We start from the raw sequence: 57,671 nt of genomic DNA, 5'->3' as shown, positions 1-57,671 counted from the left end.
TTCTTCCATAATCTTCTTTTTATCAAATGCCTCGTCATTATCAGGATTCTCTCCTGGGCGGTATTCACCTAAATCTATATAAAGTTGCATCTCTTGTTGTCTGACCATAAGCTCACGAAAGCGTGAGGCCGCATTTAATTTCTCATCATTATTAACTTGCTGAAATATTCGGCTGATACTTTGCAGGATATCGATAGCTGGATAATGTCCCTGCGCAGCCAACTTCTTACTAAGATAAATATGGCCATCAAGAATCGAACGAACTTCATCTCCAATGACGTCAGGTTCTTCTTCATTTTCAATGAGAACGGTATAAAAAGCCGTTACGGAGCCCGTGTAAAAACGGCCCGGCCTTTCAAGAATTTTTGGCAGAGCTTCAAAAACCGAGGCGGGATAACCGCGGCGTGCCGGCAATTCTCCCATACTCAGCGCCAGGTCGCGTAATGCACGAGCATATCGAGTAATGGAATCGATAAAGAGCAGCACGTTTTTACCCTGGCTACTGTAATATTCGGCTATTGCAGTGGCGATTTGTGCTGCGTTGCAACGTTCCACGCATGAACGGTCAGAGGTGGCATACACGACAACGATTTGATTATGCCGAGATGAACGCTTGAGCTCTTCTACAAACTCAGTCACTTCACGGCCCCGCTCACCAATCAAGCCAATGACGTAGATATCGGCATCTGAGTGTTCAACAATCATACTCATCAGTGACGTTTTACCGCAGCCGGCAGCAGCAAAAATACCGACACGCTGCCCTTTTGCACAAGTGAGTAAACTGTCTATAGCGCGTATACCCGTCGCCAGTACTTCTGTAACGGGTTTGCGCTCGGTAAAATCCTTTGGTTTACCTGAGACAAGCAAACTTTCGCTCTCTGTCACTTCAGTGGTTATGTCGTTTTCATTCAAGCGATCTTTGATATTGCCTGTAGCATCTAGAACAGCCCCGGCTATCTGTTCATGCATTTTGAATTCGAATGGTTTTCCAGTGGGTATGAAGACGTTACTTCGGGAATACCCTTGATTATCATTCAGCAAGCTAAGCAATGTATGTTCTTTAGTGAAAGCAATAACCTGTGCGTAGCCGATGACAGATGCATCTGAAAGCGATTTCTGTATTTCACAAATCTCACCGATTTGCGTATCAGGTAATAAGGCCTCTACAACATTACCCTGAATGCGAATCGGATGGGAAATATGCACAAAACATTGCTTATTCATGCTGATCGGCTTCCGTAATTAGTGCAGTGCATTACGGTATTGCACTAAAATGGTCAGGAAAGTGTCTAACATATTCATAAAGGATGAAGCAGAATCAAGGTGATTCTCTTTAACCATCGCGCGTATTTCTAAGTTCCCATTGGCTAAATATAGCGCGGGCTGACCGAGGTAAAACACTTCTTCATCATGCTCAAGAATGAGTGACAGTAAATTGGCGCTACAGTAATTAAGAGCTGATTCTGAATACTGACCGAGTTGCGACCAAACCCAAACCTCATCAGTATCACATTTCAGATGGATAGCCGGAATGTCATCTTTCATGTTAAGCGAAATTGTTGAGTGATTACTTAAGTCGCTTTCGATTAAATCATTTGCGCCCACTTCCTTTAACATTTCATTTAAAATTTCAGCAATATTATATTTCATTTTATCCTCTCTTAGTTTCTTAGTGAACCGATAACATCTAATTTTACCGTATTGGATATTTCACCAAATGAAAGCACTTCCATTTCTGGATAATGCCCTTCAACTAGTTTTTTTACGAAACGGCGTATATCAAGCGAGACCATTAAAATGACATCACGTGCATTGATTCCATTAACCTGGATACATTCGCTCAGCCTTTGGATAATCGCTTCTGTTTCAGGAGGGGTAAGATTTATAAACGTTCCTGAAGATGTCTGCCTAACGCCCTCTCTAATCATATTTTCAAGTTCATGCGACATAACAAGTGTTCTTATTTTTCCATCAATGGAAAACCGATTTGATATATAGCGTGATAAAACACCCCGAACATGTTCAACCAACATAATCGGGTCCTTTTCCTTGGGTGACCATTGCACGAGAGCCTCCAGAATTAAGCGCATATTTCTGATGGAGATTCGCTCCTGAAGCAGGCGCTGGAAGACTTCCGTGATACGTTGCACTGTATTGTTACGGTAACATTCTTTTAATAATTCTGGATATTTAGTCTCTAAATCGTCCAGTAATGTTTTGGATTCCTGAATACCAAAGAATTCTGATATGTTATGTGCCGTAACGAGGAAATGCATGCATAAAACTCAGCGATGGCGCTTCGTGTAATAAAACCTAATTTATGCGCGCGTTCGCACCTATCTTCAGGCAGCCAAAACGTTGTCTCTTGTTCGCTCTCAACGATATGCACAGAATTATCGATCACCTGATATTCGTCTCCGCGCATTAAAATTTTACTCATGCCTGGCAGTACATCATAGCTCGCAACGCGAATTTCATTAATAGCAATAGTTAACTTTCCCGGTTCGGCATCTTCACTATAGTTCATCAGAATATTGGGTAGTCTGACACCGTATTCTATAAAGAATTCCTTCTTCAGGAATGAGGTAATATTGTACTCATTCAGAAGCTTTTCATGACCTTTGAATGCAGTAATAATCAGAGGGACTGTTTCAGGAATATACTCTCCATCAATAACAACAGGTTTTGGCTTGTTATCTTGCGCATCAGCCTCACTGTTGTCTTCCGTTATGGTTTTGTCTTTTTCTTTTCATCTCGCCAGTGTTTTATATATAAAGCGACAAGAATAGAGGCCAAAACAACAAACACAGGCAATGGAAAGCCAGGCAAAAGCCCTAATCCTATACAAAGAAAAGCAGTTACAAGTAATATGAACTTATTTGAGAACATATCTTGAATGACTTTAGCACCCAGATTACTTTTTTCATTATCATTGACTCGGGTAACAATAAAACCGCCACTGATTGAAATGAGCAGTGCGGGAATCTGCGCAACCAAAGCATCGCCGATGGTTAATAAAGTATATACAGACACGGCTTGTGAAACCTCCATGCCATGCTGGAGTACACCGACCGATATTCCCCCTATTAAATTAACAAAAATGATAACAATACCTGCTATTGCATCACCTTTGATAAACTTCATTGCTCCATCAAGCGCGCCGTAAAGCTGGCTTTCAGCTTCCAGATCACTGCGGCGACGGATAACCTCTTTTTCATTAATTATACCCGCCTTCAGGTCAGCATCTATACTCATTTGCTTACCTGGCATCGCATCCAGAGAGAATCGCGCAGCAACTTCCGCAATACGTTCAGAACCCTTTGTAATAACAATGAATTGCACAATTGTGACGATGAAAAATACAACGAAACCAACGATAAGATTATCTGCAATAACAAACTCACCGAAGCTTGCGACGATTTCACCTGCATCAGCATCTTTGAGAATTAATCGGGTAGTACTGATTGATATAGCCAGCCTGAAAATTGTGCTAATCAAAAGGACTGAAGGAAATGAGGAGTATTCCAATATGCGAGTAATATAAAAAGAACCCAGAAATATTAACAAGGCGATAGTTAGATTAATGCCAATAAAAAAATCAACTAAAATAGTAGGAAGTGGAATGATAAGCATGGCGACGACCATGATCATCATCGTAAGAATAATAAGCTCAGGCCGGTTTCTTATTTGAAGGATAAATTCGCGCATTCTAAATTACCATCGCATTGATGCGGTTAATAAGAAAAAATCTATTGTTATCACTTGTAGTATTCCTTCCAGTTCCCCAGATTTCTTTCCTTTGCTTCCAGCTGTGTCACTAAGTCTGTGAGCGTAGTCAACAGGAGTTCCTTGGCGTCCATATTGGGAAAAATCCTTTCTGGAGTCTCACTAAATATCACTTTTAGTGATTGCAATACAGCTGCGCGTTCTTTGATAAACAAATTTCGTAAAAAAGATTCATTAAAGTATTTTAAATTCTCCTCCAGTAAGTCTTGCGCAAGGAGGCCATTAATATAAATACCAAGGATGCTTTTTTACAATCAATTATATTTTCTTTATGCATTCGTTCAAAAAAGATAGATTTGAAAATCGCTGCAGTAATTTCTGATCCATCGTGTGAATGACCCTTGTGTCAGATAATTTTTCACTCAGCGGACCAAACTCTTCATAGTGAATGCCCGGTACAAGTGCTTTGATATCGATAATCAAGGCGCTCATCATAAATGCCAACATTCGTAAGCGATTGTTGAAACCGTATTGTTCTATCCAGTCATTGTAAATATAGCTACAAGGCAAATCTAATTTAAGGAAGCGTAAATAGCCAGAGCGCAATTCTTTGGCAGTTAAAGGCTGATTGCCGCCTTCAGTGCTGAAATTACGCGCCAGTTGGCCAACATTCATTCCTGAACGCATTTTCTGGCTGTCTGAAAACTTTTCTAAATCATCAATCGCCTCTTTAATCTTTTCCTTCATCAATTTTGTCAGCTGGCGGCTCTTCAGTAATTCTTTCAAGGCCAGCATAAGGTCGCTATCATCCGGGAAAAGGCTGCGGGCTAAATTTAGCAAGTTATCTTTTGCAATAACGTTTTGGTAACATGCCTGATTAATGTCTCTAATTTCTCTTCTGCTTTATCTTCAAGTATTGATGCGATTAAATCATTTTCGCCATCATTCTGCTTACGCCCGGTGCGATTGAAACGACCAAAAGCACTCAGGATATCGGCCATTTCCTCCGCAGCGTCATGAAGAGCTACTTGCAAATTGATAACGGGTTCCCTGTCAAAATCATCAATAGCCGGAGCACGGCTTGATGTATTTACTGTGTTATCTTGATGACCAAAATTATGAGAACCTGCAGGACGAATTAGCATTGTTTATTACCTGTCCTGTTAATTTTGTTTCATATATTGCTGTAACATAGAAACAGTTGATTTTAATGTGACCTGGTCACCAGAAATATTTTTTCCTAATTCTGGATTTTCGCTGAGCTTTCCCTGCCAGGTTTCGCCATGTGATAGCACTCTGGGTTGAATAAGAAACAGACGAATCATATCTTTATGACTTGTGTAACTATAATCGAACAGCCATTTTCCTACTAAAGGAATATCCTTGAGTAAAGGAATGCCAATACTATGATATTCATCCTGTTTACGGGTATATCCGCCAACTAACAGGCTGTATCCCATTGGTACTCGCGCCCCGGTGCTAATTTGTGTGTTGTTTACCACAGGCAATGTATCAACCAGTACAGTCTTGCCATCTGAATTAACAGGTAACGTGCCATCATTGATATTTAAGATCATTTCAATTTCTTTGCTGCGGTTCGCCAGACGTGGTAACACGCTGATCATGGTTCCATACGTCACTTTTTCTAAAGAAGAGGTTCTCTCGCCAACAAGCCGGGCGTAAAAACTACTGTTATTATCAAAAAGTGCCGGAACGTTTTCCTGTGTCAGTATCTCGGGACGGGAAACGACTTGTGCATTACCCTTTCTGGCCAGTGCAGAAACGTCAGCTAAAAAGTTCAAACTGTTGGTTGGTGTTAACGTGCTGGTGTTAAATCGAAGTCCGGTTTTTCCTACTGTTGCAGATCCCTGCCAGCGGATACCTAATTCATTAACATCTTCTTTCGAGACATCTAAAATCCATAATGAAAGCTGGATCTGTTGTTTTGGGATATCAATAGCATTGACTAAATCTTCAACAAAACCGACTTGTCTTGACGAGCCCTGGATCAAAAGACTGTTTGTATCAGTGTAAGCCACGATATTGATCGGGTTTTCATGATGAGAGAGAGTACGTTTTGCTCGTGCTCCCTGCGGGGCGCTATTAAAGGAAGGTAAAAGAGGATAATTGCCTGTTTGCTGTGGAGCTATATTCTCTAATGCCTGGCGCGTTTCAGAATCAACCGTAATACTGGCTGCCCCAATAGTTGCTTGTTGACGGCTTCCCACCGCCGGGCTGTTCAATAGTTGATTCAGAACGGTAGCAACGCCAGGGATCGTTTTCTGTTCACCGCGCTGTGTATAAACGCGATCATTCACAAACGTATTTTTTAACTTCAATACGCGGATCGTTGTCTCGCCGCTACTCGCATGTGAATACGTTACATCAATGTATTTGGCTGCTGCTGCTACCAGCTCAACATAGACTGGAGGCCCTGATATGTAAAATGATCCTGAATGACCATTCGATTTGGGTGGAAAACGCACATCATACAGACCAGTAGATTTTAAATAAGCCACTAATCGATCAAAGGGAGCATGGCTCAGCCTGATGACACGGCTTTGAATTTCATTAGCATCATATATATAGATGGAGCTGCCGTCGTCATACCATATCAAAGCTGTTTTTTCCGCTACGGAGATCAGCAATTCTTTTGGTTTTGATAAGTCAAAGTTTCCCGAAACGCGCTTCTTAACGGCTTCGCTACTGACAATAACAGGCTTGTGTAAGAGGCTGCCAATAACGTAAAAAAGCTGCTGAATACTGTTATTACTTGCGACATAGATATTTTCATTTGGCATTGTCAAAGCGGAGTCAGTTTGAAAATCATTTGATTTTTTTGATCAAATAATGTTCCATAGGCAGGGTTAAGCATACATGTGCTGACTAACATTACCACCACACTATACTGTGAAAATTTAGCTATCAAGCGACTCATTGAAATAACCTTCAAGTTTTTTAAACTCCTTTGGAGTTAAACCAAATATTTTTTTATTTCTGTGGAGAAATGCGATGAAGAAGCATAACCATTATTCCATGCCACTGAAGAGATAGAATCATTGCCTTCGATCAGCTGTAACGCACTGTTTGCTGCTCGCCACATTCTTACTTTCTTTTTCGGCCCGCAAGAAAAAATGTTATAGCATAACTTTCTGAAATAAGATTCGGAAACGCCATATTCTTTGCAAGCGTTATATATTTTTTTGGCATCGCTTTCTCGATCAATATCTACAACTTGTTTTAATAAAAATTGTACTATCCAGTAACTTTCTCTTTTCCGGATAAAGTTAAACAACTTATTCATTGCATATCTATGCACAGTGGCGTTGTTTTCAAAAAGAACGTACATAAAAGAAAGGTTATTGTTTTGGAGTTCTATAGCAAATGCGTCATCATGCTCAAATAGCAAGCTGCCATTGCCCTCAGCTACACTATTTAATTCATTGTTATTAAGTGCCGTAAATTTCGCTTCTCTAAATGCTATCAGGGTAATAAGTTCTGCTAATGGGCAGTGCTCAATCTCCCACTCACCCGTCAGGCTAAGTTTCATCGCATTTTTCGCTATGACAAGGGTAGGTTTATTGCCTTCATAAGCATAATGATCATCACCCTTTGCGCAGGTTATTTTAAAGTAACTGGTGCTGTGTTGTGGTTTAATAATCATTGCTGAATAAAGCATTATCTTGATATTGCCATCAGTGAAGTTTGCTTTTTCTTTTCTTATTAGTTCTAATTTTGGCATCTCATGCTTGAAGTTTATATCTTTGTTAATGATGTTTTTTTCATATTAACTCCCATAAAGCATGCCATTATTAAATAGTAAGCCTTTATCAATAAAGATCTGAAGGTCCAAAGTTCAATAAGCCCGGCTTTCCCTTTGGAATAAGGCTACGACATTCAGGATTAACTATCGTGATCTAACAATCAACCAAAAAAACTTAATTAAACGTTTAAGATTAAATATAAGTAATTAAAATGCTTATAAGGAATTGCAAATGCTGCATAAGAAATTAATAAAGAGGTATTGATAAGGAGTTGACTTGTTTTCATTGACTAAGGATTTGTAAGAACATTACTATCCGCTCATGAATGACAAGCCAGTAAGCATACGTCTTGCAATAAATAAGTTGCTTGATGATTGGGCATAATAAGATAACCATGACCAGTGAAACAGATAAAAATAGCATAGCTGATACAAATCCTGTTGAGTGTTTTACACTAAAGATTTTCTTTGGGCCAATGTTTGGATGCGAATTGCATCTCCCTGCTGATAATTATTTCATTATCATCCACAACAATTTTGTTCCTGATAGTGGAAAACAACATTTTCCTGGCGATAATTTATCATCAGATCACGCGGCTGAATATGCTTTAAAAACATTGTATATTCCATGTGAAATTGACTCCCCAAATATCGCTTTACATCTTTCCAGGGCGGAATTTTCTGGCGACAGGGGCGGGTATAAAGCAGAGATAAATGACATCAGTGGTTCTGGTGCTTCACTGATGTATGAAAATGAAATTTTCAGGCATCAACATATCGCTTTTGCGCTGAAAAAAAGTCAAGACAGTTGGAGCGATGAAATAATTAATTTTAATTCCATCCACAGTGCAAACCGTGCTGGCAAACTGTCAGGAATTATTAATGAGGTTAAATCAAAGAGAGGTTTTAAGAAGATAATAGCTATCGTTTTAATTATTTTATTATTATCTGTTGGCGTTATAAGCACTTATAAAAACCATGAATATAATAACGAACTGGATGCAGTACGCCAATCTCTTGCGGGTTCTCCCTCACCAGTTAGCATCCTGAGAGGGCATGATAAAGCTATCTATGCTATCGCTGACGATTACAGATCATATCAATGGTTAAAAGAGGCAGCCTTCAAACTAACAAATGTGCATCATATTACGCCCTTATGGAAGAAGGATATAAAGCAAGACATTGTTGAGCAATTGAGAAAAAAAGGTTACCCCGTGTTGCAGTTAGACATGACACAGTTGAGCCATCCTGTTTTGTTCGTTTATAAACCTTTAAATGTTAGCCAGACCACGCACTTAAAATCGCTATTTTTGGAAAAAATTCATTTTGCTGATGATATTGACATCGTTCTTCGGGAAAAGATTGAATTACTTAAACAGGCTCGTCAGGGACTTGATCGGTTACATATTTATTATCGTCAAATTAAAACGGAAAGTGGTTACGCACTTGTTGTAAGAGATGCGTTAAGCGACCATATGATTCTTGCACTTAGACGTTTTATACATGATTTTTACCACCAGTGGGGAAATGATGTCATCAATTTCTCAATCAACCTTGATGAGAACTGGCTCCAAAATAAGTCCTATCTGAGTTCTAAAAATGGTTACTTATTTCTTAACCCACTTCACTGGTACTTTCCCATCAGCAAAGGAGATTTATAATATGCCAACAATAACCCCCCGCCGCTTAACTGGGCCGGAGATTACTTTCTGGATAAACTGGCCTATGGCTTTGAAACTGGTGCTTCTGGCATGATGGCAGATTTAGCCGCTGCGGAAGAACAGCTTAAGGCTGATCCATCCAATCCCTCTGTTTTAGCAAATTATCAAGCCAAGCTGCAAGAATACACCCTGTTTCGTAATGCACAAACCAGCACTGTAAAAGTCTATAAAGATATTGGCGCTGCAATTATCCAAAACTTCCGTTAATTTCATACAAGAGGTACGGTTTACCGTACCTTTTTAATAAGGATAAATCATGAGCTTAACAATCGACTCTATTCAGGCATTGATAAAGAATTTTTCAGGTGATTTAGATGTCAAAAATGATCCTTCTATTACTGTCAGCGATAAATCATTTGATGCGATTGTGTCGAATGCTTTCAATAAAGTAAGTGACACACATTCAGATTATAAACGTGTTGTTAATGCTTTAAGTCAATCACCAGAGTTCACAAGTAACCCTGAAATGTTACAACATCTACAAAATTATCTCGGTGAATACAGTAATTATGTATCTCTGGTAAGTGCACTTTCTCGTAAAGTCGTCAGCACTATAGAAACACTGGAAAAATCCCAGTGATATATAAGTATAACTTGATAAGATTTATCATTGTGTGTTTCTCTGCTTTTTTAATCACTGCATGCAATGATAACAAACTACTTGATAATTTGACTCAGCAGCAGGCTAACCAGGTATTAGCTATATTACAGCAGCATAATATCTCAGCGCAAAAAACGGGCACCCTAAAAGGGGGTTATAGTATAACTGTTGGAAAGACGGAAACGACTTCCGCGCTCTCAGTCATAAATCAATATCAACTTCCCTGGCAAGCGGATGTGCAAATCCAACAAGCTTTTCCAGACAGCTCTCTTGTCGCATCACCTCAAGCAGAACACGCAAAGGTAATTTCGTTACAAGAACAGCGGCTGGAGCAATCGCTACGCATTATTGGTGAAGTTGTTAATGCTAAAGTACATATCAGTTACCCTTCTTTTGAAAAAAATGGTAACGGCAAAAGCTATACAGCGCATGTTGGTGTGTTAATCACATATAAAGGAGATGTAGAAGAAAATATTTTCATATCTCAAATCAAATCTTTTATCAAAAACAGCATTGAAAATGTCAGGTATGAAAATATTTCCGTGGTGCTATTCCATGCACCTACAATTCAACACGCACCTCCCATGCCGGCCGCCGCTAAAGATACTAATGCCTGGATTATGCCGCTTATTGCTTTTATCGGAATGATAACTATTGGTGGCTATTTTCTATTTACCAAACGGAATGCCCGAACATCCGTTACGGGAAATAAAGATTCCAATGAAACAATATAAGATAGATGTAAGAGATTAGGCTTATGTTTAATGATGAAGATCAAATACTCAAAATTTTATATAACCCGCTAAGTTATACACACTTGAGTCATCTACCGGAGGCTTTCCTTCCGGTTAACTCTTATAACATGATGTTGCTCAATGAATGGTTATATATTAATAAAAATTTGCCAGACTTTGATGAGACTCAACGCGACTGGTACGTTTGTTGTGAAGTGTTACTAAAAAACTGGATGAAGATGTCATCTGTGGCGCATTTGACGGGGGCTATTTATTGAGGGAGGATCTGCGTGGCTACACGCCTTTAGTACTTACTGATCCTTTGCTTTCAATGTTCATTTCCTTACCATTAAAAACACGAGTCATTTTACCCGAGGCGCGTTATTCGCCTCATGATACGCTTCGTTGTGGCGCAGCCTTTATTCTTCGACAATTTACCCTACTGCCCTTTGCATTCAGACAACGTTTTCTTTTGATTTTTCCCTTTGAGATGGAACTCATCAATCTGGATTGTTCACCTGATCCCGATAATCTCAACTTAATCAACATGGCAATTAATTATGCGAATAATATCTCTCGATGAATTACCCGACGATTTCAGAGATGTTTTTATAATAAAATACAGTGACAGAGTCCGAAAGAAAAAAATGGGGCTTGCTATAGAGAGGACAATCAATCTTTGCAATGAAATATATAAGGATAGTGAAAAAGAAAACCATAAAAGATATGAAGAGTTAACGCGCAAAGCATTTACTGAAGGCTATGAAAAATTTTTCTGTGAATTTTTATCGGTAGTTTGTCAGTATGAAAATTTGCAGAAAAAGAACTTTGCTGACTATCGTCGTTCATTAATAGATAACTTAAAGGGTTCTCTGCGTGATCCCATCATTGTTGAAAGAATCATTTTCTATCTTAATAATGAATGTGAACGTTATGAAGAATTGACGCTAATTATTCCCGAAAATATTAAGCTGCCTGATTCTGTAGCATCACTTAAGATCATCAGGACCGAAGATGAAAGTATTACCCTTCGTTCGGGTTCTCGTGCTGTAAGGTTTCCAACAGGGAGTTTATGCCAGCAGTGGATGGATGAAGCAGATAATAAGCAGCGTTCAAACATGAAAGACAAAGCTTCAATCTTGCAAGGCTTTATAAATAGTTTATCTGCGCATCTTCCCTCAAGTGAGTTGCTTTTAACCGATAACGCAAATGGTGATTAAATGATTACTGTAAACAAACCAAATGATAATAATTCTCCTTTTCCGAATAATGTATCCGATTCAAATGGAGAGATGTTTATGAAAATGCTCAATAAAAAAGCTAGTGAGCAGGTGACTGGCGAAGATTTAGCAGTGCAATTGTCTGTTTTTAACTTTATACAAAAAGTTTTTATAGATGACGGTACGACAGTTAAACCAGAGCTTTGGTGAATTTTTTGAATCAACCCGGTCTACTGGTCGGGTTATAAATTAAAAGGACTATGTTTCCCATTAAATTATTGCTTTTTGCTTTTCTTATTTTCCCTGTCAATAAAGGAGATGCGAGTGATTGTATTACTGAGGCTGCTCAATGCTTTTATTTAAACCTTGTCCTCATTAAAGTCATCATTTGGCAAGAGTCTCAGGGAGTTCAGGAAAGAAAAAACGAAAATAGCAATAAACGTATGATGTAGGCTTAATGCAAACAATAGCATACATTTTGATTAGTTCGATAAAATGGGCATTACCGCAGTTTAACTAAAAAATAACGGTTGCGTAAATGTTTTTTCAGGTTCTTTCCTTTTACAGAGGAACATCCTCCGTCATGGATATCCCTGAGAAGCTACAGGTAATTATCATTCTAAAAATGAAGTGCATAACAAAAAGTATGTAGATAACCTTATTATAAACATTAGCTCCAACTTTAATAGGGTTGATTTTTTGAAAGTCTTTACATTTTCACCGGGTGCAGTATGGCAACGTTTCATAAAGTATTGCAAGCGAAGATAATTGATCCGGGTTTTATTGCTGGGCCACGCTGCTCTGAATAGTTAATTGATTATTCATTTCTTCTTTTTATGCGCAAAACAGCAGAAAAATTACGCCCTGCATAATTAGCCCTTCACTAATCATTATTGATTGCTCAGGTCAGTTACTTTCTTGCTTCTTTTAAAACATCACGGATAGTGTGGAATATCCAGGGTAAGAAACAGTCGCGGTAATAGCGAAACCTTCTGAACAACGCATGTTTTTCAATTTGTGGATAGGTGATAAAAAAGGTATCAAAGCAAGACAAAGCGGGAAGAGAAAAAGAGGTGATTAATCAGAAAAATATTTTATCTGCTTGAGTATCACGCCTGGCCCTCAGCGGTGCATAAGACCAGACGTGCTATTGCGATCACTATGCTGCAGCCCCTTTCGGCTGAGTAGCGAGATGTCCAGCCCAGAGACCAGCCACCCATTTTACGCCTTTAGCCGTAAAGCGTGCCTGTGAAAAGGCATGCTGGTTTTCACCGACACCTGAATGCAAAGTAAAATACCCGGCCTGCAGGTGATAATGCTGCGGTGTCAGAGCGCCATTCGCGCGGTACATAATATTGCGCTCCAGCAAAAACTGGCGGAACTCTGTTTCTTTCACCTTCAGCATTTTACAAAGTTGGCGAAAACCAAGCGATTCTTCAACCTGCACAAAGCGGTCAAAAAATTCCGCCTTTGGGGCAGAAAGCGCCAGTTGTTGTTCCGCTGCCTGACGCTGTTCGAACTGTTCAGCCCAGGCGCGAGCCGCCGCTGCAGGATTAGTGAAGTCCGGTAAATGGGCATTTTTTTCACGATCCTGCCAGCGATCTAACGCTTCCGCTGTAAATCCCGGAGAAAGGCGGGCAACCGCAAACAATGAATCGCGTTTGTTCAGGCAATACTCCTGACGCATTTCCCCTTCATGCTCATACAAATTAATCATTATAGGCTGCGTGAGGCGCTGCGCGGTTTCCAGACTTTTGATCAGGCGTTTTACTTCGCCGTGCGTAATGCCGGTCAATTTGGCAATTTCACGACTGCTCATCGTAACCGATTGATCCAATGTGTTGAGGTTTTCTGTCGACATCATCATAGGCTTCACCATCCACTTACTCACACCAATACCCAGCGGGCAGTAGAAATATTATACAAAGACCTGTTTAAATATCCAGTGTTTTTTTTAACCGATCTTGTTATCTAGAGCGTTAACTCATTGGGGGTTTACTCACAAAGCTATTACGACTGATAAAGTCGGACACAGATTCTTTACATTACAGTATACTGCGAGCAGTCGAACCTCATTGGCTACGCTGTTAAAGGCATTAACATCGGTCGCATAGCCGTTTTTGCATCAAGTTTTGATTCAATAGCGGTAAAAATAAGAGAGGAGTTAATGCCGAAAATGTGCCTGTGAGGGCTAACTTTATCAATGCGGATGCGGGATCCTGATTGATTCGCAACCTCCGCACAGTCACTTTTACTGGAGTAATCATGCAACCGTTGAATGTCGCCTTTATCAAAGCAAACTGGCACAGCGAGATTGTTTCTCAGGCCCTGGTGGGGTTTCAGCAAGAATTAGAGAATCGCGGCGCGCCGTTTGAAATTACAACGTGGGACGTTCCGGGTGCGTTTGAGATGCCGCTTTTGGCACAACGTCTGGCTCAAACCGGCAAATACGACGCCATTGTTTGTGCTGCGCTGGTGGTTGATGGTGGCATTTATCGTCATGATTTTGTTGCCCAGGCTGTAGTAAGCGGTTTGATGCAGGCGCAGCTTGCGACCAATGTGCCCGTGTTTTCTGTTTCACTCACGCCACATAATTTCCAGCCTGCTGAAGAATTTATCGACTTCTATACCGCGCATTTTGTGAAAAAAGGCAAAGAAGCCGCCCGTGCTGTAAGCCAAATTCATGCGCTGGAGCTGTAACTCACCGCTGCGTTAACGTTGTAAACGCTGCCAGTTTTCAGTTACCGGCAGCGTGTTTATCTTATAAACAACCGCCCCTGACCCGCTAAGCCAGCTGATACGCCCTCTTTCATTGCCTCATTACCCAGGCAGCACCTGGATCGCATCAGGTTCTCAGACATACCACCATCCACTGGCAGACCCTCTGTTTCCGATACAACGAGACAACGCCATGAGTCTGACTGGACGACAGCCGCAGGAGAGTCCTTTTTACCGAGAGGAAAGTTTTGCCGTGTGGCATTAAAAAAGGGAGAAAGAAGAAAGCGTGTTTAGCGCATCGCCACCGCAACGCGCTAAACATCATGCTCAACCTTGCGCGTCGTTGTGCTCTGCGAACGAGGCCTTATTACGTGTTACAGAATAAGCTACTTTTTTAACGTTTTCAGGTGATGTTGTGATCTCAACTGGCGCAATAGTGACGCGGCCTAAACCAAATAGTGTTGGGACATAACCCCCAACCTTATGCTTGCCCGCTGGCACATGAATAAGTTTACTTTCACCGTTAAGCAATTCACCGGCATCTTTGCCGTCGACGGTCAGGTAGACATTAGAACCATCATCTGCACGAGTCACAATGTGCGAAACATTGATTTGCGTTGGACCGACAGCAAATTCATTTGGTGCATCTTCAGATGAATGTTTGGCGCATCCCGCCAACAGGGTAGCGGCTGTGAGCGCGGCGAGTGTAAAACGATAACGCATTATGGCAGTCTTTCTCCATGGCAATTGAATTATCTATTTTAGCGTTTTTAACCGGGGATTAAAGCCCGGAGAGAGTCGGCATGCTCTTAAAAAATAATTTTAAATGCCAAGATCTTGTCAGGTGTTTTCGTTGCTTTGCCTGCGCGGTATGCATTACTCACAGAAACCCGCCTGTAAACCCGTATGTATCAGGGTGCCTGGCATCTGCTCTCCCCTGTTTCTGGCAAAGGCGGCTTTTTTTACGCTTTTTATCTGACGTATAAGTTTTCTATCAATAAGATTATTGATAATAAAAATCAGTCGTTAAGAACAATCTCCATCCTTACTTTTGAAAATCACGCTAGCTCACCCCTTAACAAACCTTTCTATTTGACTTAATGAGGTTCATAGTGGTTTTTCATCCTCGGTGAACCCGACGGCCACCCCCTGCATAGGGATTAATATGCAACTTCATACCACAGACACTGTTTGCGCAATAACCGGCACGCATCCAGCAAACCTGAAACGCTGGATGCAGCACGGTTTGATTTCAGGTAATTCTTCTGTCAGCGGCTGGAGTGATAACCAGCTCGCTGAAATTCGTAGCCTGGTTACGCTAACAGGTACAGGCGCGACCTTGCAGGAAATCAATACCGGTAAAGTCTTGCAGCGTCCGGTCTGTACCGCAGGCTGGGCGGCGCGTAAAGGCGACTTGCTCTGGCAACTTGAGTACGGCACTCAGATGTCGCTTTATCGTAAGATGCGGGAGATGTCGAATAATTACTGCGGTGACGATTTAATTTACCAGTTACTGAGCCCGCTTAGCTGCTGGCTGCAAAACGACGAACGGAAAGGTGCGCGACGTCGACTGGCTCGCTTTGAACTCAGCGTTCAACAGCAGGCTCAGGTGGTTATGCGCACATCATCACGTCGTGGTGAAAGCGTACCGTTATTTCTGGAAGCAGTCAGTATCAAGAACGCGAGTGAAATCTGGCTTGAGGCAATTCGCCTTACTGCAATGGGCTTTAACGTCAGTCTCTCTTCCGTTGTGACAGGTACACCTGCAGACAAGCCCCAACGCCATCACCATCATGTTTTGTGGTGTGGCGCAGGTATTAATAAAGTCATGTATCAATATTTTGATGATGAGCGAGCCGCAGGTAACGCAGTGATGCTAAGCGGACCTGACAAAAATTTATATCGTTCATTAAATAAGGCAGCCGGTATGATTCTGATGTCAGGCATAGCCTGACTCCTTTCATAAATATTACGCTGCACTTGCCGTTGTCATTTTTCCTGTAATACTGCCGTCCATACATTTATGAAATGCGCCCTAAATCATTCAGTCATTGAGTAATTACACGCAAATCATCCTGTATATTGTCTCTGGTTAAGGATCTCTTAAGGTTGCTGAGTATAATGCGCGACATGCCCTTCAAACCAAAAGAGAAAAACCATGAAACAAACATTTTTAGCCATCATGATTTGCGCTTTGCCTTTTACTTTTTCCTTTGCCCATGCGGCTTCTGATTTAACAGGCTGCGCAGCTAAAAAACATGAAATTGAGCAACAAATAGAGTTTGCCCGCAAGCACAACGCACTTTCCCGTATCAGCGGTCTGGAAAAGGCGCTAAATGAAATTACTGAACATTGCACTGACAGTGATCTGTTACAACAGCGTCAGGCTAAAGTTGCTGAAAAACAAATGAAAGTGCGAGAACGCGAGCAGGAACTGGCACAAGCACAGGCTAGTGGTCGCCCCGGTAAAATCGAAAAGCGCCAACAAAAACTTGATGATGCCCGACAGGAACTTGCCGAGGCTGAGCAGGCCCTTTCCTTGTAATCACGCTTACAAATGCAAAAGACAGAATCCAACTCCTGGCTTTTTGCATTTATTTCTTTGCTGTTTTTAGCTCACACAACGTTGTTGAAAGGGTGAATTTACCTCTGACAGATAACAGTCAATTGCGGTTTGAATAAACTTAACGCCATGGCAGTTGAAAGGTGTGTTCAATTCACTAATCTTAAAATTCTGCCATTACTTAAAATAATCCTTTAATAAGTTATATTCATGCACCATGTTGGTGCGATAAAGTCAATGTCACTTATCAACATTTCTTTCACTTTTTGAACATCTTCAAAAATATCAAAAATGATAAATATTGTTTTTTATGCATTCATTACGCATTTCTTTTGCATTCTTATGCGCCCATGCCAGGCTTGATTACCGGATAGTTATTCATATTTTCCCGGAAAAGAAGGCCAGCCGCGCTGTTTTAAGACAATACGACCCCATCAAATTTTCTGCCAGAGTGATAAATTATCTGCGCGCGGTTGAATGCGCTCTGTATCCACGGCTCTACACAATAAATAACTTCATTAAGAAAGGTTTTTATATGGCTAAGTTATCTTACGCGTCTGAAAGCAGTACATCTGCCTGGTCAACTTATCTACAGCAAATCGACAGAGTTGCGCCTTATATGGGCGATTTGTCGCGTTGGATTGATACGTTACGTCACCCTAAACGAACCTTGATTGTTGATATTCCTTTGCAAATGGACGATGGCACTATCCGCCATTTTGAAGGTTATCGCGTTCAGCACAATCTTTCGCGCGGTCCGGGAAAAGGCGGTATTCGCTACCATCCGGATGTTGATCTTAATGAAGTGATGGCTTTATCTGCCTGGATGACCATTAAATGTGCAGCGGTGAATCTACCTTATGGCGGAGCGAAAGGCGGTATTCGCGTCGATCCCTTTACGCTTTCAGAGGGCGAACTGGAGCGTTTAACACGCCGCTATACCAGTGAGATTGGAATTATTATTGGGCCACAAAAAGATATTCCTGCGCCGGATGTTGGGACCAATGGCAAAGTCATGGCCTGGATGATGGATACTTTCTCAATGAACCACGGCACCACGATTACTGGCGTGGTAACAGGCAAACCCATTCACCTGGGCGGCTCGCTGGGGCGCGAAAAAGCAACTGGCCGTGGCGTCTTTATTACGGGGCGTGAAGTCGCGCGTCGCGCAGGCATTGAAATTGAAGGAGCCCGCGTAGCAGTGCAGGGTTTCGGCAACGTTGGCAGCGAAGCGGCACGGCTCTTTGAAGAGGCTGGCGCACGCGTTGTGGTGATTCAGGATCATACCGCGACGCTGTTTAATAAAAGCGGTATCAATATGGCAGCATTGACACAGTGGCAGATTGAGCACAAACAGATTGCAGGTTTTCCCGGTGCGGTAGCGATTGATAAAGACGCGTTCTGGACGACCGATATGGATATTTTGATCCCAGCGGCGCTGGAAGGACAAATCACCCGCGAGCGCGCAGAAACATTGAGCTGCAAACTGATTTTAGAAGGTGCAAATGGCCCCACCTATCCTGACGCAGATGATATGTTGGCCTCACGCGGTATCATCGTGGTACCCGATGTAATATGTAACGCTGGTGGCGTAACGGTGAGCTATTTTGAGTGGGTACAGGATATGGCCAGCTATTTCTGGAGCGAAGAAGAGATCAACAATCGATCCGATAAAATCATGACCGACGCTATGGTTCACGTATGGGAAAAAGCGAAAGAAAAGGACTGTTCCCTGCGCACGGCAGCCTACATAGTAGCCTGTGAACGTATCCTTATGGCACGTAAAGACCGCGGCATTTATCCAGGCTAACTCTCTGTCATTTCTGGCGACACGGCAATTATTACCGCCAACCGCATATTATCGGTACTGTGAACCCGCCACTCTGGCGGGTTTTACCGTCTGATTTAACTCCACCCTCCTGCTGATAAGATTTCAGATCAAAAGATGCAAAAGCGTTGGCTGAAGGTTGTTGCAGCCTAACCAAACAGACGAATTGATACATGCATGGAATGTTTTTACAGCGCAATGGGTATTGATTGATCTAAAGCAATGTCCCTGCGCCTCTCAACTGCCAGTTTATGTAAACAGGTTTCCGACTACATAGCGACAGCAGGAGATAATATGACAGCAAGTAAAATCGGTTTAATGGGTGGACTGGTTGTGTGGCTGGCCTACGTTGCGTGGATGGCTCATTTTTATTCCAGCACCTTTATGCAGTTCTCTAACTTGTAGCAGCTCGCAATTGAAATCCCTCCGACTCGCAATCAGCGCAAGTTTCGGCCCACATTAACTGCCAATGAACAACAGCTCCGGCTCACATTAAGTGACAATGAATACTACTTAGAGCTGCCAGAAAAGAACTGTATTCATAAGATTGAGGTGGAGGTGCGCAGTATGCTTTATGGGATTACCCCCTCCTCAAAGCGCAAACAAAAACGCCGAAAGCATAATACTTTCGGCGTTTGGCTATCAGGCGGCTTTAACCGCTCGGACTTTTTTCGTGTTGGTCGCTGTGGCGACATCGTCATTTTCTTCGTGATCAACAGCGGAGGCAGACGGTAAAGCTTCTGGCAGCTTACTGGTGCGAAGAATATGCTGAACGGCGTCTTTTTGCTCCGCAATCAGCAGGCCCAGCGTTTCAGCCTGTGTTTCTTCTAATGCAGGTTGATGCTGTAACAGCCAGTCGGTAAAGGCTTCAGCCATATCGAGCATTTTGTCGTAGGCATCGGCCTCTTTCTTATTGGCAAACGTCATCTTCTCTTCACCCTTTCTGACGACTACAAATTTTGTTTCGACAGCCATTTTCTCGCCCTCTGATACTGTGTTTATATACAGTATAACACGATAGTTTTTGATTACCACTCGAGATTATCAGTGTATAACCCGGCATACCCCGACAACCTTGATCGAATCACCTGTTTTTCATTAGTGACTGAATAATCAAGCCAAAAAGGGATGAGTGGAATGTTTCTGCTGTAAAACATGCAAGCATCAGACGATCAGTTCTTGCAGAAAACTCGCAAGGGCCTTACGCGGATCATCCTCCTCTGACACGATCATCTCAATGCCCCATTGCCCCAGCACTTCTTTTGCCACTGGATTATTACGATTAGTAAACAGATAAGATTTTGGGCGGGCTGTGGCCAGCCCGGTGCGGCCCCACATTTTAGTCAAACGATAAAACAGCAGGCGTATGTTAAAGTCGCTAATGCTGTAACCGACAAACAATACCGAATTGCCCATCACATCATGTGTGAGTTTGATGTCCAGCGGAGAATCAAAATAGAGGCGTTCGAAGTAACTGCTTTCATCCAGCACAATCGACGTGTCATCATCGAAATCACCGTGTAACTTGATGATATGGCGCTTGTCTTCTGTCAGGGCTACTAAATCCGCCGCATTAGCTACTTTTGAATAGGGAACGCCATGCGCATCATGTGCGGCTTCCAGCCAGCGGTCATAATTGGTTGTGTAGATACGCGAAAACTGACCCTGCGTGATCATCGTGTGAATTTCAGAGGTACGAACATCAATATCTGGCCGATGCCATTCACGATCCATCCAGCTTCTTAACGGCCCAAGTGAACCTTTCTTTTGCTTGTAATACTCCGCCAGCGACAGATGCGTACCGTAAGTATTAAAAATTTCGGGGTCATAGCCCAGCTCATTGGCTAAATGAGAAATCAGTTCATGCCATTCAGGCAGGCCGAGGTTGCGCGAAATACCGGCGCCAGCGAATAAGATCAATTTTCCTGAATCATAGGCGCGTTTTAGTTCTGGTTTCATGCCACTCCCCGAGCGGTTTTCAAAAAGGTGGCGAAACGATCCAGCGCAATACGGCGCATGGATATCTCATTTTTTTATCACCCATTTCTGCAAACGTTTGACTACAGCCTTCAGGAATAAAGACGCAATCCCACTGAAATCCACGTGTACCCGCTGGTTTAGCGGCAATAGTGCCCCGAAGCTCACCAGAAAACTGATACATTTTACGGCCATCGCAATAGCCAAGTACCGTTTTGGCTGTGACTCCTGGCTATCCAGCCCTTGCACCAGCGAGGCGAAACGCTCGGCATCCAGGCGATTCCAGAATATGCGTGTCAGTCCGGCAGGCAAGCCATTCAGACCATCCAGATATAAGCCAGTATGCTCGACAAACAGAGGCCGGCCGATGATAGAAAAAGCCTTGGTCAGCTTATCGCGCACCAGTTCTAATTCGTTTTCAGTTTGAATTTCTTCGATGCGGCGGGCGACAGGTAATACCTCAACGCCCACCGGTTCAAGAATTTTGCGTACCTCTGCCAGCTTTGGCTCACTGGCAGAAAGAAATCTGATTTTCATGCTGTATCCCGTTCAGTAAGTTACCAGTTTACTGTTTTTATGATGTCGCAAGGCAGGATAAATCGCTAACGCTGGAGAGTGTAGCGCAAATCAGTACGGCGGGCGGGAAGAACCGTCGCGGATGAGCAAGGCAATGAACGACGAAACGCCCCCGGAGAGGCGTTTCGTCTTTGTACCGTTGCGCGGCGGCGCGATACGTTTATCAGAAACTATAGCTGGCAGTAACAGATACGTTGCGCGGTGCGCCGTATACAACGTCTCCTTCGAGGTTGGTATCGTACTCTTTATCGAACAGGTTATTGATGTTAGCTTGCAATGCCAGCTGTTTCGTTACCTGGTAGCGACCAAAGAGGTTAACCAGCGCATAGCTACCCTGTTCAGAATAGAAGGTTCCGTTGCCATCAGGCCCGGCGCTCTCGCTCCAGACATGGGTCTGCCAGTTGACGCCACCGCCCACGGTCAACTCCTGCAGCATCGGTAAGCGATAGCTGGTGAACAGTTTCAACTGAGTGCGCGGCAGATAAGAACTCACCGCCTCCCCATCACGATCTTCTGCAACGTAGCGGGTCCCACCAAAGGTCATTTGCCAGTTATCGGTTAAGGCTCCGTTTACCTCAAATTCTACGCCCCGGCTTACGGTACCTTTTCTGGCGATATAAGCGTAATCAGTTGATCCTTCAATTGTCCGGCCGGTACTTTCACCAACGTTATCCAGCTCAGTACGGAATACCGTGAATGACGTCGTCAGGCGGCTGTTAAACCAGTCTGATTTAACGCCGGCCTCGTAGTTTTTACCGACCACAGGCGAAAGGAAAGCACCGCTGGCATCCCGGTAAGACTGCGGTTTGAATATTGAGGTATAGCTGGCATAAGTTGACCAGTTTTCATTGATGTCATACACCAGCCCGCCATAAGGCGTGATGTTGTTTTTTTCCATGTCAGTCGTCAGCGTGTCGGTGCTCCAGCGGGTATAACGCGCGCCGAGAATCAGGTGCAGCGGATCGGCAAGAGAAATACGAGTCGCCATATAGGCTGATTTCTGACGTGTTGTGTCATCCTGTGCAAGCGTTCGTGGATCCCAGTCGCTTTCAGGAAATTGTCCGTTGTAATTATTGAAATTACCCAACTCTTCTGGCGAGATATTTTCAAATGCGCTGTAGTAGGTATTTTGCTGTTTGCTATAGCTTACGCCAGCCATTAATTCATGGGTGCGGCCAAACAATTCATACGGGCCACTTACAAAAGTATCCACTGCATCAACTTTTCGCTTTCCCGTGTTGTAGCCAGTACCGGCTACGACCGGATAGCCGGCGTAAGGGGAAACGCCAATACCGGTGGTTTTATCAAAATAACCATCTACATACATCATTTTACTGTCGAGCAGCGTTTCATTATGCGTGCCATTCAGCGTTAACTGCCAGCCGTTATCAAACGCCTGTTGCAGGTTAACGAAAACTTTTTTGCTCTCTTTATTATTGTAAGTCCAGTCAGGTGCGGTATTGAAACCACGACGATAATCAGTTTTGCTGCCATCAGTGTAAAAACGTGGCAAGCCGCCCCACATTGGGCTGTCTGCTTTCGTTTGCTGATACTCATAGCCAACCGACAGTGTTGTTGAGTCGGTCAGATCGGCATCAACAATCGCCGACAGGAATTTCTTTTCTGCGCCATAACGCTCAACAAAACTGTTTTTATCCTCATAACCTGCGACCAGACGTCCGCGCACATTGCCTGATTCAGTCAAAGGTGACTGTACATCTGCCACGTAACGCTGTTTATTCCAGCTGCCATAACTGGCAGAGAGATCGCCTGTCGCTACAGGACTGTTTGCATGTTTACGAATCAGGTTAACTGCGGCCGAAGGATTGCCTGCACCAACAAGCAAACCATTAGCGCCACGGACGACCTCAATACGGTCATACAGAGCAGTATCCGTTTGAGCATCACCTAAATTCCAGCGTTCTTCAAATACGCTTGGAATGCCATCGACCATGTAATTATCAATCAGGAAGCCGCGGGAATAGTAGGTTTTGCGGTCCATATCAGCGGTGCTTTCCTGAATCGCAGTGGTGTTATTTAACACCTCACCCAGCGACTGAAGCTGCTGATCCTGCATGCGTTGTTTAGTGATAATACTCACCGACTGAGGAATATCTCGTACGGTTGAGGTTAACTTTGTCCCGGCGCGCGTGACGGGCACGCTGTAATCCGTTTCAGCTGTATCAGCGCCTGAACTGTCAGCCGATGCATTGACCGTTATGGTTTGATTATCTGCTGCTGCGGCAGTTGTCGTCTCCGCCGCGCGGACATTGTGGTGCGTAAAGGCGGTAGCAACGACAACCGCCAGTAAAGAGAGACGCAGGGGGTGTTTAGCCTGAAGGGGTTCACACACCCGGGATTCCCTGACGCGCTGAATATCAGAAGGCATTACATCATTCCTCATTTATTTTTAATTTTTTGCCACTGTTCACAGCCATGCCTTCGTGACGGGAAAACGACCAGGCCTTGCTCTGGCTACCGTTGACTGACATTTCCCTTGACGCGTCATTGTGCTGGCGTGATGTAACCTATAAAGCAAATGAGAAATATACGCATTGCCATTATCATTGCAAGAATTTGTTAGCAAATGATGCCAATTTTATTGAAACTGTAAATACCAGGAAAACCTTTGATAACAATGGATTTTTCAGAAATAACAAGAACGTTCTGACAAGCTGATTGAGAAGAAATGCCATAATATCAACAATAAAGCGTTATAAAATCGCCGTTTTATTGCAAAGGAAAGTTGCAAATCCAGACGCCAGAACGGCTGCTTTTAGCGAAAAGATCAACACGGGCGAGCGGGAGGTTATCAACCGCAAGTGTCTCTGCATTGCCCTCACTCTGGCGGTGCAGGCAGTCGGGCTGGAACCGTTGTAGTTGACTAAAATTGTGAGTGCGCTTTTTTATTTTTCTGTGACACAGCAGGGCTCCATTTAAAATTCCCTTTATCTGACATAGCCTTGAATATTGAAAACCGAATAACGGCAGATAAATTGTATTCCACAATCCTTTGTTCAGAAGAGACAGGGCTTATATAACACAGCGTTAAGTTCGGCCTCTGTTGTCGATAAAAATAATTCCGTCACGTTCGTAATTTACTGCTTCGGGTTATGGCAAGGTTTACATTAAAGCAAATTATTTTTATTACGCACTCGATTTATGTTTATTCACATGGCATATCAATAAGCGAAACATAGTCTTGATAACATAATTTCCTCTGCTTTGTTTGAATCCGTGTTCAGCGAGAATTTTAGCGTGTAAAGTAATACAGGAAATACCCGGGGTTATGGGTGTTTTGCGTATGCAGGCTCACCTCTTTAGCGGAATGCGTAAAATGTATTTTCATGTCTTTTGCTGTTGGCATTTTAAACAGCGTTGACAGCACGAAGTGTTTTTAAATCGTGTCATTTTATGCAGGAGGTAAAAGGCGACGCCCTCAGATGGGCGTGCTCAGTAGATTTTTAGATCATGATGTGTTTATTTTTTTAATTGATTTCCGTAAACTGACGCGCTTTATAATTATTCGTTCCCTCTTTAAGGATTTATCAATGAGTGATGCGCTAAAAGCGTTGAACAACTTGCGCACTTTGCGCGCCCAGGCCCGTGAAGTTGATGTTGAAGCATTAAATGAAATGCTTGAAAAACTCTCTGTTGTCGTTGCAGAACGTCGAGAAGAAGAAGAAACTGCTCTCGCATCACAGCGCGAAAAGGCAGACAAGTTGGCAAAATATAAAGAGATGTTATTAAATGACGGCATCGATATTTCAGATTTAACCATGCTAGCCTCGGTTGAACCGAAAACTAAAGCTAAACGCGCACCGCGTCCGGCGAAATATCAGTACGTTGATGAAAACGGTGAAACCAAATCCTGGACAGGTCAGGGTCGGACGCCCTCACCTGTCAAAAAAGCACTGGATGCTGGCGGTTCACTGGATGATTTTCTGATTTAAGCTGTGCTGCGGCGCTTATGTTAAGCGCCGCTTTGACTTACCGTACTGGTTGAAAATAACACACTGCGCAGCCAGCGAAAGCCCTCGTCACGGTGAGTGCGTTCATGCCATACAACGGTTTTTGTGAAGCCAGGAATCGTTAACGGCGGCGTCATTACTTTCAAACCCTGGGTATTTACAGCCAGGCGACGCGGTATCACCGCAACTAAATCGCTCACTCGCAGAATTTCTGGCAACACTAAAAAACTGCTCACTGATAAGGTAACGCGTCGTTTTCGTCCCAGCTTTGCCAGTGCATCATCCGTTACGCCACGAAAGAGCCCGCCTGCATAGGAAACCAGGGCGTGATCCAGTGCGCAGAAGGTATCGAGCGACATTATTTCATCAATAACTGCCGGGTGATCCTGCCGCAGAAGACAAACATAGTCTTCATCATAAAGAGCATGTGCGTGCAGATCGAGCGGTGTTGTTTCAGGTGTGATTAAAGCGATATCAACATCACCGTTTTCCAGCTGCGATTTCACCTGATCGTTATTAACCGGTAAAACTGCAACCCGAATCCCAGGGGCCTGTTGGCGTAATGTTGCCATAAAGGGCACGACGATCGCGCGTAACGCATAATCAGTGGCCGCCAGGGTAAACGTTATTTCCGCCGTCCCGGGATTAAAAGCTTTGGGTTGTAACAGTGAATTTACATCATACAAGATTTGCTTCACTGGCGTGGCCAGCTCCAGCGCCCGTAATGTTGGAATGATCCCTCTTTGTGTGCGGGTAAAAAGAGGATCATCAAAACAATCACGCAGCCGGGTGAGCATTCCGCTTACTGCGGGTTGCGTCAGGGCCAACCTTTCAGCAGCACGTGTGACGCTGCGCTCTTCAAGCAAAGCGTCTAATGCTTTAAGAAGGTTAAGATCCAGCGTTCTGATATCAGTTGTCATGATAAGCTCAGCGGGTATGTAATGATCTGCTTATTTCAACATAATCACTCTTCGTCGAACACCCTTTTCAAAGACTGCTCTGACTGCATACTTGCCGCATTATAGTTACAACATAATATTGGCGATAATAAGGCGATAATAATCAGTTCCGTGCTAAACCTGGCTCTCTGATAACCATGCCGTCAGGCAGACATATTCATCATTGCCTGTTCACTTAAATAAAGCTTTTCGCCTTCAAAACGGTGATCAGGCACGTGATAACTTTCGCAGCTAATAATTTCCTGAATACTTTGAGAGTAATTGTCGAGTGCTTCACGCATCTGGTCTAAATAATTATGGGTATCATAAACGCGGTCAATGCCTTCTAATGCATGATTCATGATTTTTCGCGCAACATCATTGGGCGTATTCAGAGCTGATAATTTTGAACGTGCTGTTCGGCGTAAATCACGCGGTGAAAACGGTTCCAGACCTAATCCACGAGGGGCTCGTATCATTCGCCTTAATGCCTGATTAAGTGCCCCTTTAGAAACGGGCTGAAATGTATCGCGAGGCGCAGGTACGAGCCAGGGGGATAACGGATCTGATGCTGCAATAAGTGATTCAATACATAAACGCATTAAAGGCGAAACAGGCAGAATATGTTCGCGCTGAGATTTATTACGTGTCCCCTGCTTCCACAATCCCAGTATTAAATCAAATTCTGTTTTTTGCGCCTGAACAATTTCATCCGGACGGCGTGCACTCACCAGACATAAACGTAAAGACCAGCGAACCTGTTCTGATAATGCCCAGTTATCCAGGCCATGCCAAAAAACCCAAATTTCAGCATCGGATAATTGCCGGGTGCGCGGCGGTGTTCCTCGCCCGGCCACATCACGCTTTTTCATTGAGGCTATGGGAGAATGATCAAGATACCCCTGTATTTCAGCCCAGGCCAAAAATTGTTTGGTCAATGCAAATACGCGCCGGGCCTCTTCTTTTTACCTTCAGCAATCAGATGATTATACAGGCGATTCAACCGCAGACGCGTGATGCTCTTTAACGGCAACATGCCGATTTGAGGCAGCACATGTTTCAACAGCGAAGAGATAGCTATTTCTGGTCTGCGTCGGGTTATCAGTAAAGAGAGTTTTACCCAGACTTTCAGGACCTGCTCTACAGAACCGTCATCCCCGAAATTATCAAGCTGAGCAAGCGATGATTGCTTCACGTTTTCCAGCCAAAGTACAACATGGCGGCCAACGTGGGGCGAAACGCATTCCTTTTGTCGATCAGTCATAGCGTGAATTTACGTTTTATCAGACACAGTTGAGGTGAAGTCTACCATTTTTTTGTTTATGACTCCAGACTTAATAGGTCTGGAGTCATAAAGACACGTTTACAGGCATATTAACACGGAAACAGCATCAGATTACGCACTGATAAAACTGCTATCTGAACCTGACTGATGAGCGTTTTTTACCCAATTGTTGAGGAATGTAAAGGTTTGGCGAGCGCATATACAATGATAAGCATTATCATTATCATACGCATTTGCTTACAAACGTAAATGTTTCAGGGAGATCCTTTAAGTGAATGTAACTATGCGTGTCCAAAAGCGCCCCGCCGCGCTTTTGCTGGCTGGACTGTTAAGCACCTCTGCTTACGGTGCAAGTGAGGAAGAAACAGAAAAACTGGCTGATGATGAAACCATGTTAATCACTGCCGAGCAGGAGTTAAAACAGCAGCCAGGTGTCTCTACTATCACAGCGCAAGACATTGAAAAAAGCCCTCCTGTAAACGATCTTTCCGACATTATTCGAAAAATGCCTGGCGTCAACCTGACGGGTAACACGGCCAATGGCAGCCGCGGTAATAATCGCCAAATTGACATTCGCGGCATGGGACCAGAAAACACGTTGATTTTGATCGATGGCGTTCCCGCCAGTTCACGTAACTCTGTACGTTATAGCTGGCGAGGCGAGCGTGATTCACGTGGCGATACCAACTGGGTTCCGCCTGAAATGGTTGAGCGTATTGAAATTATTCGTGGTCCGGCAGCAGCGCGCTATGGTACTGGCGCAGCAGGCGGTGTGGTCAACATTATCACCAAACGCCCCACTAATGACTGGCATGGCTCACTGTCACTCTACACAAATCAGCCTGAAGATAATAAAGAAGGCGCAACCCGACGCGCTAACTTTAATCTGAGCGGACCGCTGGCTGGTGAAGCTTTGACCATGCGGCTGTATGGCAACCTTAATAAAACCGATGCTGATGCTTTCGACATTAATACTGCTGAAAATGGTTCTGCCGCTGCGGGTCGTGAAGGCGTGCGTAACAAAGATATCAATGGTGTGCTGTCTTGGAAGATTACGCCGTTACAAATTATTGATTTTTCTTATGGTTACAGCCGACAGGGCAATATCTATGCGGGTGATACGCAATACAGCAATGGTGCGGGCAATGCGCTGATTGAATCACTCGAAGGTGATGAAACCAACCGTCTCTACCGCCAAAGTTATGGCATCGCACATAACGGTATCTGGGACTGGGGCCAGTCGAAGCTGACGTTTAACTACGAAAAGACCAATAATACCCGTCTGCAGGAGGGCACAGCAGGCAGTAGCGAAGGCCGAATCAATAGCACGACTTTCTCAACCAGCCGTTTTGAAAGCTACCGAGCAGGAAGTGAAATCAGTTTCCCAGTTGAAATTTTGCGAGAACAAACCGTTACCCTTGGTGCTGAATGGAATCGTGATGAACTCAACGATCCGGCTTCAATGCAATCGACGAATGCTTCTGAAGCCAATATTGGTGGGGTGAGTGGTGATGGATCTGGGCGCAGCAGTAAAAATTCGGCCACCATTAGCTCACTCTATTTTGAAGATAACATCGCTGCCACCGATAGTACGGAAGTTATTCCCGGTCTGCGCTTTGATTATCACGACAGTTTTGGTGCGAACTGGAGTCCAGCTCTCAACATCTCTCAGGGTTTAGGTGATTATTTCACATTAAAAGCGGGCATTGCGCGTGCTTTTAAAGCGCCAAATTTGTACCAGTCAACAGAAGGCTATTTACTGTCAACACGTGGCAATGGTTGCCCTGTAAGCATTCAGAGTGGCAGATGCTATTTACTGGGTAACAAAGATCTTAATCCTGAAGTGAGCGTCAACAAAGAATTAGGTATCGAGTTTAGCCACGAAGGTTATGTTGCTGGCATTACCTGGTTCCGTAACGATTACAAAAATAAAATCGTCGCAGGCACGCAAGTGATTGGTTATACCGCAAACGGTGACAATATATTGCAGTGGAGCAACGGCGGCAAAGCTGTTGTTGAAGGACTGGAAAGTAATATGACGATCCCGGTTATTCGTGACACGCTGGAATGGCGCACCAACGCAACCTATATGTTCCAGTCGAAAGATAAAGATACGGGGAATCCGCTGTCGATTATTCCTGAATACACCATCAATACCATGCTGGACTGGCAGGTTACGCAGAATTTTTCCAGCAACCTGAACTGGACAATGTATGGCCGGCAAAAGCCGCGCGAATATGCAGAATCGCGTACTGAAGCTAATGCTTTGTCGACTAAAGAAATTGGCGCTTACTCTATAGTTGGCCTGAATTTCAATTACGATATCACGAAGAATCTACGTGCTAACGCGGGCATCAGTAACCTACTGGATAAGCGTATCTATCGTGAAGCGCAAGGTGCATCTACCTATAATGAACCTGGCCGCGCCTATTATGCAGGTTTAACGGCTTCGTTCTGATAACAAGTGGTAATGAAAGCGCCTTATACTCAGGCGCTTTTTTTTAAACAGTGGGTTAATCAAGCCATTTCCTGTTTCATTTATCATCCTGAGCCGCATGCCAACGCCCACTTTACGTTACAACGTCACTTTAAATCATAATGCTGGGTTTTTATCTTACGTTCTGGCAATATACGAACCATATACGTTTTATATAGGTTTAATATGGGTATCGTAAAAATTTCCGATATGATGCATGAAAACCTGCGCATTGCCAGCCAGGCAATGAGCCGTTCCATTAACTCACAAGCAGAGCACTGGATGAAGTTAGGCATGCTGGCTGAACTCTATCCCAATCTTAATCAACATGAACTGGCGCAATTGCTTATTCGCGTTGAGCTTAAAGGTGGCTCTGACATCCGCCATTTAGTCGTTAGCGACACCATGACTTCACAAGGAGATGTGTCATGAACACAGTAAAAATCCACTCTCAGCATGAAATCGAGCTGGCGCGTGCCGCAGGACAGGCTGCCGCTCAGGTGCTGGCCATGATTACGCCCTTTGTTAAGCCTGGCATGACCACCGAAGCGTTAGACGATATTTGCCATGACTATATCGTTAACCAGCTCAAGGTGACGCCAGCCAATATCGGCTATCACGGCTACAGCCGCACTACCTGTACATCGGTTAATCATGTGGTTTGTCACGGTATTCCTGCGGGTAAAAAACTGAAGGATGGCGATATCGTTAATATTGATGTTGCGATTATCAAAGATGGTTGGTATGGCGATACCAGTCGTATGTATTTTGTCGGGCAGCCATCGGTTCGTGCTAAACGGCTGGTTGATATCACTTATCAGTCAATGGTGGCGGGGATCAGGACGGTGCGTCCTGGCGCGACCTTAGGTGATATTGGCGCTGCGATTCAGCGCGTTGCCGAAGGTGCAGGCTTTTCAGTAGTACGTGAATATTGTGGGCACGGCGTAGGCGAAATCTATCATACCGAGCCTCAGATTTTGCATTACGGTACGCCTGGCGAAGGGATGCCCCTCAAAGCCGGTATGATTTTTACCATAGAGCCAATGATTAATGCAGGCAAAGCCGGGACCAGCGTGCTCTCTGACGGCTGGACAGTCGTGACAAAAGACCGCTCGCTATCAGCGCAGTGGGAACATACCGTTGCGGTGACAGAAAGCGGCTTTGATTTGCTGACCCCGTGGCCAGACGGTACGGGCGAATACGACGCGATATAAATGCAGCGGCGTAGACGGAAGCGCGCTGCGCTTCCTGTCTGAATCAGTGAAGTGAATCATCGCGCCACAACTGAATGCCGTTACGCCCTGCGCGCTTCACCTGATAAAGTGCTTCATCGGTAAAGCGCAGCCATTCATGGATAGATTGCGCTTTAATTGCAGCCGCAATACCCACGCTGACTGAGCATTGAAAATCAGCGGATGCGGGCAGCTGAATCAACGCGATCTGGCTTTTTAACTTCTCCGCTAATACCACGATAGTGTCATCATCAGCATCTCGCACAATGACGCCCAACTCATCACCGCCAAAACGGGCCGGAATATCCTTTATTCCTACATTGTCACGCAGTAATGCTGAAATTTCTGCCAGCAAGAAATCCCCCGCTTCATGACCGAATGTGTCATTAACGCTTTTAAAACGATCAACATCCAGCAGCATTAGATAGGCGTTACCCTCGCCGCGTTGCGTGCGCAGAAATTCACTTTCAAGCCGACGGTCAAACAGTCTTCGATTAGGGATCTTTAGCCCAGGATCCATCAGCGCAATACGTTCAAGCTCACGGTTCTTTTTGCGTAAACTCAATGTGAGATTATGCGAAACAATACTTAGCGCCAGTAAATAGCCCGTCGCCAGCGGCAATGTTAACCACACGGTTCGCGTTGAAAAATCCGTCTCCACCGGCGAACCCTCTGCTGCCCACACCATTACGAAAGCGAATAAAAAAGCCTGTAGCGCCGCTATCAGCTGCGGCCATCCGCCAGCTGAATAACGATCGGCAATGAGTATGGCCATAATGATAAAAGATGGCAGCGGGCTGATCGCCATCATAGCAACCCAAATTCCCCCAAATGCAGCATCCAGTGTCAAATTTATACGTTCGCGCCCTGTATGGTCGCGTGAAGATAATGCCAGCCGATAAGCGATATAAGGCCAGACAAACGCATTAATAAAAAGTAAGGCATAAGCGCCCGCTCCTTTTCCTGCTTCCATTAATACTGACAAAATGGGAAGAAAACAGAGAAACGTTCCTAGCTGACGCATGGCGAACATACGGCGCACAAATCGCGTTGAGCGCAACTTCAGATGGTTATCATCAGGAGAGTAATAGTTCATCGATCAGCAGAATTAACGGAGAATTAACGCAGTTTATCGAGAATTATCAAAAATCGGAGAGATTTTTTTAGACTTTTCACATCAAGGGAAAGCAGGATGAATCAAAAAGGTAAAATCACGGCGACGCGCTGGGTGGAAAACAGGTCAGTCGTGAAGCGTCCCGCTCCCGCACGCCTGAATGAGATAAGGCTCACGCCTGATGAAATTATCGCTGGTCCTGTTTCTTGCCAGGTAACTGTCTGTCCTCTTCAGCGCGATAATCCGTTAGACAGGCCCGTTACGAAATGATAAGAATTCTCGTTTGAAACATGTCGATTTTCCTTTCACCTGATGGAGATCCCCTGCATGGCTGCTGGTTACCGCCTGTTTAACGTTCGCTTAAAAAGCAAATATCTGCTGTCACCCTCTATGCTGCGCTGTGTATTTACCGGTGACGATATCTGTCAGATGAAATCAGATGGACCCGATCAACGCATCAAGCTGCTGTTCGCTGCTGAAAACGGTGAAACACCCAACATGCCTGTCAGCGATAGCTGGTATGAAGATTATCTGGCACTGCCACGCCAGCAGCGTCCGGTATTACGCACCTATACGCTTCGTGCGGTTTCACACGAGCAAAAACAGGCCATTGTTGATGTTGTTATGCACGGTGAAACCGGGCCGGCATCCCGTTGGGCCTTTCATGCACAACCAGGGGATACGTTACAAATCGTTGCACCTAACGCCCTGGCTGAGGAAGACAGTGGCGGTTATGAATGGTTGCCACATCATCAGGTACGTCAGGCACTGCTGATTGCTGATGAAACAGCTCTGCCTGCCGCTATGAATATTCTTGAAATGCTGGCAAAGCAGGCAAACCCACCGCAGGTACAGGCTTTCTTTGAAGTCCCGCTACGTGAAGATTGCCTCACTTCTGTTGAATTTCCTTTTGCGCATCTGTACTGGTTACCCCGTGAAGAGACCGGCAGTACGGTTTGGGGGAGCGTTTGCTGGCAGCGATACAGGAAACATTGCCGCTTCCTGTAGCAGCTTGCGAAAAGCCCTATGAAAAGGTGAATGAAACAGGCGACGATGAGCTGTTATGGGAACGTGCCGACGGCAATCAGCCGTTTTATGGCTGGGTTGCTGCTGAATCCACCGCTGTAAAGCGTCTGCGCCGCTTTTTACTGGATGAGTGCTGCCTGGATCGCAGCTGCATAAACTTTATGGCTTACTGGTCACATCGTGTTTAACCGGTTTTGTTTCGTTCCTTCAGTCGGCTCGCATTACCTTAACACGCTTAACTGAAACGTATGTCATTTTTTATTAAGGTGATTAAAATAAGTGGAAAAGGGTTATTGAGACACTAATACAATGAATATACATAAAGATGACGCGCAATTTATGCGCGATTTCCTTGACGAGGATATTGTTACTATCGAAACAGATTCCCGTCATGCAGCCAGAATCAATCAGTCGTTACAGATTGCGATCGTGCAAAAAAATGTTGAAGCGGATTCAGACTGGAAACGTTCAGCAACTTTTCTCCTTTTGTTCGTGTTTCTCTATGCTGCGCTTGGCGCATCGCTTACGTTAGATTTGTCGCCGGGCGATTCCGACCATATCAGTATTGTCTATGCTTTGCAGGCTATCCCGGTGCTTATTGCCTTCTCCGGCTTTTTTATCTCAATACTCTTTTTGTTTATTACTCGCGCCAGCGCCCGCAAACAAAGGAACTGGGAACGGACCATTCATATACTCGAAAAATATTCGAGCGGGAATATGTTTAAATTAACCCATACTCAGGGCGCCGGAACCAGCAATTATTCTCTGCCTGCCATTATTATTTCACTCGCTTTATTTATTTGCGTCACCTGGCTTGTCATTTACAACTATCTGACATTTACCACCAGTGGCGTGTTTGGCAGCGTGATTTCATTGTTCATCAGCACGATGGTCTACGTCATTCTTGATATTCAATTGCTGAAGCCCTTTAGGCATGTTGTAGAAAGAGAGCTGGCTGAGTCGGAAAAAGACAAGGAATAAGTACTGCACTGCGATGCCGTTTGCAGGCGGCATCGCATGAACGGAATGCTCGTCGGTTGCCTTTAACGACCGAGCTGACTGGCAAACAGACCGGCTGACTGTACCGCATCAATAGCAATTTGACCGAGTTGCTGATTTATCGCATCAGCGAGACCAATGGTGGAAAAACCAGTGCACGAAAAGGCAATCACCTCTATACCCTGGCGATACAGCTGATCGGCACACGCTAATGCACTTTGTCGCCCTTGCGACGTCAGTAAATCTGTTGTGTTTGTTATCCCTTCCGGGCGCGCATAAATAACCGATTCACCCAGATAATGTTTAAACGGACGTGGTGCCTCTGCCCCAATTCCCATTACTGCCACCGGGCGCTGCAACATCGCTGCAATACTGGCTGCTGCGCTTCCTGCACTGACCACCGGAATATTTACCGCCTTACGCAGTTCTGCAAGGCCTGGATCAGCGGCACAGCTCAGAAACAACACGTCACACTGCGACTGCAATTGCTGGCCAAGTGCAATGATTTTGGGTACAGCAAGAGCTTCGCTGGCGTCATCAAATATCCCCCTGGGCTGATCGGGAATGCAGCGACTAACAGAATTCAGTCCATAGGCCTGATAAATTAACCGACCGTGCTCTTCAATAAAGTGTTGATCCGGGTGGGTAAGGACCCGAATAATCCCTAGCGTAGATGACATAGTTTTACGTTCCTGTTATAGCGAGCCATAGAGATACCATACAAAGCACTGTCACAGTGTGTACTTATTAATAGCGTAGTAAGCGTTTTATTGCGGCACTTTTTTGGCCTGTGGTAAACATCGTGCTCTTACAGCTAACCGCCTTATAAATAAGATGTAATCAGCAGTGAAACGCCTACGCCTTCTCCGATTTTTTCAATGATGCCGGGCTTCAGATTTATCTCGCTTTTTCTCCAGACAGTAGACTTAATTCCTGCCTTAAGGCTAAGTGAGCGCCTTCTTCCTGAAGACAATTTACAATTAAGGAATATTTATGTCTGCAACACGGGGTTGGTCCACGGAGTTAGAGGGGCTGAGAGGCATTGCATCGCTTTGGGTGCTGGTGGGACACATCAGTTTGCTGGTCCACTGCCATATCACACTTGTTTCGTCCCCTGGAATTGGCGTCGATCTTTTTATTCTGCTTTCCGGCTATCTGATGGCGAAGAACTACGTCGAGCGCCAGCATAAAGAGCCCTGGCAAAGCGTAAGCACGATTAAGAAATTTTGGATCCGCCGTTTTTTCCGTATCGCGCCACTCTATTACCTGCTGCTGATCGTCGCATTGTTTTATGGCCCGTGGTTTGGTGAAATGCGCGACACTATTGCTCATTTCTATTCCGGTACAGCGACCGAGACATCTCGCTATACTGATCAATCGCTCGCTAACATTTTAACTCACTTTAGTTTCCTGTTTGGTCTGCTGCCCGCATACGGATTCAATACAGTATTGCCAGACTGGAGTATTGGGCTGGAAATGCAGTTTTATCTGCTGTTCCCGTTCATTATGTTAGTCACGATGCGTTTTGGTTATGCCGTATCACTGATCACTATCATGGCGCTCTGCTGCGCAGGTCGTTACGTGTTCGCTGACTATTACGAAGCATTTGAAATGCCCTCGATGATCTTCATTAAACTCAATATGTTTCTCTCAGGCATGCTTCTGGCAGAAGCGATCCGCCGCAAGTCTTTGTTTTATGTCGCTCTGGCACTGCTGGGACCGGTTGCGAGCATGGTGATTGGCCTTGAAGCAATCAAGCTGCAGATTATTATGGAAGCTCTGATGATAGTGGGCATGGCAGCGATTCTTTGGCAGTATAAGGAAGATGGCCTGATGGCAAAATTGCTCATCTTTCCGCGTAAATTGCTTAACAACCGCTTGAGTACCTGGCTGGGCGACGTCTCATTCTCAGTGTATTTGCTGCATTTGCTTATTGTTATCCCGGCGATTGCTCTGCTGCTCAACCATACGGATCTTGAATACAAAAGCGATTTGATGCGCTTTATTGTGGTTTGTGCGGTTTCGATCCCTATCACTTACGCACTGGCGGCGCTGTTATTTAAACATGTCGAAAAGCCTGGTATTCAGCTTGGCAAGAAACTGCTGTCGCCTAAACTGGCCCAGCACGCCAGCCAGTGATCTGACGCTACCGCGCGGTGAGTGAAGGGATCCCGTCGCTCACCGCCAGCCACGTTTCCCTAATGCGATGAAATGACCTTCTGCCACTGGTCACGATACGTGAAGAACAGGCCCGTGACGTTTGTGGTGTCGCAGTCATATTACCTGCCTGTCTTAACAGGCAATAAGCTTTGTCTGTTGCCGCACCTTCGCTACGTTTTGATGAAAAGTTTGATTCTCAACTGTCTGCGCCAGTTCAAAGCAAAGCCGAAATTGAATCTTTGCTGGACGCTATTTTTAATGGTGGATCTGAATAAGGTATTCAGCCTCACCGACAGCGGTTTTAGCTTAACCACTAAAAGCATGTTGTAACTACAAAAGATTTTTGGCTGCACATTTTAATTACGTCATTCTTTGTCGGCGTAATTTTTAATAGCCTCTTCAGCTGTTGAAAGCATGTTAAAAAGCCTGCCTGATATCAGCAGGCAGGCTCTGTTTTACCAGCGTGTTTTTTGCATATCGATGACGAAGCGGTATTTCACATCACCTTTCAACATGCGTGCGAACGCGGATTCAATCTCCTCACCAGCAATTATTTCTATGTCTGCGGTAATGTTGTGCTTACCGCAGAAATCCAGCATCTCCTGCGTTTCACGCATGCTGCCAATTGATGTGCCGGTAATACTCAAGCGACGGAATACCATTGGTGTGACGTCAGGTGAGGGATGAGGCTGATCGGGAATGCCCACCAGCACCAAATGGCCATTGGTTTTTAAGGTGGCGAGATAAGGATTAAGATCGTGTGGCGCAGCGACGCAATCTAAAATGGTATCCAGCGACGTCAGGCATGCTGCCATTTGTTCATTATCACGTGATACCACAACTCGCTTTGCGCCCAGGCGACGCGCATCTTCGCCTTTTTCTGGCGAGGTGGTAAATAACGTGACCTCGGCGCCCAATGCGCTCGCCAGTTTAACGGCCATATGCCCTAACCCACCCAAACCAACTACCCCTACACGATCGCCTGCTTTTACATTGAAATGGCGCAGCGGTGACCATACCGTGACGCCTGCGCACAGCAAAGGCGCAACGCCGCTTAACGCAAGGTTATCAGGAATGGATACGACGAAACGGTGATCAACTATAACATGCTGCGCATAACCGCCAAAGGTAGTGCCACCGGTATATTTATCGGTGCCGTTATAAGTGGCAGTAAAACCCGCATCGCAGTATTGCTCTTCCTGCTGCTGGCAAAAATGACACTGACCACAAGAATCCACCATGACACCTACACCTACAACGTCGCCGACGGTGAAATTAGTGACGTTGTCACCCGTTGCGGTTATACGCCCTACAATTTCATGCCCTGGCACAAGAGGATAACGACTCACGCCCCACTCATTACGCGCCATATGTAAGTCGGAATGGCAAACCCCACAGTATAAAATTTCAACTTTTACATCACTGGGCTGTAAATCTCGTAGCGGGATCGGTCCGGCTTTAAGCGGTTGTTCCGCATAATGTGCAATGAGTGCTTTGATATTCATAGGATCTTTCCTGTGCTTTGCAGAAAATAAAGCGGCACACTATAGACACACGGGAACCTTGTTGGTAGTAGTTACCGTTTGGTAACCATTGAATAAGCAGGATGTTATGCCAGCATGGGTTGATGGAAAACTCTGTTTTTTTGCCGATTCGCCACCGCGTCGATTACTTGAACTTTTCTCCGTTAAATGGAGCACTATGGTATTGCACGCGCTTTACCACTGGCCGGAAAACCGGGCGCGCACGGGTGAGCTTCAGCGCAGTTTGCAAGGCATCTCAAAAAGATGCTCATCCAGACGCTGCGTGAACTGGAGCAACGTGGCCTGGTTTCACGCCAGGTTTACGAAGTGATCCCCCAAAAGTGGACTATTCGTTAACGCCACTGGGCAAAACGTTCGCTGAGCCTGTGGAGCAGATGTATCGGTGGGGACTGGAAAACCAGGCGGCTCTGGATGAGATGGAAGCGAATCAGCGCGTTCTGGATCCTGGCGCGTGATTATCGGATAAAGCTATTTTAATCAAGTGATTAGTAGCTTTTAAAAATTTTAACAGCGCGTTTAAACATTAAAAAATTATTGATTTTCGATAATTTTAATTGTCTTATTATCGTTTCTCAATAATAATCGCTTTACTGGCACGCTGTTGATCATGCTGAATATTCTAACCGTAGTCGGTGTAAACCCTGATAAGTGACCATATGTAACCAAAAGGTGCAGGAAGCGATGAACAGAGTAAAAGTGGCATTTTGGTGTCGCATCATGGAAGTGACATTACTGACATGCCTCATTTTCACTCCCCTTTTAGGGCAAGTAATTTTTTGGTTATCTCGTGGAGTGCCCACTGGAGGAACAATTGAAGTTGCTATCGGCACCATAACCTATGAATGTGATTCTTTTAATCTGTGCACCACAAATAATATCGTGCCGTTTATCACTTATCTTTGCGGTGACCTGATTATTTGTTTAATCCTTTGGCAACTCTATAAAATATTCAATAACATCAGACATAAAAATATATTCAGCCCACAAATTTTAAAGCACATCTACTGTGCGGGTTATTTTTTAATTCTGCTTTCTGTCTATTACATTATAACGGACATTCTAATTTATCTTCTGCAAGCGCCGGGGGAAATATCGAGTATGGATTTGAATTTGGCCATTTGTTCTACCTGCCAGTAGGAATAGGATTGATCATATTAGGATACATATTAAAACTGGCCGTCGAAATGAAAAAAGAACAAGACCTGGTAATTTAACATGGCAATCATCGTAGAGCTCGATTTAATTTTAAAATCTAAAAAAATGACAGCAAAGGAGTTAGCTAAAGCGATAGACATCACTGAAGCAAACTTATCAATACTGAAAAGTGGAAAAGCAAAGGCAATTCGCTTCTCCACTTTAGAAGCAATATGCCAGGTGCTGGACTGTCAGCCAGGGATATTATAAAATTCACTCAGGAATAGTGCTTCCCTATGGGTTGCGCGCTAAATCCCCCCACTAACTCTTTATCACAGTAGCAAAAATAGTCTTTATTACTGAGCCAGTATAATAATGGCTCACTGCATTACCTTTCTGCTTTACAAAAGTATCAATGGAGTGATTATGAAAAAAACGCTATATAAAATAACCATTATTTCTTTAATGCTATTTCTCCTTTCCTGCAAAACGCAGGATGAAGTAACATCAATCAATGAGAAATATGCTCAGTCAATTTTCGAATCGGCGCAAAACGCCTGGCCACAACTTAACAAAGCCTGGGAAAACAATCTTTATCAGCAACTACGACTTATTGTTGCTGATAAAGAAAATGCCTGGGCGATAGATGATTCCAGCATAGTAAAAATTCCTTATGAAGAGATCACTAAGCGCAATCTGCCTGTTGAATATTTTCACTATCAACAAATAGAGTGGTCAGATAAGCGCCCAACGCTTTATATGAGTTTGGGGAGGCTCTGCCTGCAGCGGAAAAAGCGCGGTTTCAGGCGGGTGGCGTACCCGAAATTTTCTATGGTGCTGTCCATGAAGCCTTTCATATTTTTGTTCATGAAGAATGGAAGTTACCCGCAACAACGGATAATTCTCGAGCAACGGTCTATCCCGCCTCGTTTACACCACGATTCTATCGAAACAGTATTATTCGGGCCTTATCTTCTACCATTCAAGGTGACAGTAATGGTCTCGGTCACGCACGATATTGGTTTGAACGGTGGAAAAAAGAGTACTCAAATGAGACAAGCCGCATCAACGCAACCGATGTTATTGAAGGGAGTGCGAAGTATATCGAAGCGATTTCGGAAATTTGCGCGCAAGGCATATATTTTGATTCGCAACAATACCACCACGCATTCCGAAAAAAATTAAAAGAGGAGGCAAGCTTTATAGATGCAACTGTAGATGGCGAAAGTTATACCATTGGTATGCTGGCGGGTTATCTGCTGGACCAACAAAACAAAGAGTGGAAATCATTACTTGAACAAGGCATAACACCGCTTGACATGTTACTCAGTGACGTCCCTGCTGTTTATCAAACCGCTGATGAAACATCGAAACAGATTATAAAGGAGAAAGTTAACAAGGAGAATGCATTACTGGCCCCTGTAATTGAACGCTTTATAAAAGACTATCACACCGCAGGAATAACGAAAATTTTTATAGATGACTCGAATATCGGCAGCTTCAGGATGGAGCAAGGGGTTTATCGTACAGATAAAATCCCGCATGATCTTTTAGTTGGTTTTTATCTTCATAAAAGCTGGTCAGGAAGTAGCATTGAATTTAATAACATTGTTGCCATAGATATTGAGGCATCGCCGCTGTATGGTAACAGGGGTGGTTATTTGATACTTTATCCAGGCGAACCACCTGAAAATAATAACGGACGTCTTATTTTAAAAACACCAGCTATCTCTCTTAATATTCCGTACCCTGCTAATCCCGACGCAACAGGCTTAATTAACATTAATCCTTTATAAGATTTTTAAAAAAGATATTGCACAGAACTGACTAAGCCACTCTTGATTTAGGGTATTAAAAAATCCGTAATCCGGCGTGATTACGGATTTTTGATCCTACAGCAACCGATTAATTAAACGCCTTGTTTTACTGTAGGATCAAATCCTTTCGTTGACAGACAATCAATGACCTGTCTCGTTAATCAAAGGGAAACTCACGCGCCAGCACACGTGAAATCACATTCAGCGCACCTTCATCGTTATTACTTTCCGTTTTATAACGCGCAACGGCACTCACTGGCGCAGCAGCATTAGCCATAGCAAAGCTGAAACAGGCCTGGCGTAACATTTCTATATCATTTGCGCTGTCGCCAATAGCTAAGACCTCACAATCGCCAATGCCCCATTTTTCTTGCAGCATAGCAATGCCGTGTGCTTTATGACATCCAGGAATGATCAGATCGATAAAGCCAAATCCACTGGATACAGGATGCATAATGTTTTCAATTTCACCCAACTGGCTATGCAAGCGTTCCATAAGTTCATCCACACCTTCATGTGCAAGGTTCAGGGAGAATTTGAAAATGGTGTCGTCAATATCGTAAAGGTTGTCGCGTTTTTCCAGTCGGTAATAGTGATTAGTCAGCATCGCAATCACCTCTTCTGGTACAGATGAATGCACATAGGCGCTGTTTCTGCCGCAAACGACCGTGCTGATACCAGGTTCTTGCGCCAGAATATCCAGAACCTGATGCACTTTCTCTTTAGCCAGTTCGCCACAGAAGAGCGTTTCGTTGCAGTCAGAGACCCAGGCACCGTTTTCAGCAACGAATGCGATCTCATTTTTTATGTCGGGAAAGTAGCGTTGTAACTGATAAAACTGATTACCGCTGGCCACCACAAACCGGATACCTTTTTCTTTTAATAGCGCGTACTGACGTGAAAATCGTTGGACGTTGTACTGCTTGTTCTCATCTAAAAAGGTGCCATCCATATCCACCGCAATCATCTTTACCGCCATTTTTTTCACCTTTTGCTAATGCCGCATTTTCCCTTCGGCTTGTTAATTTGATCCTTAAAGCTTAATCGCTGTGTGGATTATTGAGAATCCAAATCGTGACTTTGTTGAGCGGTTTCGGAGCCTTCCTGACTCAGGCATGTGTTTCAGCGCACACTTTTTCTTGTTGCGGTGTTGTGAATTTACGCGCACTATCTACGAATGAAAGATAAAAACTTACGCTCGTAACCCACAACAAACGTCAGCGGAGTGTTCTATGACAGTAAAAACACAATCTACACCGGTGCCTGAAGATGTCTCTTTCGCCATTCGTGAGTTAAAAAAGCAATTACGCGCCCAGACTGGCGATGTTGATGCGCTTTTTTCGCAAATTTCATCAAAAATTGAGCAGCGTATCGCTGAGGCGAAAGCGGACGAGCGTCGTACCGGCAGTGCCTGGCCCATTGTTCCAGTGCAGGATATCGTAAACGGTAAAGTTTCGGATGAAACCCGCGCATTGATAAAGCGACGCGGCTGCGTAGTGATAAAGCAGCACTTCTCCCGCGATCAGGCGTTGGCCTGGGATCAGTCAATGCTCGACTATTTAGATGCCAATCATTTTGATCAGCAATATCGCGGCCCTGGCGATAATTTCTTTGGCAGCCTTGAAGCGTCGCGGCCAGAAATTTATCCCATATACTGGTCACACGCACAAATGCAGGCGCGGCAAAGTGATGAGATGATGCAGGTCCAGTCCTTTCTTAATCGCTTATGGAAATTTGAATCACAAGGCCAACGCTGGTTTGATCCTGATGTCAGCGTTATTTATCCCGATCGCATTCGTCGTCGCTTACCGGGTACAACATCAAAGGATTAGGCGCGCACACTGATTCAGGTGCACTGGAACGCTGGTTATTGCCCGCTTATCAAAACGTTTTCAGAGAGCTTTTCAACGGAAATATTGATGCCTGGGATCCGTGGGATGCGGCGCACCGCACTGAAGTGCATGAATATGACGTGCCCAATACCACCAAGTGCTCGGTATTCCGTACTTTTCAGGGATGGACGGCGCTGTCCGATATGATCCCAGACCAGGGGTTATTACATGTGGTTCCAGTGCCGGAAGCGATGGCCTATATACTGTTGCGCCCGCTGTTATCCGATGTTCCCGACGATGAGCTTTGTGGGGTCGCTCCTGGTCGTGTGTTGCCTGTCAATGAAAAGTGGCATCCGCATTTGATCAAAGGGTTAAGTTCTGTTCCGGCCCTGGAAGCAGGTGATTCGGTATGGTGGCACTGCGATGTGATTCACTCTGTCGCGCCAGTAGAAAACCAGCAAGGCTGGGGCAATGTGATGTATATTCCCGCCGCACCTCTGTGCGAAAAAAATCTGGCTTATGCCCATTCCGTTGCCCAGGCACTCAGGCAAGGGCATTCGCCCGGTGATTTCCCAGCGGAAAATTACGAAACCGAATGGATGGATCGCTTCACGCTGGCTGATTTAAACCATAACGGTAAACGTGCGCTGGGCCTGGTATGAGGTTTAACCGCATCGTCTGACGATGCGGTCATTTCCTCGCTAACTCTGCTAAACTGCGACGATAACTTCTCTGGCAAACTGATATATGAACACACGCCATCAGCAGATTATTCAATTGGTTAACACACGCGGCAGCATCGCTGTTAGCGAACTTGCACAGTTGACAGGCGTCTCTGAAGTCACAGTACGTCAGGATCTTACTCAGCTGGAACGCGATCATTTCCTTCGACGTGTCCACGGTGCGGCACTGGCGCTGGATAGCGACGATGTCGGCACGCGCATGAATACGCGTTACAGCGTCAAGCAAGCACTTGCTAACCATGCCGCCAGCCTGGTCAACGATGGTGAATCTGTGTTTATCGAAGGTGGCAGCACCAATGCTTTACTGGCTCGCGCATTAGCCGATCGCCGCGAGTTAACGCTGATTACGGTCAGCCATTACATTGCCCATTTATTAAGACAAGCGGCTTGCGAAGTGATTGTGTTAGGCGGCATGTTTCAAAAAAGTAGCGAGTCGATGGTCGGCCCATTGACCCGTTACTGTATTCAACAGGTCCACTTTCATAAAGCTTTTGTCGGCGTTGATGGCTGGCATCCCGCTACCGGCTTTACGGGCCGCAACATGTTGCGTTGCGATGTCGTTGATGCAGTTTTAGCAAAAGCTTCTGACACCTATGTACTCACGGACTCATCAAAATTCGGTCAAATCCATCCTTTTCCTTTGTCACCTGGGCACCAGACACGTCATGTCATTACTGACAATGCGCTCAATCCTGACTGTTTGCTACAGCTTCAGGAACAAGGTATAGCGGTGACACAGGTGAGTGTTCCGCATACATAGCGGCCTCAGCAGCGTTTATTTTACGATGGGAAGATCTGAAAAGCGCGTGGTATAAGCAGGTGACAGCATTTCGCGCTTCATTCCCCATGTCTTTTGTATGCCTTGTCCGGCAAACCAGACCTTTCCTTTTCCTGATGTGTTGATTTTATCAATGACCCCCATCAAGGCAGCACTGTTGGCTTGTGGCTGGAAGTCATCAAACAGATTCAGCTGCGCCACGCCCTGACTAAAAAAGTCACTCAGGATCACCCCGGCTTTCATATAGCGATGCCCTTCTTTCCACATTGAATCAAGGGCGCGTACAGCTTCACGAATAATATCGCGCGTATCATTTGACGGAATCGACAGCCTGCTGCTTATCTGATTATTGTAAAACACTGCATTATCCGCATGGGGACTGGTACGGATAAACACGCTGATCAGGCGGCAATGCTGCTTTTCCTGCCGAAGCCTTTCAGCTGCCCGCTCTGCATAGGTACAGACAGCCTGATGCATTTCCACATAGTCCGTGATGCGATGCCCAAAAGAGCGGCTGCAGATAATTTGTTGTTTAGCAGGCGCAAACTCCTCAATTCCCAGACAAGGCTCGCCACGTAATTCACGCACCGTGCGTTCTAACACCACGTTAAAATGCTTTCTGATAATCCAGGTGCTCTGTTCAGCCAGGTCTTTAGCGGTAATAATACCCATCGCATTGAGCTTCTTGCTGATACGACGCCCCACGCCCCAGACCTCTTCAACCGGAACCAGCGCCATCAATTTTTTTTGCCGTTCAACGTTAGAAAGATCGAGTACGCCCTCAGTCTTACTCCACTTTTTTGCCGCATAATTAGCCAGTTTGGCAAGGGTTTTAGTCTGTGCAATGCCCACACCAACTTTAAGATGTGTTTCTCGCCAGATACGATCCTGTATCTCATGGCCAAACGCCTCCAGCACCCGACAATTGCGTACCCCAGCCAGATTCATAAACGCCTCATCTATAGAGTAGATTTCTACTGAAGGCGCTATTTCTTCAAGTATGCTCATTACCCTTGATGACATGTCAGCATAAAGCGTGTAGTTGGAACTGAAAACGTGCACATTGTGTTGTCGAATCTCATCACGCATTTTGAAATAGGGTGCCCCCATTTCAATTCCTGCGTTTTTAGCCTCGCGATTGCGAGCAATGACACAGCCATCATTATTCGAGAGAACGACAACAGGTTTGCCTTTCAAGTCTGGGCGAAAAATGGTTTCGCATGCCGCATAAAAACTGTTTACATCCACTAAGGCAAACACAATGACAGCCTTATCTTGTGCGCACGATTTATCGCTACACCCCTTTTCATGCCACATCTTTCACCAAAGAGGAGCAGCAGGCCTGGCTGACACAATAATTCGGCGGGAAGCTGAAGTTTAAACAGACTAAAAACGCGCACAGACACCTCACAACATAACTGTATATAAATACAGTAGATTCTGGTGGGTGGTTTGATCAAGCATCGCCATGCAGATTTAAGCGAAGCGACTGAGATTAAAAGGATTTTTGTTTTCTGTTACAGAGCTAAAGCCAAACGCCGTAACACGGCAAATTTTTACACATTTTAGAAACAAATCTGGACAACAGTGCCAGGGCTTCTGGTAATGTATGCCGCAAAATAGAAAAAAATTTGGAACTTTTTATGTTGTCGACAATCATCTATCGCAGCCACCTTTGTGATGCAGTTCCAATAAAAGAACTGGAAGAGCTTGCAAAAAAAGCTAACAAAATCAATGAATCCTTCAAGGTAACAGGTATTCTGCTTTTTAACGGTACGCATTTCTTTCAGGTGCTTGAGGGCCCGAATGATGCCGTACTCGCTATTTACAAACGAATTTGTGAAGATTCCCGGCACCATAATATTGTTGAATTAATGCGCGATTATGCGCCATCGCGTCGCTTCGGTAATGCCGGAATGGAGCTTTTTGATCTAAGGGAACATGACAAAACCACGGTCCTTCAGGCTGTGTTGGATAAAGGCACCTCAAAGTATCAGCTCACTTACGATGATCGTGCGCTTCAGTTCTTACGCACCTTCGTTGAAGCCAGAGAAAAGGAAAACTACTTTGAAATCCCTTCAACTGATTCGTGGGATTTCATTGTGGATGAAAATCCAGTGCTCACAGGCAATTCAACCCATTCGGGCGTTGAAAATTACCGTTTTGCCTTTCAACCCATTATCGACCCGCTTTCCCGTCGTATCGTTTCGCTTGAAGCCTTAATGCGCCATTCAGATGGCTCTTCACCTCGTGGCTATTTTGCTCAGGACACGTCGCGTGATATCTACGAAACCGATCTGAAATCCAAAAAGCTTGCCTTTGCTTTGGCTAAAAAACTGGGTATAGAAGGATTGACGCTGTCGATAAATCTGCTGCCTGGGTCACTGGTTATGGTGCCCGACGCTGTCGATTTCCTGCTGCGGGAAATTCATGAAAATGGCCTGGTGCCAGAGCAAATTGTTGTTGAAGTGACAGAGAATGAGGTTATTTCTCGCGTTGAAGCGTTTGATACCGCGATCAGGCAGCTGAAAGCCGCAGGTATTAGCCTTGCGATAGATGATTTTGGTGCAGGCTCTGCCGGGCTTTTGCTGCTGGCACGTATTCAACCCGATAAAATTAAAATTGATCGTGAGATCATCAGCGATGTGCATAAGAGCGGCACGAAACAAGCTATTGTGCAGGCAATTATTAAATGCTGCTCTGCGCTTCAAATCTCAGTGACCGCTGCAGGCATAGAAAAAGCGGAAGAATGGATGTGGCTGGAAGCGGCCGGGATTTATAATTTCCAGGGTTCACTGTTTGCAGCACCAAAACTCAATGGCATTCCTGCGGTTGCCTGGCCTGAATTAAAGTAAAAAATTGCAGCGGGCCAGGCCGTGCCGCATGGCCCTTGCAGGGGTGTCAATGACACCCCTGTTTTTGTAAACGCTGCTCTGCCTTGATGGGCGAATGTTCAGAAGCGCGAGCCATACTCACCGGTAATGCCCCGCTAAATGAAATGGTTTTTTCAAGCTTAATTGAAAGACAGAAGAGATTTCATTTATTACCGGAAAAATGAGGTTTAAAAGCAGGAGCGCAGATATAAATATGAAAAATTGCGTTAATATATTTAGCCGCTTCTTAAATTCATGGAAAATTTATTTTATAAAAATTAATTTATTATTTTCTTACAAGGTTAATCATTAACGCTTTCTGTAAATTATTAACCGCTCAGATTCAACTCAAAATCTCCCCAAAGCCTTCCGGCACTGCATTTACATCTCTTCGCTGCGCCCTGTTTGTTCTTATTAATAAATAATTCCGAACTAAAGATGTGTAATTTTAACGTTGCCGTGCAGCAAATTTTTAGCCAATCCATATGCTTCCACGCTTAGTTTGCTGATGGTCAATTAACCCTGATAGTTTTTCGTGCAACCTGATGTTTCTACTTCATTAATATTGCTGTAAACGAAGCTGAGAAACGCATGCATAAAAAAACACCTCCTGATATTGCTGTTCACCCTTTCTACCGCTAATGCGAGTGGACTTTATTTATATGAAATCGGAACCGACGATATTGGCCTGGCCAGCGCCGGTCAGGCTGCGCGTGCACAGGATGCCTCAACACTGTTTACCAATCCGGCCGGCATGACGCTGCTGCCCGATAAGATGCTGACAACGGGCGTACAGGCGCTGTATGGCGATGCACCTTATCACCTGGACAGGGATGCACGACTGAGCGGAAAAAGCCCGGGTAATGTCATTGGCTGGTTTCCCGGCGGCAGCGCCTTTTATACGCAGCGGCTCACGCCTGACATCAGCGCAGGCATCGGGTTTTACGGCAATTACGGGCTGGGCCTGCACTTCGGTGACTGGGCGGGCAAAAATGTGCTTAAAGACAGCACGCTGCTGGGCGTCACGCTCATGCCGGCTCTCGCCTGGCGATATAATGACGCGCTCTCTCTGGGGGCCGGGGTCGGTATTAATTACGGCCTGCTGAAGATTAAACGCGCCCGGGGCGACGCGCTTTCCGATCGCGACTGGGCGCTGAATGCCAGAGTGGGTGCGCTGTGGCAGTTCAGTAAGCAGACCCGCGCCGGACTCACCTATACCAGCCGGGCAAATTATAACTTTAACGTTAATCAGACCGTCCGGCCCGACCCGCTCAGCCATTCCTCTTCTTATACGTTACCCATCAGCGCCAGCGTCAATGCACCGCAGCAACTCATGTTCAGTGTTTACCATCAGCTCAGCGATCGCTGGGCAATCATGGGCGATGCCGGCTGGCAGGACTGGAGCGACTACAGCAACAGCGAAATCACCGTGGCGGGTAACCGCCTTGACAGCAACGACCGGCTGCGCGACACCTGGCACCTGGCGCTCGGCACGCAGTTCCGGCTGAATGCGGACTGGACGCTCAATACCGGCGTGGCGTTCGACAGCAGCTTTTACCGTAGCCAGAGCGATACCTCCTTAACCATGCCTTCCGGCGCTGCCTGGCGCTGGGGAGCGGGTGCCCGTTATCAACTCGATCCTGACAGCAGCGTGGGCATGGCATTCGAGTATGTTCACATTGAATCCTCTTCCGTCTCGTCTCCTCTTTTCAAAGGAGGCTATGACAGCCCTGCGCTTTATTTCTTCGGCATGAGCTACAGCCGGACCTTCTGACCTGACTGAAAAAGGAGACATCGCCGCAGCATTTATTAATGAATTTAACGGGGCGGATAAGCCACACGCCAGCCCCCACAGGAGTCCACTCAAACGGAGCACAAAAATGTCACACATGCCTTTTTGCAAAACGCTGCTCGCCACAGTGCTGTCTGCCGCCTGCTGCGTCACCAGCGTACACGCAGCACCCGCTACCACCCCAAAAGCACCGGAGCAGAACAACAGCAAACCCAACATTGTGGTGATCTTCGGCGATGATATCGGTTACTGGAATCTCAGCACCTACAATCAGGGGATGATGGGTTATAAAACCCCGAATATCGACAGCATCGCCGCTGAAGGGGCCAAATTCACCTCCTATTACGCCGAACAGAGCTCCACCGCCGGGCGCTCAGCTTTTATCACCGGTCAGATGCCGTTCCGTACCGGTCTGAGTAAAGTCGGTATGCCTGGCGCACCGCAGGGTATTCAGAAAAAGATCCTACTCTTGCCAGCATCCTTAAGCAGCTGGGCTATGCCACCGGGCAGTTTGGTAAAAATCACCTCGGCGATCGCGATGAGTTTCTGCCTACCGCACACGGGTTTGATGAGTTTATGGGCAACCTCTATCACCTTAATGCCGAAGAGGAGCCGGAAAATTCTGACTACCCTGCAGATCCGGCTTTCCGCAAACAGTTTGGCCCGCGCGGCGTACTGAAATCCACGGCCGACGGCAAAACGGAGGATACCGGACCGCTTAACATCAGGCGCATGAGTACGGTGGATGAAGAGACGCTGGCGGCAAATAACGATTTCATGGCGCGTCAGGTTAAAGCCGGCAAGCCTTTCTTTACCTGGTATAACACCACGCGCATGCACAACAAAACCCATCTTAAGCCAGGAAGTGTCGGGGTTACCGGACTGGGTGATTACGCCGACGGCATGGTTGAGCATGACAAAATTGTGGGTGATGTGCTGAAGAAGATCAAAGACCTCGGCATTGAAGACAATACAATCGTGCTTTACACCACCGATAACGGCCCAATGACGGCCACCTGGCCTGACGCCGCTGTGACGCTGTTCCGCGGTGAAAAGAATACCGGCTGGGAGGGCGGTTTCCGCGTACCGGCGATGATCAAATGGCCGGGACACATCAAACCCGGAACCCTGATTAACGATATTTTTGCCAGCAACGACTGGTTCCCGACGCTGGTTGCCGCAGCAGGCGTGCCCGACATCAAACAGCAGCTGCTGAAAGGCTACAAAACCAGCGCCATGACCTACAGGGTGCATCTGGATGGTTATAACCAGCTCGGCTTCCTTACCGGTAAAACCCAGGAGAACCCGCGCAAAGAGTTTTTCTACTGGAGCGATGACGGCGATCTGCTGGCGATGCGCTACGGCCGCTGGAAGGCGCACTTTATGATTCAGGAACACTCGGGCATTGATGTCTGGCGTTATCCTTTTACCAAACTCCGTGTGCCACTGATTTTTGATCTTAAAATTGATCCGCTGGAAAAAGGCGATACCGGAATGGATTACAACATGTGGGCGTATGAGCGTTCATATCTGCTGGCCGGCGCGCAAAAATATGCAGCGGAAATGACGGAGAGTTTTAAAGCATTCCCGCCACGCCAGAAACCCGGCTCCTTTACCGTATCAGATGTTCAGGCACTAATCAGCGAAGGAAGCCCGGCCACTAACTGATATGTTCACCACCCGACCGGGTGAAATCCCTCACCCGGTATTCAGGAGACGTTCATGAAGTACAGCACCACGCTGCCGGTTAAGCCGCTGCCCACGGCTGAAAAATACAGCGGCAAAGGCCCTGCCTATCAGCGCCGCTTTCACGTCATGGCGAAGCCCACCGGGTCGCGCTGCAACATCGACTGTCAGTACTGTTTTTACCTGCACAAAGAGCAGCTGTTACAGCAGGACCGCCATAGCGTTATGAGCGATGAGGTGCTGGAAGCCTTTATCCGGCAGTACATCCACAGTCAGGACGGCGACCGGGTAGTGTTCTCCTGGCAGGGCGGCGAGCCGACGCTGGCGGGCCTGGCGTACTTCGAAAAAATTGTGGCGTTGCAAAAGCGATACCAGAAGCCCGGACAGCGCATCGAAAATGACCTGCAGACCAACGGCATCTTGATCAATGACCGCTGGGCGCGCTTTTTGCGCCAGCACAATTTTCTGGTCGGCATATCCGTTGACGGCCCGGCTGAGCTGCATGACCGTTACCGCGTCACGCGCGGCGGCAAGCCCACCTCGGAGAAGGTGATAGCGGGCGTTGCGGCGCTGAAGCGCCATCAGGTGCCCTTTAACGCGCTGGTCACCATCAACCGCACTAACGCCCGCTTTCCGCTGGAGGTTTACCGTTTCCTGACGCAGGCATTAGGCGCCACCTACATTCAGTTCAACCCCTGCGTGGAGCCAGTGGATTTTAAACAGACCGCGCCGCAGTTCTGGCGTGACGACAGCATACCGGTCACCGGCTCCCGCCGCGCAAAACCCGGCCACATCGATTCCGTGGTCACCGACTGGTCAGTCGATCCCGACGACTGGGGCCACTTCCTGATTGCGGTGTTTGAAGAGTGGGTCAACCACGATCTCGGGCGCGTGCAGGTTAACCTGTTTGAAACCGCCGTCGCCCAGACGATGGAAATGCCCGCGCAGATTTGCATCACCTCTGAATTCTGCGGCAAAGGCCTGGCGATAGAGAAAAACGGCGACATTTTTTCCTGCGATCACTACGTCTATCCCGAATATCAGCTGGGCAACGTTCAGACCACCCCGCTGGCGCATATGGCATTTTCAGAGCGGCAAAAGGCCTTTGGTCTCGGCAAGCGCGACACCCTGCCGGGGGCCTGTAAACGCTGCCCTTACCTGACGCTCTGTTACGGCGAATGCCCGAAAAACCGCATCGTGCGCAGCGAAGCGGGCGAGCCGGGCCTGAACTACCTCTGCCCCGGCATCAAAGCCTTTTTCAGCTATGCCCGGCCAATCCTGGCCGGTATCGCCACGCTACTTACACGCCAGCCAGTTAAGCCCGAATAACAGAAGAAACAGCGGGCGCAGAAAGTCCTCTGGCTGTTTATGCGGGGCTGTCTGGGCCGCTATTTCTCAACAGGGAGAACGATATGTAGAGGCTGCAGTTCAGAGCAATATCCTGAAGCAGCACTTTCGGCCTGCTGATTTTACTTAATGTGTAGCTTTAATCACAAAGGTCACTACGCCGAATATCTCAAGTCCTTCTTCACTGCGGATGTTAATAGGTGAATAAGCACTGTTCATTGGAATGAGCTGAATAAAGGGGCGTAACTGGAGTCGTTTTACAGTAAATTCACCATCCACCGCGGCGACGACAATATTGCCGTGTTCAGCCTTTAACGCGCTGTCTACCACCAGCATATCGCCATCACTGATCCCGGCGTCAATCATCGAGTCGCCACTTACCCGGACAAAATAGGTCGCGCTTGGGCGATGTACCAGTAATTCATTGAGATCGAGCCGCTGCTCTACATAATCCTGGGCCGGTGATGGAAAGCCGCAGGACACACGCTCAATATAAAGTGGCAACTGCATAACGGCACGGATTTCCGCAGGTTTGATGAACTCCATAAAATTTTCCCCCTCAAATCAAATAACTGTATATATTTACAGTAATAGGGAACAATAGAATCAATCAAGTTAAGGATGGGGCTTTTTTGTAAAGGGGTTGATGGAAAAAGGAATTTAATTTTTGGCCCCGACCAGTGGAGAAGAGAACATGATTATTTACGCAGCAATATGCCTGAATTTTCAGCAAAAAATATCGCGTTCTGCCAACAGACCAGAGCCAGTTTATGGGGCTGATAAGAGGTTAACTGTCACGTTAAAGCGGGGCTGAAGTCATAAGAGCAAGGCATGAATGCTGTGGCGGTGCACCATCTGCCAGCCGATCTTAAACGCGCTTGTTTGGTCAGGGCATACACGCTGCTTCTCTGCCAGATAGCGGCCTGATGCTGCTGTCGTGGTTTTTACCAGAAGCGCCGCTGAGAACCTCGCATCACCCTGCTTCGGCGTAGCCAGTGATGCGTTTTATCGGGCAAGTCAACGCCTTTCAGTACGCTGTCGATCTGCCCGGATAACCAGCGCGATACCCACAAGAATAGTCACTGTTGCCAGCAACATACGGCTGTCCGGACTCTCTCCGATGAGTATTACGCCGCCCGCCAGCGCAATACAGGGCACAAGGAGTTGCAGCGTGCTGGCCGTTGCGGCAGAAAAGTACGGCAGCAAGGCGTACCAAAGAACGTAAGCCGCACCTGATGTTAATCCACCCGACAATAGCGCCAGCAAAATGCCGGTTGCATCTGCCTCAATGGAATGGCGCATCAGTAAAGCAATGATCAGTACCACCGGCACGCAAAGAATAAAATTACCCGCCGTGGCGGCGCTGGGATCGTGAGCCTGCCTGCCACGTAGTGAGTAAGCGGCCCAGGCCAGTCCAGAGAGTATCATCAGCAGAGCGGGAAGCAGTGGCGGGCTTTTCGCCCCCGGCAGCAGAAGCAGGCAAAACCCTGCCAGCGCCGTTAACATGCCCGCCGCTTTGCGCATTGTCATGCGTTCACCGCGCCATTGTCCCCAAACGGTCATTGCGATCTGAACCGAGCCAAACAGCAACAGCGCGCCAGTTGCTGCTTCCATAAAAACGTAGGCGGCTGAAAACGCAAAGACATACACCATCAAACAACCGGCGCTGATGCTGTTCCATTCAATATTGCGAACACCGCGTTTAACCTGCATATAGATCAAAAGAACCAGCGCACCACTGATTAATCGCAGGCTACTGAATGAGATGGGATCGATATGCAGATCCTTGAGCGCCATGCGACACAGCAGTGAATTAGCGGCAAAAGCGGAGAGCGTCACGATAGCTAACAGCAATATTTTCAAACCCATTCCTTTCATTTGCCCACCTGCCCCGTTTTTGTTTTTCGCCTGCCCGGTTGTTAAGCTGTAAATACATACACCTGTTGGGGATTGTATGAATAACGATGAAGACAATATTTCTGTAGATATACGCGCCATCGTCGGCGCAGCGGTTTCCGAACGCCTCAAAACGGGCCAGCCTGTCTATTTTCATGAGATCACCGAGGCGCTTTTCCGGATGGGAGAAGAGAGCCGGGATTCAAAAATAAAGGAGAGTTGCAAACAGGCTATCCGTTTTCTTGCTGGTAAAATGCACTGATTCTGGCAAGACGCGCTTAAGACAATGCCGGAAATTAATCAATAATACCTCTGGCGGCGCGCCTGAGGCGATTATCTGCCAGGCTGTTTCAGGTATCAACGTTCAGGCAAAAGGGGAAATAAACGTGAAGTTATCTATAACGTTAGCGATACTTGCGGCGCTGTCCTGTTCAGTCATGGCATCACAAGGTGGATTTGAAACAGTACACAAACAGGACAAGGCGCAACGTTCTGTAACATTCCAGGGCACTGAACCGGTCCGCAGTTTAAAATGAACAGAGGCTTTAGCGTGCGCACCCTGCGTTATTGAATCATCCAGTAACGCAGGGAAACGTTATCAGACACCGGCGTCGTCAGGCGTACGGCCAACCACGATTTCCAGTGTTTTACGCAACATATCCTGTTTCAGGATATCAGAGGTCGTTTCCAGCTCTGCGATGAGATACAGGATAATCGCTTTGTTAGTGACATGACCCTGGTCGGCCACGATATTTTTAATTACGGCGCCGAGCAATTCACTTTCTGACGCAAGTGCGTCGCCAGCATTGCGAAAATAGTCAATGATTGCTGAATTTGAAGTGCTTTGTTGCATGGTCTTATTTCTCTGAAGAAAATTGAGCTAACGTGTTCTGGTGTAAACAGAAAGGAGTGTAGACCATGTTTGCCTTGTGCCTGGAATTATAAGCAAACATTTATTTGCTTCTTCTTATCACGTCTTATCTTTCTGGCATTTGCACTACTCACTGGCATGTTTAGTGTTTTTTCGACCCTGCCGGGGGCCTTCGCTGTTAAACCGATGCGTGACATTATTCCGATCGGGTAAATCAAGTTTGCTTCGGTTGCTCGCCGCCGCCATGCCTTTACGCACTTCTGTTATCGCGCTTTTAATGGTACGCCGTATTTTGGCGTCTTCTGCAGCCGCCACCATCGTTTCAAGCTGTTCAATTAACGCCGTGCTCGAAACAGGTTTTTCTGATTTTAGTAATATCAATACGGCTTCGCCGATCATTACGTCCGTCAGCTTTTCATCATCACTTCTGTACATACTGGCTTCTCTGATTACGATTTTATGACCGTTTTTCGGGCCTGAATAAGAAAACAGGTACCATGCGCCCGACACCTGTGAATCTTAAGGAGTTAAACGGCCCGCGGTCTTCCGGATAAAGTCCGATCAGAAATTTACTCAAAACAAGCTAAACCGGCTCAGGCCTGGGCTTAACTTTAGGATCTTTAACCTTCCCGTCCAAATAGCAGGCTAATAAGTTCCTGATAATGGCTCTCTTCCTTAACGCAGGTTGCACGTTCAAGACGATACAGCAGCTTGCTGCATATCGCTTTACGGCTAAGATTGTTGCCTGCGTGAAGAATTTCGACGACTATTTGTCCCAGCGTTTCCTGCTGCGAAGGTTCGCTGGCCTGATTAAAGTAACGGGAAATGTCGCTGATAGTGTCTGATGAATGTCCGTTCTGGCGCATATTAAAAATCCTCAAGTGGTTAAAGATGTATCTTAGCTTTTGAGCAGAAGTTATACATGTTTAAAAAACTTGTACAGGATTTTGGTTTTTTGCTAAAAATATTTTTGTGCAAAAAGTGCTAATTATTACTAAACAGTAAGTTAAAAATTTATTCACCTTAGATGGGGCGCTTTTCAGCCTGAAACATCCGTCAGTATCCGCACCGTTCGATTACCGTGTCAGCCAACACATTTCCGGCATCCGGAAAATAATAAACAGCGTTTGCCAGTAAGATTGCCCGAAACAGACAATAAATTCGTTACGCGCTTTCGCGGACAATCAGATGCCAGTCCATCATCACGCGTTTTGCCGGAGATTGCGGGTTAACAATCTTTTGCAGAAGTAGCTCAAACGCTTTGCGCCCTATATCCCGTGAAGGTTGAGCAATGGTGGTTAACGGCGGTGAAACCATCTCAGCTAATTCTGTGCCATCAAAACCCGCCACAGCAATATCCTGCGGTATGCGCAAGCCAGCCTGTTCAATGGCCGACATCGCGCCCGCAGCCAGCGTATCTGACACCGCAAACACGGCATCGGGTTGCTCTGCCGCCAGTAGCGTTTCCATCGCGCGTTTACCGGCGCTGAAACTCAGTTCGCTGGCATAGGCAATGGCTTGCCAGTGCAAATGGTGGCGTTCCAGCTCGTGCTGATAGCCCTGTAAACGCAGCTGGGCATATTTATAACTGAGGTCGTGGTTAATCAGCGCGATGCGCTTGCGGGTATTGCCGATGAGGTGGCGCACCATCTGTTGCGAAGCCTCAATGTCACTGATCCCAACACAGGAAATGTCACCTGCATCAGCATATTCCGCACACTGAACCCAGGGCGTCGCACCAATCAGATGCGCTAATTCCGGCAGTTTGCTGAAGGCATCCATGGTGATAATGCCATCGACAATTTTACCTGCCAGCAATTGCAGGCTGGAGCGTGAGCGTTCAATATCAGAGCCAGAATTACACAGTAAAATGCGGTAGCCATTTCGTTCAGCCTGCGCCTCTATGCCTTTTACCACTTCAGCACAAAATGGATTGGAAATGTCCGATACCATCACCAAAATCATTGAGCTACGTGCGGTACGTAACTGGCGCGCTAATAGATTAGGTTGGTAGTTACTTTCTTTAATAGCCTGCAAAACCCTGGCACGGTTTGCTTCCTTCACGGTATCGCTGTTATTGAGCACCCGGGAAACCGTGGCTACCGAGACCCCCGCCAGTTGGGCAATTTTTTGAATCGACATGAAGCATCATTTCCCGCAATGAAACTGATGGCATGCAGGCTATCATAAAATCCCGATAAGCAATAAGTTAGCCCGGCTCAGCCCACGTAACATAGCGATCATACCCTGACCCAGCACTGCTGTTGGTGGCTTTTTAGCATCGCTTCAACAATCGACATGACCTGAGCACCTTCATAAAAGGTCGCGAAGCTCGCCTTATCGCGTTCAGGCGGTTTTCCCTGAGCCACCGCAATGTAAAATTGCTGCATCATATTGCGGAATGCATCGGGCCAGCCTTCAATATGGCCGCCAGGAAAACGGGCACGATCTGCTACGTCAGCATTCATTAATATGGGATCGTCCGACAGGATAGCGTTGGCCTGGCGACGATAGCCTGCCCACAGCTGTTGCGGCGTCTCCTGATCCCAGGCAACTGATGCCGCGCTGCCGCTGATTTCAAAAAACAGCCGGTTTTTTCGTCCGGCGGCAACCTGCGATACGCTGAAGCTGCCTTTGCTTCCATCGTCAAAGCGGCACAGCACACTACCCATATCCTCAGTGGTGACATCTTTATCTTCATAGCGCACACCTTCCTGCACCGCGCTAAAA

General features: G+C 45.8%; 50 protein-coding genes and 8 pseudogenes (2 of these 58 running past the window's edge). 31 read left to right on the top strand and 27 right to left on the bottom strand.

Features of this window, described 5'->3' with window-relative positions:
• From sctN to O3W44_RS00975, 7 genes and pseudogenes are all read right to left on the bottom strand, one after another.
• Positions 1 to 1,224 carry the 5' portion of a type III secretion system ATPase SctN gene (gene sctN / locus O3W44_RS01005; RefSeq protein ID WP_269291638.1) on the bottom strand. It extends 75 nt beyond the left edge of the window, so only the first 1,224 of its 1,299 coding nucleotides appear in the window; it begins with the start codon at positions 1,222 to 1,224; its stop codon lies beyond the left edge, outside the window.
• An 18-nt stretch (positions 1,225 to 1,242) separates the two neighbouring features.
• The gene (locus O3W44_RS01000; RefSeq protein WP_269291637.1) at positions 1,243 to 1,650 is read right to left on the bottom strand and encodes a hypothetical protein; all 408 of its coding nucleotides are present in this window, start codon (positions 1,648 to 1,650) and stop codon (positions 1,243 to 1,245) included.
• An 11-nt stretch (positions 1,651 to 1,661) separates the two neighbouring features.
• Positions 1,662 to 3,708, bottom strand: a pseudogene (locus O3W44_RS00995) (EscV/YscV/HrcV family type III secretion system export apparatus protein).
• 336 nt (positions 3,709 to 4,044) lie between these two features.
• Complete coding sequence (gene sctW, locus O3W44_RS00990; protein WP_269291636.1) at positions 4,045 to 4,566, bottom strand: type III secretion system gatekeeper subunit SctW; 522 nt, start codon at positions 4,564 to 4,566, stop codon at positions 4,045 to 4,047.
• On the bottom strand, positions 4,560 to 4,871 hold the full coding sequence (locus O3W44_RS00985; RefSeq protein WP_269291635.1) for a hypothetical protein: 312 nt from the start codon (positions 4,869 to 4,871) through the stop codon (positions 4,560 to 4,562). The genes sctW and O3W44_RS00985 overlap by 7 nt, the downstream gene beginning before the upstream one ends.
• Positions 4,872 to 4,889: 18 nt before the next feature.
• On the bottom strand, positions 4,890 to 6,527 hold the full coding sequence (sctC, locus tag O3W44_RS00980; protein WP_269291634.1) for a type III secretion system outer membrane ring subunit SctC: 1,638 nt from the start codon (positions 6,525 to 6,527) through the stop codon (positions 4,890 to 4,892).
• Between the two features lie 173 nt (positions 6,528 to 6,700).
• Positions 6,701 to 7,468 carry a helix-turn-helix domain-containing protein gene (locus O3W44_RS00975; protein WP_269291633.1) on the bottom strand — a complete coding sequence of 256 codons (768 nt, stop codon included), beginning with the start codon at positions 7,466 to 7,468 and terminating at the stop codon, positions 6,701 to 6,703.
• Positions 7,469 to 7,884: 416 nt separating this feature from the next.
• Between O3W44_RS00975 and O3W44_RS00970 the strand changes: the two genes are divergently transcribed.
• The 7 genes and pseudogenes from O3W44_RS00970 (at position 7,885) to O3W44_RS00940 (ending at position 11,975) form a co-directional block, all read left to right on the top strand.
• Entirely contained in the window at positions 7,885 to 9,150 is a 1,266-nt protein-coding gene (locus O3W44_RS00970; protein ID WP_269291632.1) for a PrgH/EprH family type III secretion apparatus protein, read from the top strand.
• Between the two features lie 48 nt (positions 9,151 to 9,198).
• Positions 9,199 to 9,417: a type III secretion system needle filament subunit SctF gene (sctF, locus tag O3W44_RS00965; RefSeq protein WP_269291731.1), complete on the top strand. Its 219-nt coding sequence runs from the start codon at positions 9,199 to 9,201 to the stop codon at positions 9,415 to 9,417.
• Positions 9,418 to 9,466: 49 nt separating this feature from the next.
• Entirely contained in the window at positions 9,467 to 9,790 is a 324-nt protein-coding gene (sctI, locus tag O3W44_RS00960; RefSeq protein ID WP_269291631.1) for a type III secretion system inner rod subunit SctI, read from the top strand.
• Complete coding sequence (sctJ, locus tag O3W44_RS00955; RefSeq protein WP_269291730.1) at positions 9,790 to 10,545, top strand: type III secretion system inner membrane ring lipoprotein SctJ; 756 nt, start codon at positions 9,790 to 9,792, stop codon at positions 10,543 to 10,545. Before sctI ends, sctJ begins: the two co-directional genes overlap by 1 nt.
• 23 nt (positions 10,546 to 10,568) lie before the next feature.
• Positions 10,569 to 11,128: pseudogene (locus O3W44_RS24840) on the top strand (hypothetical protein).
• Positions 11,129 to 11,192: 64 nt separating this feature from the next.
• Positions 11,193 to 11,765: a hypothetical protein gene (locus O3W44_RS00945; protein ID WP_269291629.1), complete on the top strand. Its 573-nt coding sequence runs from the start codon at positions 11,193 to 11,195 to the stop codon at positions 11,763 to 11,765.
• Complete coding sequence (locus tag O3W44_RS00940; protein ID WP_269291628.1) at positions 11,766 to 11,975, top strand: hypothetical protein; 210 nt, start codon at positions 11,766 to 11,768, stop codon at positions 11,973 to 11,975.
• 949 nt (positions 11,976 to 12,924) lie between these two features.
• On the opposite strand, the gene O3W44_RS00935 is transcribed toward O3W44_RS00940, so the two are convergent.
• On the bottom strand, positions 12,925 to 13,632 hold the full coding sequence (locus O3W44_RS00935) for a phage antirepressor KilAC domain-containing protein (protein WP_269291627.1): 708 nt from the start codon (positions 13,630 to 13,632) through the stop codon (positions 12,925 to 12,927).
• Between the two features lie 398 nt (positions 13,633 to 14,030).
• Between O3W44_RS00935 and O3W44_RS00930 the strand changes: the two genes are divergently transcribed.
• Entirely contained in the window at positions 14,031 to 14,465 is a 435-nt protein-coding gene (locus tag O3W44_RS00930) for a 6,7-dimethyl-8-ribityllumazine synthase (protein ID WP_269291626.1), read from the top strand.
• Between the two features lie 345 nt (positions 14,466 to 14,810).
• On the opposite strand, the gene O3W44_RS00925 is transcribed toward O3W44_RS00930, so the two are convergent.
• Positions 14,811 to 15,206 carry a hypothetical protein gene (locus O3W44_RS00925; protein WP_269291625.1) on the bottom strand — a complete coding sequence of 132 codons (396 nt, stop codon included), beginning with the start codon at positions 15,204 to 15,206 and terminating at the stop codon, positions 14,811 to 14,813.
• Positions 15,207 to 15,648: 442 nt separating this feature from the next.
• Between O3W44_RS00925 and O3W44_RS00920 the strand changes: the two genes are divergently transcribed.
• The 3 genes from O3W44_RS00920 (at position 15,649) to O3W44_RS00910 (ending at position 18,856) form a co-directional block, all read left to right on the top strand.
• Positions 15,649 to 16,437 (top strand): transcriptional regulator, encoded by a 789-nt coding sequence (locus O3W44_RS00920; protein WP_269291624.1) that lies wholly within the window; start codon positions 15,649 to 15,651, stop codon positions 16,435 to 16,437.
• A 204-nt stretch (positions 16,438 to 16,641) separates the two neighbouring features.
• Positions 16,642 to 17,028, top strand: a complete 387-nt coding sequence (locus O3W44_RS00915; protein WP_269291623.1) for a DUF1090 domain-containing protein — start codon at positions 16,642 to 16,644, stop codon at positions 17,026 to 17,028.
• Between the two features lie 553 nt (positions 17,029 to 17,581).
• Complete coding sequence (locus O3W44_RS00910) at positions 17,582 to 18,856, top strand: Glu/Leu/Phe/Val family dehydrogenase (RefSeq protein ID WP_269291622.1); 1,275 nt, start codon at positions 17,582 to 17,584, stop codon at positions 18,854 to 18,856.
• A gap of 660 nt (positions 18,857 to 19,516) precedes the next feature.
• Here the strand turns inward: O3W44_RS00910 and O3W44_RS00905 are convergent.
• The 4 genes and pseudogenes from O3W44_RS00905 to fhuE all read right to left on the bottom strand — a co-directional run bounded on the left by O3W44_RS00905 (position 19,517) and on the right by fhuE (position 23,816).
• Complete coding sequence (locus tag O3W44_RS00905) at positions 19,517 to 19,849, bottom strand: YebG family protein (RefSeq protein ID WP_269291621.1); 333 nt, start codon at positions 19,847 to 19,849, stop codon at positions 19,517 to 19,519.
• A 189-nt stretch (positions 19,850 to 20,038) separates the two neighbouring features.
• A complete protein-coding gene (locus tag O3W44_RS00900) occupies positions 20,039 to 20,833 on the bottom strand; it encodes an SIR2 family protein (protein WP_269291620.1) in 795 nt (264 codons plus the stop codon).
• A pseudogene (locus O3W44_RS00895) lies at positions 20,830 to 21,388 on the bottom strand (non-canonical purine NTP pyrophosphatase). The gene O3W44_RS00900 and the pseudogene O3W44_RS00895 overlap by 4 nt, the downstream one beginning before the upstream one ends.
• A 202-nt stretch (positions 21,389 to 21,590) precedes the next feature.
• Positions 21,591 to 23,816: a ferric-rhodotorulic acid/ferric-coprogen receptor FhuE gene (fhuE, locus tag O3W44_RS00890; RefSeq protein ID WP_269291619.1), complete on the bottom strand. Its 2,226-nt coding sequence runs from the start codon at positions 23,814 to 23,816 to the stop codon at positions 21,591 to 21,593.
• A gap of 1,162 nt (positions 23,817 to 24,978) precedes the next feature.
• On the opposite strand from fhuE, the gene O3W44_RS00885 reads away from it, so the two are divergent.
• Positions 24,979 to 25,380, top strand: coding sequence for an H-NS family histone-like protein (locus tag O3W44_RS00885; RefSeq protein ID WP_269291729.1), 402 nt, complete (start codon positions 24,979 to 24,981; stop codon positions 25,378 to 25,380).
• A 20-nt stretch (positions 25,381 to 25,400) separates the two neighbouring features.
• Here O3W44_RS00885 and O3W44_RS00880 read toward each other — a convergent pair whose 3' ends face one another.
• Both O3W44_RS00880 and O3W44_RS00875 read right to left on the bottom strand, forming a co-directional pair.
• Positions 25,401 to 26,318 carry a LysR family transcriptional regulator gene (locus tag O3W44_RS00880; RefSeq protein WP_269291618.1) on the bottom strand — a complete coding sequence of 306 codons (918 nt, stop codon included), beginning with the start codon at positions 26,316 to 26,318 and terminating at the stop codon, positions 25,401 to 25,403.
• Positions 26,319 to 26,500: 182 nt separating this feature from the next.
• Positions 26,501 to 27,600: pseudogene (locus O3W44_RS00875) on the bottom strand (tyrosine-type recombinase/integrase).
• Positions 27,601 to 27,904: 304 nt separating this feature from the next.
• Here O3W44_RS00875 and O3W44_RS00870 point away from each other — a divergent pair.
• The 3 genes from O3W44_RS00870 (at position 27,905) to map (ending at position 31,311) form a co-directional block, all read left to right on the top strand.
• On the top strand, positions 27,905 to 30,079 hold the full coding sequence (locus O3W44_RS00870) for a TonB-dependent siderophore receptor (protein WP_269291617.1): 2,175 nt from the start codon (positions 27,905 to 27,907) through the stop codon (positions 30,077 to 30,079).
• A gap of 204 nt (positions 30,080 to 30,283) precedes the next feature.
• A complete protein-coding gene (locus O3W44_RS00865; RefSeq protein ID WP_269291616.1) occupies positions 30,284 to 30,529 on the top strand; it encodes a ParD-like family protein in 246 nt (81 codons plus the stop codon).
• Positions 30,526 to 31,311: a type I methionyl aminopeptidase gene (gene map / locus O3W44_RS00860; RefSeq protein ID WP_269291615.1), complete on the top strand. Its 786-nt coding sequence runs from the start codon at positions 30,526 to 30,528 to the stop codon at positions 31,309 to 31,311. The genes O3W44_RS00865 and map overlap by 4 nt, the downstream gene beginning before the upstream one ends.
• Positions 31,312 to 31,354: 43 nt before the next feature.
• Here the strand turns inward: map and O3W44_RS00855 are convergent, their stop codons facing one another.
• A complete protein-coding gene (locus O3W44_RS00855) occupies positions 31,355 to 32,425 on the bottom strand; it encodes a diguanylate cyclase (RefSeq protein WP_269291614.1) in 1,071 nt (356 codons plus the stop codon).
• A gap of 345 nt (positions 32,426 to 32,770) precedes the next feature.
• On the opposite strand from O3W44_RS00855, the pseudogene O3W44_RS00850 reads away from it, so the two are divergent.
• Positions 32,771 to 33,657, top strand: a pseudogene (locus tag O3W44_RS00850) (siderophore-interacting protein).
• A 121-nt stretch (positions 33,658 to 33,778) separates the two neighbouring features.
• A complete protein-coding gene (locus O3W44_RS00845) occupies positions 33,779 to 34,450 on the top strand; it encodes a RipA family octameric membrane protein (protein ID WP_269291613.1) in 672 nt (223 codons plus the stop codon).
• Positions 34,451 to 34,512: 62 nt separating this feature from the next.
• On the opposite strand, the gene O3W44_RS00840 is transcribed toward O3W44_RS00845, so the two are convergent.
• A complete protein-coding gene (locus tag O3W44_RS00840) occupies positions 34,513 to 35,148 on the bottom strand; it encodes an aspartate/glutamate racemase family protein (protein ID WP_269291612.1) in 636 nt (211 codons plus the stop codon).
• Positions 35,149 to 35,461: 313 nt separating this feature from the next.
• On the opposite strand from O3W44_RS00840, the gene O3W44_RS00835 reads away from it, so the two are divergent.
• Together O3W44_RS00835 and O3W44_RS00830 are read left to right on the top strand one after the other, a co-directional pair.
• The gene (locus tag O3W44_RS00835; RefSeq protein WP_269291611.1) at positions 35,462 to 36,607 is read left to right on the top strand and encodes an acyltransferase family protein; all 1,146 of its coding nucleotides are present in this window, start codon (positions 35,462 to 35,464) and stop codon (positions 36,605 to 36,607) included.
• A 170-nt stretch (positions 36,608 to 36,777) separates the two neighbouring features.
• On the top strand, positions 36,778 to 36,903 hold the full coding sequence (locus O3W44_RS00830) for a hypothetical protein (protein WP_269291610.1): 126 nt from the start codon (positions 36,778 to 36,780) through the stop codon (positions 36,901 to 36,903).
• A gap of 180 nt (positions 36,904 to 37,083) precedes the next feature.
• On the opposite strand, the gene O3W44_RS00825 is transcribed toward O3W44_RS00830, so the two are convergent.
• Positions 37,084 to 38,133, bottom strand: a complete 1,050-nt coding sequence (locus O3W44_RS00825) for an NAD(P)-dependent alcohol dehydrogenase (RefSeq protein WP_269291609.1) — start codon at positions 38,131 to 38,133, stop codon at positions 37,084 to 37,086.
• Positions 38,134 to 38,239: 106 nt separating this feature from the next.
• On the opposite strand from O3W44_RS00825, the pseudogene O3W44_RS00820 reads away from it, so the two are divergent.
• The 5 genes and pseudogenes from O3W44_RS00820 to O3W44_RS00805 all read left to right on the top strand — a co-directional run bounded on the left by O3W44_RS00820 (position 38,240) and on the right by O3W44_RS00805 (position 41,102).
• A pseudogene (locus O3W44_RS00820) lies at positions 38,240 to 38,627 on the top strand (winged helix-turn-helix transcriptional regulator).
• A gap of 226 nt (positions 38,628 to 38,853) precedes the next feature.
• Positions 38,854 to 39,309 carry a DUF2975 domain-containing protein gene (locus O3W44_RS24835; protein WP_442954584.1) on the top strand — a complete coding sequence of 152 codons (456 nt, stop codon included), beginning with the start codon at positions 38,854 to 38,856 and terminating at the stop codon, positions 39,307 to 39,309.
• A gap of 78 nt (positions 39,310 to 39,387) precedes the next feature.
• On the top strand, positions 39,388 to 39,576 hold the full coding sequence (locus O3W44_RS00815; protein WP_269291607.1) for a helix-turn-helix domain-containing protein: 189 nt from the start codon (positions 39,388 to 39,390) through the stop codon (positions 39,574 to 39,576).
• A 156-nt stretch (positions 39,577 to 39,732) separates the two neighbouring features.
• Positions 39,733 to 40,491 carry a hypothetical protein gene (locus O3W44_RS00810; RefSeq protein ID WP_269291606.1) on the top strand — a complete coding sequence of 253 codons (759 nt, stop codon included), beginning with the start codon at positions 39,733 to 39,735 and terminating at the stop codon, positions 40,489 to 40,491.
• Positions 40,492 to 40,547: 56 nt separating this feature from the next.
• The gene (locus O3W44_RS00805) at positions 40,548 to 41,102 is read left to right on the top strand and encodes a hypothetical protein (RefSeq protein ID WP_269291605.1); all 555 of its coding nucleotides are present in this window, start codon (positions 40,548 to 40,550) and stop codon (positions 41,100 to 41,102) included.
• Positions 41,103 to 41,280: 178 nt separating this feature from the next.
• On the opposite strand, the gene O3W44_RS00800 is transcribed toward O3W44_RS00805, so the two are convergent.
• A complete protein-coding gene (locus tag O3W44_RS00800) occupies positions 41,281 to 42,102 on the bottom strand; it encodes a Cof-type HAD-IIB family hydrolase (RefSeq protein WP_269291604.1) in 822 nt (273 codons plus the stop codon).
• 253 nt (positions 42,103 to 42,355) lie between these two features.
• Here O3W44_RS00800 and O3W44_RS00795 point away from each other — a divergent pair.
• Together O3W44_RS00795 and O3W44_RS00790 are read left to right on the top strand one after the other, a co-directional pair.
• A pseudogene (locus O3W44_RS00795) lies at positions 42,356 to 43,617 on the top strand (DUF1479 domain-containing protein).
• A gap of 85 nt (positions 43,618 to 43,702) precedes the next feature.
• Positions 43,703 to 44,458 carry a DeoR/GlpR family DNA-binding transcription regulator gene (locus O3W44_RS00790; RefSeq protein ID WP_269291603.1) on the top strand — a complete coding sequence of 252 codons (756 nt, stop codon included), beginning with the start codon at positions 43,703 to 43,705 and terminating at the stop codon, positions 44,456 to 44,458.
• Positions 44,459 to 44,473: 15 nt separating this feature from the next.
• On the opposite strand, the gene umuC is transcribed toward O3W44_RS00790, so the two are convergent.
• Positions 44,474 to 45,736 carry a translesion error-prone DNA polymerase V subunit UmuC gene (umuC, locus tag O3W44_RS00785; protein ID WP_269291602.1) on the bottom strand — a complete coding sequence of 421 codons (1,263 nt, stop codon included), beginning with the start codon at positions 45,734 to 45,736 and terminating at the stop codon, positions 44,474 to 44,476.
• A 383-nt stretch (positions 45,737 to 46,119) separates the two neighbouring features.
• On the opposite strand from umuC, the gene O3W44_RS00780 reads away from it, so the two are divergent.
• From O3W44_RS00780 to O3W44_RS00760, 4 genes and pseudogenes are all read left to right on the top strand, one after another.
• Positions 46,120 to 47,331 (top strand): diguanylate phosphodiesterase, encoded by a 1,212-nt coding sequence (locus O3W44_RS00780; protein ID WP_269291601.1) that lies wholly within the window; start codon positions 46,120 to 46,122, stop codon positions 47,329 to 47,331.
• 634 nt (positions 47,332 to 47,965) lie between these two features.
• A complete protein-coding gene (locus O3W44_RS00775; protein ID WP_331283423.1) occupies positions 47,966 to 49,123 on the top strand; it encodes an OmpP1/FadL family transporter in 1,158 nt (385 codons plus the stop codon).
• A gap of 106 nt (positions 49,124 to 49,229) precedes the next feature.
• Positions 49,230 to 50,809: pseudogene (locus O3W44_RS00765) on the top strand (arylsulfatase).
• Positions 50,810 to 50,863: 54 nt separating this feature from the next.
• Positions 50,864 to 52,156, top strand: a complete 1,293-nt coding sequence (locus tag O3W44_RS00760; RefSeq protein ID WP_269291600.1) for an anaerobic sulfatase maturase — start codon at positions 50,864 to 50,866, stop codon at positions 52,154 to 52,156.
• A 144-nt stretch (positions 52,157 to 52,300) separates the two neighbouring features.
• Here O3W44_RS00760 and O3W44_RS00755 read toward each other — a convergent pair whose 3' ends face one another.
• Together O3W44_RS00755 and O3W44_RS00750 are read right to left on the bottom strand one after the other, a co-directional pair.
• The gene (locus tag O3W44_RS00755) at positions 52,301 to 52,720 is read right to left on the bottom strand and encodes a translesion error-prone DNA polymerase V autoproteolytic subunit (protein WP_269291599.1); all 420 of its coding nucleotides are present in this window, start codon (positions 52,718 to 52,720) and stop codon (positions 52,301 to 52,303) included.
• Between the two features lie 471 nt (positions 52,721 to 53,191).
• Positions 53,192 to 54,052 carry a DMT family transporter gene (locus O3W44_RS00750; protein WP_269291598.1) on the bottom strand — a complete coding sequence of 287 codons (861 nt, stop codon included), beginning with the start codon at positions 54,050 to 54,052 and terminating at the stop codon, positions 53,192 to 53,194.
• 76 nt (positions 54,053 to 54,128) lie between these two features.
• Between O3W44_RS00750 and O3W44_RS00745 the strand changes: the two genes are divergently transcribed.
• Positions 54,129 to 54,332 (top strand): hypothetical protein, encoded by a 204-nt coding sequence (locus O3W44_RS00745; protein ID WP_269291597.1) that lies wholly within the window; start codon positions 54,129 to 54,131, stop codon positions 54,330 to 54,332.
• 336 nt (positions 54,333 to 54,668) lie between these two features.
• Here the strand turns inward: O3W44_RS00745 and O3W44_RS00740 are convergent, their stop codons facing one another.
• The 5 genes from O3W44_RS00740 to O3W44_RS00720 form a co-directional block, all read right to left on the bottom strand.
• Positions 54,669 to 54,923, bottom strand: a complete 255-nt coding sequence (locus O3W44_RS00740) for a biofilm/acid-resistance regulator YmgB/AriR (RefSeq protein WP_269291596.1) — start codon at positions 54,921 to 54,923, stop codon at positions 54,669 to 54,671.
• 144 nt (positions 54,924 to 55,067) lie between these two features.
• Positions 55,068 to 55,340, bottom strand: coding sequence for a hypothetical protein (locus O3W44_RS00735; RefSeq protein WP_269291595.1), 273 nt, complete (start codon positions 55,338 to 55,340; stop codon positions 55,068 to 55,070).
• A gap of 221 nt (positions 55,341 to 55,561) precedes the next feature.
• On the bottom strand, positions 55,562 to 55,807 hold the full coding sequence (gene ycgZ / locus O3W44_RS00730; RefSeq protein WP_269291594.1) for a regulatory protein YcgZ: 246 nt from the start codon (positions 55,805 to 55,807) through the stop codon (positions 55,562 to 55,564).
• 298 nt (positions 55,808 to 56,105) lie between these two features.
• Positions 56,106 to 57,083, bottom strand: a complete 978-nt coding sequence (locus O3W44_RS00725; RefSeq protein ID WP_269291593.1) for a LacI family DNA-binding transcriptional regulator — start codon at positions 57,081 to 57,083, stop codon at positions 56,106 to 56,108.
• A 98-nt stretch (positions 57,084 to 57,181) separates the two neighbouring features.
• Positions 57,182 to 57,671, bottom strand: partial view of a Gfo/Idh/MocA family protein gene (locus O3W44_RS00720; RefSeq protein WP_269291592.1) — the 3' portion only. Its footprint extends 656 nt past the window's final position; 490 of the gene's 1,146 nt are visible here — the last part of the coding sequence; the start codon falls outside the window, past its right edge; the stop codon is at positions 57,182 to 57,184.

This window comes from Pantoea sp. LMR881 (assembly GCF_027157825.1).
Lineage (GTDB): Bacteria > Pseudomonadota > Gammaproteobacteria > Enterobacterales > Enterobacteriaceae > Pantoea > Pantoea haifensis.
Note: the sequence above shows the minus strand (reverse complement) of the source record. Positions and strands in the feature narration are given on the sequence as shown.

Excerpts from the sequence above, each read along its gene's own strand:
- O3W44_RS00920 (WP_269291624.1), top strand. The coding sequence starts at position 15,649 with ATGCAACTTCATACCACAGACACTGTTTGCGCAATAACCGGCACGCAT.
- O3W44_RS00815 (WP_269291607.1), top strand. The coding sequence starts at position 39,388 with ATGGCAATCATCGTAGAGCTCGATTTAATTTTAAAATCTAAAAAAATG.
- O3W44_RS00810 (WP_269291606.1), top strand. The coding sequence starts at position 39,733 with ATGAAAAAAACGCTATATAAAATAACCATTATTTCTTTAATGCTATTT.
- O3W44_RS00900 (WP_269291620.1), bottom strand. The coding sequence starts at position 20,833 with ATGAAACCAGAACTAAAACGCGCCTATGATTCAGGAAAATTGATCTTA.
- O3W44_RS00935 (WP_269291627.1), bottom strand. The coding sequence starts at position 13,632 with ATGATGATGTCGACAGAAAACCTCAACACATTGGATCAATCGGTTACG.
- ycgZ (WP_269291594.1), bottom strand. The coding sequence starts at position 55,807 with ATGCGCCAGAACGGACATTCATCAGACACTATCAGCGACATTTCCCGT.
- O3W44_RS00915 (WP_269291623.1), top strand. The coding sequence starts at position 16,642 with ATGAAACAAACATTTTTAGCCATCATGATTTGCGCTTTGCCTTTTACT.
- map (WP_269291615.1), top strand. The coding sequence starts at position 30,526 with ATGAACACAGTAAAAATCCACTCTCAGCATGAAATCGAGCTGGCGCGT.
- O3W44_RS00930 (WP_269291626.1), top strand. The coding sequence starts at position 14,031 with ATGCAACCGTTGAATGTCGCCTTTATCAAAGCAAACTGGCACAGCGAG.
- O3W44_RS00970 (WP_269291632.1), top strand. The coding sequence starts at position 7,885 with ATGACCAGTGAAACAGATAAAAATAGCATAGCTGATACAAATCCTGTT.
- O3W44_RS00745 (WP_269291597.1), top strand. The coding sequence starts at position 54,129 with ATGAATAACGATGAAGACAATATTTCTGTAGATATACGCGCCATCGTC.
- O3W44_RS00925 (WP_269291625.1), bottom strand. The coding sequence starts at position 15,206 with ATGCGTTATCGTTTTACACTCGCCGCGCTCACAGCCGCTACCCTGTTG.
- sctI (WP_269291631.1), top strand. The coding sequence starts at position 9,467 with ATGAGCTTAACAATCGACTCTATTCAGGCATTGATAAAGAATTTTTCA.
- O3W44_RS00870 (WP_269291617.1), top strand. The coding sequence starts at position 27,905 with ATGCGTGTCCAAAAGCGCCCCGCCGCGCTTTTGCTGGCTGGACTGTTA.
- O3W44_RS00845 (WP_269291613.1), top strand. The coding sequence starts at position 33,779 with ATGAATATACATAAAGATGACGCGCAATTTATGCGCGATTTCCTTGAC.
- O3W44_RS00945 (WP_269291629.1), top strand. The coding sequence starts at position 11,193 with ATGGGGCTTGCTATAGAGAGGACAATCAATCTTTGCAATGAAATATAT.
- O3W44_RS00805 (WP_269291605.1), top strand. The coding sequence starts at position 40,548 with ATGCTGGCGGGTTATCTGCTGGACCAACAAAACAAAGAGTGGAAATCA.
- O3W44_RS00750 (WP_269291598.1), bottom strand. The coding sequence starts at position 54,052 with ATGAAAGGAATGGGTTTGAAAATATTGCTGTTAGCTATCGTGACGCTC.
- O3W44_RS00975 (WP_269291633.1), bottom strand. The coding sequence starts at position 7,468 with ATGCCAAAATTAGAACTAATAAGAAAAGAAAAAGCAAACTTCACTGAT.
- O3W44_RS00855 (WP_269291614.1), bottom strand. The coding sequence starts at position 32,425 with ATGAACTATTACTCTCCTGATGATAACCATCTGAAGTTGCGCTCAACG.
- O3W44_RS00985 (WP_269291635.1), bottom strand. The coding sequence starts at position 4,871 with ATGCTAATTCGTCCTGCAGGTTCTCATAATTTTGGTCATCAAGATAAC.
- O3W44_RS00865 (WP_269291616.1), top strand. The coding sequence starts at position 30,284 with ATGGGTATCGTAAAAATTTCCGATATGATGCATGAAAACCTGCGCATT.
- O3W44_RS01000 (WP_269291637.1), bottom strand. The coding sequence starts at position 1,650 with ATGAAATATAATATTGCTGAAATTTTAAATGAAATGTTAAAGGAAGTG.
- O3W44_RS00880 (WP_269291618.1), bottom strand. The coding sequence starts at position 26,318 with ATGACAACTGATATCAGAACGCTGGATCTTAACCTTCTTAAAGCATTA.
- O3W44_RS00755 (WP_269291599.1), bottom strand. The coding sequence starts at position 52,720 with ATGGAGTTCATCAAACCTGCGGAAATCCGTGCCGTTATGCAGTTGCCA.
- O3W44_RS00825 (WP_269291609.1), bottom strand. The coding sequence starts at position 38,133 with ATGAATATCAAAGCACTCATTGCACATTATGCGGAACAACCGCTTAAA.
- O3W44_RS00905 (WP_269291621.1), bottom strand. The coding sequence starts at position 19,849 with ATGGCTGTCGAAACAAAATTTGTAGTCGTCAGAAAGGGTGAAGAGAAG.
- O3W44_RS00940 (WP_269291628.1), top strand. The coding sequence starts at position 11,766 with ATGATTACTGTAAACAAACCAAATGATAATAATTCTCCTTTTCCGAAT.
- O3W44_RS00835 (WP_269291611.1), top strand. The coding sequence starts at position 35,462 with ATGTCTGCAACACGGGGTTGGTCCACGGAGTTAGAGGGGCTGAGAGGC.
- O3W44_RS00735 (WP_269291595.1), bottom strand. The coding sequence starts at position 55,340 with ATGATCGGCGAAGCCGTATTGATATTACTAAAATCAGAAAAACCTGTT.
- O3W44_RS00840 (WP_269291612.1), bottom strand. The coding sequence starts at position 35,148 with ATGTCATCTACGCTAGGGATTATTCGGGTCCTTACCCACCCGGATCAA.
- O3W44_RS00760 (WP_269291600.1), top strand. The coding sequence starts at position 50,864 with ATGAAGTACAGCACCACGCTGCCGGTTAAGCCGCTGCCCACGGCTGAA.
- O3W44_RS00790 (WP_269291603.1), top strand. The coding sequence starts at position 43,703 with ATGAACACACGCCATCAGCAGATTATTCAATTGGTTAACACACGCGGC.
- O3W44_RS00740 (WP_269291596.1), bottom strand. The coding sequence starts at position 54,923 with ATGCAACAAAGCACTTCAAATTCAGCAATCATTGACTATTTTCGCAAT.
- O3W44_RS24835 (WP_442954584.1), top strand. The coding sequence starts at position 38,854 with ATGAACAGAGTAAAAGTGGCATTTTGGTGTCGCATCATGGAAGTGACA.
- fhuE (WP_269291619.1), bottom strand. The coding sequence starts at position 23,816 with ATGCCTTCTGATATTCAGCGCGTCAGGGAATCCCGGGTGTGTGAACCC.
- O3W44_RS00725 (WP_269291593.1), bottom strand. The coding sequence starts at position 57,083 with ATGTCGATTCAAAAAATTGCCCAACTGGCGGGGGTCTCGGTAGCCACG.
- O3W44_RS00800 (WP_269291604.1), bottom strand. The coding sequence starts at position 42,102 with ATGGCGGTAAAGATGATTGCGGTGGATATGGATGGCACCTTTTTAGAT.
- O3W44_RS00885 (WP_269291729.1), top strand. The coding sequence starts at position 24,979 with ATGAGTGATGCGCTAAAAGCGTTGAACAACTTGCGCACTTTGCGCGCC.
- O3W44_RS00910 (WP_269291622.1), top strand. The coding sequence starts at position 17,582 with ATGGCTAAGTTATCTTACGCGTCTGAAAGCAGTACATCTGCCTGGTCA.
- sctC (WP_269291634.1), bottom strand. The coding sequence starts at position 6,527 with ATGCCAAATGAAAATATCTATGTCGCAAGTAATAACAGTATTCAGCAG.
- O3W44_RS00780 (WP_269291601.1), top strand. The coding sequence starts at position 46,120 with ATGTTGTCGACAATCATCTATCGCAGCCACCTTTGTGATGCAGTTCCA.